At 68.6% G+C, this 57,020-nt stretch carries 52 protein-coding genes, 1 tRNA gene and 1 pseudogene (1 of these 54 running past the window's edge); 36 read left to right on the top strand and 18 right to left on the bottom strand.

Translation table 11 applies throughout. The annotated features are described in order from the left end of the window. From BSZ36_RS06395 to BSZ36_RS06385, 3 genes are all read left to right on the top strand, one after another. On the top strand, nt 1–296 hold the end of the coding sequence (locus BSZ36_RS06395; RefSeq protein ID WP_143536788.1) for a glycosyltransferase family 4 protein. 898 nt of this gene lie to the left of the window's left edge; only the last 296 of its 1,194 coding nucleotides appear in the window; the start codon falls outside the window, past its left edge; its stop codon occupies nt 294–296. 131 nt (nt 297–427) lie between these two features. Beyond that, a complete protein-coding gene (locus BSZ36_RS06390; RefSeq protein WP_094547107.1) occupies nt 428–1,429 on the top strand; it encodes an ROK family protein in 1,002 nt (333 codons plus the stop codon). 150 nt (nt 1,430–1,579) lie between these two features. Then, nucleotides 1,580–4,348 (top strand): putative LPS assembly protein LptD, encoded by a 2,769-nt coding sequence (locus BSZ36_RS06385; protein ID WP_094547106.1) that lies wholly within the window; start codon nt 1,580–1,582, stop codon nt 4,346–4,348. Between the two features lie 92 nt (nt 4,349–4,440). Here the strand turns inward: BSZ36_RS06385 and BSZ36_RS19310 are convergent, their stop codons facing one another. The 5 genes and pseudogenes from BSZ36_RS19310 to BSZ36_RS19680 all read right to left on the bottom strand — a co-directional run bounded on the left by BSZ36_RS19310 (nt 4,441) and on the right by BSZ36_RS19680 (nt 9,702). Beyond that, nucleotides 4,441–4,617, bottom strand: coding sequence for a hypothetical protein (locus BSZ36_RS19310; protein ID WP_179271057.1), 177 nt, complete (start codon nt 4,615–4,617; stop codon nt 4,441–4,443). 145 nt (nt 4,618–4,762) lie between these two features. Beyond that, nucleotides 4,763–6,019 carry a M16 family metallopeptidase gene (locus BSZ36_RS06380; RefSeq protein ID WP_094547105.1) on the bottom strand — a complete coding sequence of 419 codons (1,257 nt, stop codon included), beginning with the start codon at nt 6,017–6,019 and terminating at the stop codon, nt 4,763–4,765. A gap of 98 nt (nt 6,020–6,117) precedes the next feature. Then, the gene (locus tag BSZ36_RS06375; protein ID WP_094547104.1) at nt 6,118–7,557 is read right to left on the bottom strand and encodes a hypothetical protein; all 1,440 of its coding nucleotides are present in this window, start codon (nt 7,555–7,557) and stop codon (nt 6,118–6,120) included. Between the two features lie 114 nt (nt 7,558–7,671). Next, a pseudogene (locus tag BSZ36_RS06370) lies at nt 7,672–9,093 on the bottom strand (acyl-CoA dehydrogenase family protein); the annotation flags it as partial. 15 nt (nt 9,094–9,108) lie between these two features. After that, a complete protein-coding gene (locus BSZ36_RS19680) occupies nt 9,109–9,702 on the bottom strand; it encodes an acyl-CoA dehydrogenase family protein (RefSeq protein ID WP_218827589.1) in 594 nt (197 codons plus the stop codon). A gap of 202 nt (nt 9,703–9,904) precedes the next feature. Between BSZ36_RS19680 and BSZ36_RS06365 the strand changes: the two genes are divergently transcribed. From BSZ36_RS06365 to BSZ36_RS06325, 9 genes are all read left to right on the top strand, one after another. Next, a complete protein-coding gene (locus BSZ36_RS06365; protein ID WP_094547103.1) occupies nt 9,905–10,474 on the top strand; it encodes a hypothetical protein in 570 nt (189 codons plus the stop codon). Then, nucleotides 10,471–11,307, top strand: coding sequence for an orotidine-5'-phosphate decarboxylase (pyrF, locus tag BSZ36_RS06360; protein WP_094547102.1), 837 nt, complete (start codon nt 10,471–10,473; stop codon nt 11,305–11,307). Before BSZ36_RS06365 ends, pyrF begins: the two co-directional genes overlap by 4 nt. Nucleotides 11,308–11,375: 68 nt before the next feature. Continuing rightward, the gene (locus BSZ36_RS06355; RefSeq protein ID WP_094547101.1) at nt 11,376–12,401 is read left to right on the top strand and encodes a transglutaminase domain-containing protein; all 1,026 of its coding nucleotides are present in this window, start codon (nt 11,376–11,378) and stop codon (nt 12,399–12,401) included. A 64-nt stretch (nt 12,402–12,465) separates the two neighbouring features. Then, nucleotides 12,466–13,401, top strand: coding sequence for a spondin domain-containing protein (locus BSZ36_RS06350; RefSeq protein WP_094547100.1), 936 nt, complete (start codon nt 12,466–12,468; stop codon nt 13,399–13,401). Nucleotides 13,402–13,531: 130 nt separating this feature from the next. Further along, on the top strand, nt 13,532–14,071 hold the full coding sequence (locus tag BSZ36_RS06345; RefSeq protein WP_094547099.1) for an RNA polymerase sigma factor: 540 nt from the start codon (nt 13,532–13,534) through the stop codon (nt 14,069–14,071). After that, the gene (locus tag BSZ36_RS06340) at nt 14,068–14,907 is read left to right on the top strand and encodes a hypothetical protein (protein ID WP_094547098.1); all 840 of its coding nucleotides are present in this window, start codon (nt 14,068–14,070) and stop codon (nt 14,905–14,907) included. The genes BSZ36_RS06345 and BSZ36_RS06340 overlap by 4 nt, the downstream gene beginning before the upstream one ends. A gap of 4 nt (nt 14,908–14,911) precedes the next feature. Continuing rightward, nucleotides 14,912–15,481: a DUF4252 domain-containing protein gene (locus BSZ36_RS06335; RefSeq protein WP_094547096.1), complete on the top strand. Its 570-nt coding sequence runs from the start codon at nt 14,912–14,914 to the stop codon at nt 15,479–15,481. After that, nucleotides 15,474–16,082: a DUF4252 domain-containing protein gene (locus BSZ36_RS06330; RefSeq protein ID WP_143536787.1), complete on the top strand. Its 609-nt coding sequence runs from the start codon at nt 15,474–15,476 to the stop codon at nt 16,080–16,082. The genes BSZ36_RS06335 and BSZ36_RS06330 overlap by 8 nt, the downstream gene beginning before the upstream one ends. A 48-nt stretch (nt 16,083–16,130) precedes the next feature. Further along, nucleotides 16,131–16,775, top strand: coding sequence for a phenylalanine--tRNA ligase beta subunit-related protein (locus tag BSZ36_RS06325; protein WP_094547092.1), 645 nt, complete (start codon nt 16,131–16,133; stop codon nt 16,773–16,775). Here BSZ36_RS06325 and BSZ36_RS06320 read toward each other — a convergent pair. Together BSZ36_RS06320 and BSZ36_RS06315 are read right to left on the bottom strand one after the other, a co-directional pair. Then, the gene (locus BSZ36_RS06320) at nt 16,759–18,894 is read right to left on the bottom strand and encodes a T9SS type A sorting domain-containing protein (protein WP_094547090.1); all 2,136 of its coding nucleotides are present in this window, start codon (nt 18,892–18,894) and stop codon (nt 16,759–16,761) included. The two genes, BSZ36_RS06325 and BSZ36_RS06320, sit on opposite strands and share 17 nt — an antisense overlap. Before the next feature lie 119 nt (nt 18,895–19,013). Beyond that, nucleotides 19,014–20,273: a Glu/Leu/Phe/Val family dehydrogenase gene (locus BSZ36_RS06315; RefSeq protein WP_094551207.1), complete on the bottom strand. Its 1,260-nt coding sequence runs from the start codon at nt 20,271–20,273 to the stop codon at nt 19,014–19,016. A gap of 477 nt (nt 20,274–20,750) precedes the next feature. Here BSZ36_RS06315 and rpiB point away from each other — a divergent pair, with 477 nt between their 5' ends. From rpiB to BSZ36_RS06285, 6 genes are all read left to right on the top strand, one after another. Continuing rightward, entirely contained in the window at nt 20,751–21,422 is a 672-nt protein-coding gene (rpiB, locus tag BSZ36_RS06310; RefSeq protein WP_094547088.1) for a ribose 5-phosphate isomerase B, read from the top strand. Next, nucleotides 21,419–22,072: a hypothetical protein gene (locus BSZ36_RS06305; RefSeq protein WP_094547086.1), complete on the top strand. Its 654-nt coding sequence runs from the start codon at nt 21,419–21,421 to the stop codon at nt 22,070–22,072. Before rpiB ends, BSZ36_RS06305 begins: the two co-directional genes overlap by 4 nt. Before the next feature lie 175 nt (nt 22,073–22,247). After that, nucleotides 22,248–23,996 carry an amidohydrolase family protein gene (locus tag BSZ36_RS06300; protein WP_094547084.1) on the top strand — a complete coding sequence of 583 codons (1,749 nt, stop codon included), beginning with the start codon at nt 22,248–22,250 and terminating at the stop codon, nt 23,994–23,996. Continuing rightward, nucleotides 23,993–25,336 carry an amidohydrolase family protein gene (locus BSZ36_RS06295; RefSeq protein WP_094547082.1) on the top strand — a complete coding sequence of 448 codons (1,344 nt, stop codon included), beginning with the start codon at nt 23,993–23,995 and terminating at the stop codon, nt 25,334–25,336. The genes BSZ36_RS06300 and BSZ36_RS06295 overlap by 4 nt, the downstream gene beginning before the upstream one ends. Continuing rightward, entirely contained in the window at nt 25,333–26,742 is a 1,410-nt protein-coding gene (locus BSZ36_RS06290; protein WP_218827587.1) for an amidohydrolase family protein, read from the top strand. Before BSZ36_RS06295 ends, BSZ36_RS06290 begins: the two co-directional genes overlap by 4 nt. Nucleotides 26,743–26,883: 141 nt before the next feature. Beyond that, the gene (locus tag BSZ36_RS06285) at nt 26,884–27,987 is read left to right on the top strand and encodes a beta-ketoacyl-ACP synthase III (protein WP_094547078.1); all 1,104 of its coding nucleotides are present in this window, start codon (nt 26,884–26,886) and stop codon (nt 27,985–27,987) included. Nucleotides 27,988–28,090: 103 nt separating this feature from the next. Here BSZ36_RS06285 and BSZ36_RS06280 read toward each other — a convergent pair whose 3' ends face one another. Together BSZ36_RS06280 and BSZ36_RS06275 are read right to left on the bottom strand one after the other, a co-directional pair. Next, complete coding sequence (locus BSZ36_RS06280; protein ID WP_094547076.1) at nt 28,091–28,555, bottom strand: hypothetical protein; 465 nt, start codon at nt 28,553–28,555, stop codon at nt 28,091–28,093. A gap of 9 nt (nt 28,556–28,564) precedes the next feature. Continuing rightward, the gene (locus tag BSZ36_RS06275; RefSeq protein ID WP_179271056.1) at nt 28,565–29,416 is read right to left on the bottom strand and encodes a ParA family protein; all 852 of its coding nucleotides are present in this window, start codon (nt 29,414–29,416) and stop codon (nt 28,565–28,567) included. A 369-nt stretch (nt 29,417–29,785) separates the two neighbouring features. On the opposite strand from BSZ36_RS06275, the gene trpE reads away from it, so the two are divergent. From trpE to BSZ36_RS06200, 15 genes are all read left to right on the top strand, one after another. After that, nucleotides 29,786–31,336 (top strand): anthranilate synthase component I, encoded by a 1,551-nt coding sequence (gene trpE, locus BSZ36_RS06270; protein ID WP_094547072.1) that lies wholly within the window; start codon nt 29,786–29,788, stop codon nt 31,334–31,336. Nucleotides 31,337–31,378: 42 nt separating this feature from the next. After that, complete coding sequence (locus BSZ36_RS06265) at nt 31,379–31,852, top strand: hypothetical protein (protein WP_094547070.1); 474 nt, start codon at nt 31,379–31,381, stop codon at nt 31,850–31,852. After that, on the top strand, nt 31,852–32,940 hold the full coding sequence (gene trpS / locus BSZ36_RS06260) for a tryptophan--tRNA ligase (RefSeq protein ID WP_094547068.1): 1,089 nt from the start codon (nt 31,852–31,854) through the stop codon (nt 32,938–32,940). Before BSZ36_RS06265 ends, trpS begins: the two co-directional genes overlap by 1 nt. A gap of 44 nt (nt 32,941–32,984) precedes the next feature. Further along, the gene (locus BSZ36_RS06255) at nt 32,985–33,611 is read left to right on the top strand and encodes an anthranilate synthase component II (protein WP_094547066.1); all 627 of its coding nucleotides are present in this window, start codon (nt 32,985–32,987) and stop codon (nt 33,609–33,611) included. Next, nucleotides 33,608–34,042 carry a four helix bundle protein gene (locus BSZ36_RS06250; RefSeq protein ID WP_094547064.1) on the top strand — a complete coding sequence of 145 codons (435 nt, stop codon included), beginning with the start codon at nt 33,608–33,610 and terminating at the stop codon, nt 34,040–34,042. The genes BSZ36_RS06255 and BSZ36_RS06250 overlap by 4 nt, the downstream gene beginning before the upstream one ends. A 5-nt stretch (nt 34,043–34,047) precedes the next feature. Then, on the top strand, nt 34,048–35,079 hold the full coding sequence (trpD, locus tag BSZ36_RS06245; protein WP_094551205.1) for an anthranilate phosphoribosyltransferase: 1,032 nt from the start codon (nt 34,048–34,050) through the stop codon (nt 35,077–35,079). After that, nucleotides 35,076–35,915: an indole-3-glycerol phosphate synthase TrpC gene (locus BSZ36_RS06240; protein WP_094547062.1), complete on the top strand. Its 840-nt coding sequence runs from the start codon at nt 35,076–35,078 to the stop codon at nt 35,913–35,915. The genes trpD and BSZ36_RS06240 overlap by 4 nt, the downstream gene beginning before the upstream one ends. Continuing rightward, nucleotides 35,915–36,586 carry a phosphoribosylanthranilate isomerase gene (locus BSZ36_RS06235; RefSeq protein ID WP_094547060.1) on the top strand — a complete coding sequence of 224 codons (672 nt, stop codon included), beginning with the start codon at nt 35,915–35,917 and terminating at the stop codon, nt 36,584–36,586. Before BSZ36_RS06240 ends, BSZ36_RS06235 begins: the two co-directional genes overlap by 1 nt. A 99-nt stretch (nt 36,587–36,685) precedes the next feature. Then, a complete protein-coding gene (gene trpB, locus BSZ36_RS06230) occupies nt 36,686–37,918 on the top strand; it encodes a tryptophan synthase subunit beta (protein ID WP_094547058.1) in 1,233 nt (410 codons plus the stop codon). Between the two features lie 95 nt (nt 37,919–38,013). Continuing rightward, nucleotides 38,014–38,856, top strand: a complete 843-nt coding sequence (gene trpA / locus BSZ36_RS06225) for a tryptophan synthase subunit alpha (RefSeq protein ID WP_094547056.1) — start codon at nt 38,014–38,016, stop codon at nt 38,854–38,856. 20 nt (nt 38,857–38,876) lie between these two features. Next, nucleotides 38,877–39,992, top strand: coding sequence for a DUF4837 family protein (locus BSZ36_RS06220; RefSeq protein WP_094547054.1), 1,116 nt, complete (start codon nt 38,877–38,879; stop codon nt 39,990–39,992). A 58-nt stretch (nt 39,993–40,050) separates the two neighbouring features. Further along, on the top strand, nt 40,051–40,371 hold the full coding sequence (locus BSZ36_RS06215; RefSeq protein WP_094547052.1) for an AtuA-related protein: 321 nt from the start codon (nt 40,051–40,053) through the stop codon (nt 40,369–40,371). Nucleotides 40,372–40,394: 23 nt separating this feature from the next. Then, entirely contained in the window at nt 40,395–40,691 is a 297-nt protein-coding gene (locus BSZ36_RS06210; RefSeq protein WP_218827585.1) for a DUF4296 domain-containing protein, read from the top strand. Then, a complete protein-coding gene (locus tag BSZ36_RS06205; RefSeq protein ID WP_094547048.1) occupies nt 40,688–41,200 on the top strand; it encodes an asparaginase domain-containing protein in 513 nt (170 codons plus the stop codon). The genes BSZ36_RS06210 and BSZ36_RS06205 overlap by 4 nt, the downstream gene beginning before the upstream one ends. Nucleotides 41,201–41,219: 19 nt before the next feature. Continuing rightward, entirely contained in the window at nt 41,220–42,716 is a 1,497-nt protein-coding gene (locus BSZ36_RS06200; protein ID WP_094547046.1) for a choice-of-anchor B family protein, read from the top strand. Nucleotides 42,717–42,737: 21 nt separating this feature from the next. Here the strand turns inward: BSZ36_RS06200 and BSZ36_RS06195 are convergent, their stop codons facing one another. Continuing rightward, entirely contained in the window at nt 42,738–43,181 is a 444-nt protein-coding gene (locus BSZ36_RS06195; protein ID WP_094547044.1) for a hypothetical protein, read from the bottom strand. Beyond that, complete coding sequence (gene glmM / locus BSZ36_RS06190) at nt 43,178–44,548, bottom strand: phosphoglucosamine mutase (protein ID WP_094547042.1); 1,371 nt, start codon at nt 44,546–44,548, stop codon at nt 43,178–43,180. The genes BSZ36_RS06195 and glmM overlap by 4 nt, the downstream gene beginning before the upstream one ends. A gap of 281 nt (nt 44,549–44,829) precedes the next feature. Here glmM and BSZ36_RS06185 point away from each other — a divergent pair, with 281 nt between their 5' ends. Continuing rightward, complete coding sequence (locus BSZ36_RS06185) at nt 44,830–45,585, top strand: zinc ribbon domain-containing protein (RefSeq protein ID WP_094547040.1); 756 nt, start codon at nt 44,830–44,832, stop codon at nt 45,583–45,585. An 89-nt stretch (nt 45,586–45,674) separates the two neighbouring features. Here the strand turns inward: BSZ36_RS06185 and BSZ36_RS06180 are convergent, their stop codons facing one another. The 4 genes from BSZ36_RS06180 to BSZ36_RS06165 form a co-directional block, all read right to left on the bottom strand. Next, nucleotides 45,675–46,205 (bottom strand): hypothetical protein, encoded by a 531-nt coding sequence (locus BSZ36_RS06180; RefSeq protein ID WP_094547038.1) that lies wholly within the window; start codon nt 46,203–46,205, stop codon nt 45,675–45,677. Nucleotides 46,206–46,316: 111 nt separating this feature from the next. Beyond that, nucleotides 46,317–46,817, bottom strand: coding sequence for an HNH endonuclease (locus BSZ36_RS06175; RefSeq protein ID WP_094551203.1), 501 nt, complete (start codon nt 46,815–46,817; stop codon nt 46,317–46,319). A gap of 192 nt (nt 46,818–47,009) precedes the next feature. Next, on the bottom strand, nt 47,010–47,486 hold the full coding sequence (locus tag BSZ36_RS06170) for a DUF2147 domain-containing protein (protein WP_094547036.1): 477 nt from the start codon (nt 47,484–47,486) through the stop codon (nt 47,010–47,012). Nucleotides 47,487–47,698: 212 nt separating this feature from the next. Next, nucleotides 47,699–49,291 carry a YfcC family protein gene (locus BSZ36_RS06165; RefSeq protein WP_218827583.1) on the bottom strand — a complete coding sequence of 531 codons (1,593 nt, stop codon included), beginning with the start codon at nt 49,289–49,291 and terminating at the stop codon, nt 47,699–47,701. A 64-nt stretch (nt 49,292–49,355) separates the two neighbouring features. On the opposite strand from BSZ36_RS06165, the gene BSZ36_RS06160 reads away from it, so the two are divergent. Together BSZ36_RS06160 and lolB1 are read left to right on the top strand one after the other, a co-directional pair. After that, nucleotides 49,356–50,717, top strand: coding sequence for a tetratricopeptide repeat protein (locus tag BSZ36_RS06160; RefSeq protein ID WP_179271055.1), 1,362 nt, complete (start codon nt 49,356–49,358; stop codon nt 50,715–50,717). A 44-nt stretch (nt 50,718–50,761) separates the two neighbouring features. Beyond that, nucleotides 50,762–51,544: a lipoprotein insertase outer membrane protein LolB1 gene (lolB1, locus tag BSZ36_RS06155; RefSeq protein ID WP_094547034.1), complete on the top strand. Its 783-nt coding sequence runs from the start codon at nt 50,762–50,764 to the stop codon at nt 51,542–51,544. Between the two features lie 74 nt (nt 51,545–51,618). Here lolB1 and BSZ36_RS06150 read toward each other — a convergent pair. From BSZ36_RS06150 to alaS, 3 genes are all read right to left on the bottom strand, one after another. After that, a tRNA-Ser gene (locus BSZ36_RS06150) sits at nt 51,619–51,705 on the bottom strand. Between the two features lie 153 nt (nt 51,706–51,858). After that, nucleotides 51,859–53,856, bottom strand: a complete 1,998-nt coding sequence (locus BSZ36_RS06145; protein WP_094547032.1) for a T9SS type A sorting domain-containing protein — start codon at nt 53,854–53,856, stop codon at nt 51,859–51,861. 261 nt (nt 53,857–54,117) lie between these two features. Next, nucleotides 54,118–57,015, bottom strand: a complete 2,898-nt coding sequence (gene alaS, locus BSZ36_RS06140; protein ID WP_094547030.1) for an alanine--tRNA ligase — start codon at nt 57,013–57,015, stop codon at nt 54,118–54,120. Between the last annotated feature and the right edge of the window lie 5 nt (nt 57,016–57,020).

Below are 57,020 nucleotides of genomic sequence, written 5' to 3'. Positions count from 1 at the left end.
AGCCCGATGCCGGCGTGTACTCGGTGCCGTCCAAAGTGCTCTCGTACCTCTGCGCGGCCCGCCCCGTGCTTCTGGCGGTCCCGCCGGAAAACCTCGCGGCGCAGATTGTCCGGCGCGAGGAAGCCGGCGTCGTGGTCCCCCCCACCGCCCCCTCGGCGTTCGGGATCGAGGGGCAGCGTCTTCTGGCGGACGAGGAGTTGCGTGGCGCGATGGCGGCCCGCGCCCGCGCCTACGCCGAGCGCACGTTCGACATCGAAGCCATCGCCGACCGCTTCGAGGTCATCCTCTCCGCGTAGCCGCCCGCGCGGACGTCCTGCGTGCCGCGTGTGGGCTTCTGTCTATTTCTCGCCAGAGGCCTCTGGCGCCCCAGGCGGAGCGGAAGCCAGCGCCCCCCGGCTCGTAGTTTCTCGCGCACCCTTTCAGACCTATGCGCTACGCCATCGGCGTCGATCTCGGCGGTACCCACATCAAAGCCGCACTCGTCCGCGACGACGGCCACGCCGTCAAAACCGCTCGGACGGACACGCCCGCAGCCGCGGGGCCACAGGCCGTGTTGGACTCTATCGCGCAGGTGATCGAGCAAGTCGCCCAGGGCGCGCCAGACGGCGAGCCTCTGGCGGGAATCGGCGTGGGGTGCCCCGGCTCGGTCTCGTTGGACCGCACCACGGTGCGTAGCCCGCCCAACCTGCCGGGCTGGAAAGACGTGGTGCTCCCGGACAGCCTCCGCCTGCGGTTCTCCGAGGCGCTCCGCCAGAGGCTCGCGCGCGATGCGCCCATTCTGGCGGAGAACGACGCGAACGTGGCCGCGCTCGGCAGCGCGTTCTGGGGGACGGGGCAGCCGTACGACTCCTTTATCATGGTGACGCTCGGAACGGGTGTGGGTGGGGCCATCATCCACCACAACCGTCTGTTCCGGGGCGCGACCGGGGCCGCTGGCGAGATCGGCCACATGAGCATCGACTACGAGGGGCCGTACGCGCGGTCTGGCGTGGCCGGCGCGCTGGAGGCGTACCTCGGTCACCGGTTTCTGACGCGCCACGCGCGCTATCAGCTCCTCACGCGGCCGACCTGCCTGCACCAAACCGCCGGCACCGACCTGGAGCACCTCGACCTGATCTCGCTGCACCGCGCCGCGATGGCGGGCGACGGCGCGGCGATCGAGATCTTCCAGTGGGCCGGCCACAAGCTCGGCGTCGCGCTGGGTGGGATCGTCAACCTGCTGGACATCCGGACGTTCGTAATCGGCGGCGGCGTGTCCCAGGCCGGGGACGTTCTCCTGGACCCCATCCGCGCGTCCATCGGGCGGTTCGTGCTGCCTGCTCTCCGCGATGGCATCACGGTCTTGCGCGAGGAAAGCGGCAACGCCGTTGCCGTCCAAGGCGCGGCACGCCTCGTCTTCGAGCACGCCGAGGACGCGGCGGGCGCCTGAGCCATGACCGACGCCTGCGGCCGGGAGCCTGCCGCGCCGTGTGCGCCTGCACCGCGCCAGAGGCGTAGCGCCGTGCCTCTGGCGCGGACGGCCCTGGGGGGCACGAGGGCTGGAGGTGCGGGCGTTGCGCCGGAGTCCCCGCCCCGCCCCGTGCTCCGCGCCCTTACGCTCCTGCTCCTGCTCGCCTCTGGCGCTGCGCACGCTCAGACGGCGGACTCGACGGCGGCCCCGCGCGAGATCACGTTGGCGCCAGCCGACTCGGCCCGCGTACCCGATCCCGGCGCCGTGGCGGATACGACGCGGCCCGCTCTCCCCTCCCGCCCCGCGCGCACTGACTACGGCGTGCCTCTGGCGCCAGCGGCCGAGGGCGGTCTAGAACAGCCCGTCACCTTCCGCGCGGCCGACTCACTCCGCATCGTGTTCGCACCTCGCGATTCGCTCGCCAGCGGCGAACGGGCGGACGACCAGGCCGCGCTGTTCGGCGAGGCCCGAGCGGAGTACGACGGGGCAACGCTGGACGCGGGGCTCGTGGAGATTTTCCTGGGCCGTGAAACGCTTCGCGCGAGGCCTCTGGCGCTGCAAGACGCTCAGGTCGGGATTCCGACGTTCGCGCAGGGCGACGAAGGGTTCACCGGCAACGAGCTGGCGTTCAACCTGCGGACGCGGCGTGGGCGCATCGTGGGCGGGCGTACGCAACTGGACGACGGCTTCCTGCTCGCGGGCGTCGTCAAGCAGGCCGCGCCGCACATCATCTACGCCGAAAACGCGGCCTACACCACCTGCGACTTGGACCATCCGCACTACGCGATGGAGGCCGGGCGCATCAAAGTCGTAGACGGCAAGACGGTCTACACCGGACCGGTCCGGCTCCGTCTGCTCGGCATCCCGACGCCGCTGTGGCTGCCGTTTGGCTTTTTCCCCGCGACCGAAGGCCGGCGCAGCGGGCCTCTGGCGGCGGGCTTCGGCACGAGCCCGGACTACGGGCTCTTCCTCGAAGACCTCGGCTACTACTGGGCCGTCAACGACTACCTCGGCGCCATCGTCCGAGGCAAGATCGGCACGACGGGGTCCATTCAGGGCTACGCGCGGCTGGACTACACCCGGCGCTACGCCTACGACGGCGACATCTCGCTTTCCTACGGCCGCTTGCGCCGCGGCGAGCGCGACGACCTCGATTTTCAGATCGCGACGCCCGTCGCGCTGCGGTGGAACCACACCCAGACCTTCCCCGCCGGGCAACGCCTCTCCGCCGATGTGGACCTCCAGTCCTCCAGCGCGCGGTTCGTCTCCGACGACCTCGCGAGCCAGGTCCGCCAGAGTTCGACCTCGACGGTGAGCTACGCGCAGACGTGGCCCCGCGCGGGGCGCTCGCTCACGGTCCAGCTTCGCGCAAACCAGCAGTTCGACGTCAGTTCAGCACAGCTCACGCTTCCCAGCCTCTCGTTTAGCCAGCAGCGGCGGTTCCCCTTTAAGCGCCAGAGGCGCGACGGGCGCGGCGAGCGCTGGTACGAGAAGATCGGCGTCTCCTACTCCGGCTCGGCCACGAACGCGTTTTCCTACGTCCCGAAGGCCGACAGCCTGTTCGACGATGGCGGCGCCCCGTCCTGGGTGGATGCTCTCTTCAGCGGCGACGCCTTCGCCAGAGGCAACGCCGAGGGCGAGCGGTTCGCCTATGGAGCCTCGCACAACGTGCCGATCTCCGCCTCGTTCTCCGTCCCGCGCTACAACCTCGACATCACGCCGAGCGTCACCTACGCCGAGAACTGGGTGGACGAGCGGACCCTGCGCGCGCTGGACCCGGCCTCTGGCGCGTTCGTGGAGACGCAGGAGGACGGGTTCTTTTTCGACCGCCGCGTACGTGCCGAGCTCAGCCTTCGGACCGCGCTGTACGGCACGGCCCCCGTTCGGGTCGCCAACCTGGATGGCCTTCGGCACGTGCTGCGCCCCAGCGTCTCGCTTGTCGCGCAACCGGACTTTTCCGCTGCGCCGTTCAACACGGTGCAGGTGCTGACGGATACGGCGGGCGTGGAACGGCGCTTCGCCACGCTATCTGGAGTCCCCACGCAGCCCGTCGGCGGGCTCCGGTTCAGCCTGGACAACGCGTTTCTCACGCGCGTAGTCAGCACGGACTCCACGGGCGAAGAGTCGCGGCGAGCGCTTCAACTCCTCTCGCTCGCCATCAGCGGCGGCTACAACTTCGCGGCCGACGAGCGCCCCATCGACAACGTCTCGTTTCGCGCGAGCGCCGGGTCCGGCCCGTTCCAGGCCTCCGCCAGCGGCTCGTTCTCGGCGTACTCCCTCGATGACACCGGCGCGCTCACGGACGCCACCTACCTCGCGGCAACGGGCCGGCCGGTGCGCCTCGAAGCGCTGCGCTTCAACGCGGGCTGGAGCCTCCGCTCCCGCCAGAGGCAGCCTCTGGCGCGCGTCCCCGGCGAGGCGGAGCTGCCCGCAGGACCGCGCTCGACGGTCCGCACGGCCTCTGGCGCCGGCGTCCTCTACGATCCCTCCGACCCGGACTACTCCGCGAGCACGCTCGCGCTCGGCCCCCGCGACCCGCGCCTGAGCGCGAGCTTCGACCTCACGGCGGCCTACCGTCCCGCAATTGGCACGCGCGACGCGCAGTGGACGACGACCGTGGCGGTGAACAACCTCACGTACCAGCTCACGGACAACTGGGGGCTCTCGGGCGCGGCCGGGTTCGACGTGCTGGAGCAGGAGATCACAAGCACTCAGCTCGTGCTCCGCCGCGACCTCCACTGCTGGGAGATGCAGATCCGCTGGACGCCTATCGGACCCGTTAAGGCATTCAGCGTGGGGATCTACCTCAAGAGCGGCTACCTCAAGGACCTGCTCCGGCTGGACCTTCCGAATGCGGACTTCCGCTCGGCCTTTAACAACGTGGGGCTGCCGCGCTAGCGCCAGAGGCCTCTGCCGCGGTCGGTCTCAGGCCGGGCGCGGATCTCGTCTGCGGAAGAGCTGCAGCGGACGGCTCTGCGCCCCCCTTGCCTCTAAGACGCCGTTATCTGGACGCGACGGCGGTATACGTCGTGCGCAGCCCAGGCCAACGCTACGTAGTAAAACGAGAGCTCGTACGGCTCCCAGTTTTCGATCCCCCGAATCCCGATCGCCAGCGTTGCCACGGCGAAAGCGAGCGTCGTGAGGATGACAAACGTGGTCTTTGACATGGTGCGCCTCGTGTGCGAGCAAAAGGGGGGTACGGCAGGATAGGGAATCAGTTGCGACCCTGGCGCATGCCAGTCAGAGATAGGCGTTTGCCCTGCCGAGAACCTTCGCGTTCAACGATAGGACAGAGGCCTCTGGCGCCAGAGGCTACGCCGCCGGCACGAGCGCGACCGTGCTCAGCCGGTCCTCCACGAATAGCGCCTCGGCCACGCTCCGCACGTCCTCGGCCGTCACCGCCATCACTTCCTCGATGGCTGTGTCCAACGAGATGTGCTCCTCGTACGTCAGTTCCACGCGTCCCAGACGCTGCATGCGGTTTGACATACTCTCGACGCCCAACATCACGGAGCCTTTCAGCTGCTCTTTCGCGCGCGCCAGCATTCGCGCACTGACCGGCGCGGCGGCGAGCTTCTGCAACTCGCGCACGATGAGTTGGCGCGAGCGGTCCAGACGCGAGGGGTCGGTCGCCATGTACACGCCCACGTCGCCCGCGTCGCGGACGAGGTTGACGAACGAGTAGACGGAGTAGCAGTAGCCGTACTTCTCGCGGATGTTCTGGTTGAGCCGCGAGGACATCCCGCCGCCCAGAATCGTGTTGAGCACGCTAAGCGCCGTGCGCCGCTCGTCCAACGCGCCAAAGCTGCGCGTGCCCACCACGAGGTGCGCCTGCTGCGTCGTCGTGACCTCGATCTCCGTCGCCAGAGGCGTGTAGTCGTTGGCGGGCTCACGGCGGAAGGCCTCTGGCGCGCGGTCGAAGTCGCGGAGTTGCTTCTCCACGAGCCGCACCACGTCGGCGTGGCGGGCGTGGCCGGCGACGCTGACGACGAGCCGGTTGGGCACGTAGTGGCGATCCATAAAGCCAGTGAGGTCCTCGCGCGAGAACGAGCGGACCGTCTCGGGCGTGCCGATGATGGGCCGGCCGAGCGGGTGGCCGGGGTACATCGCCGCCTCGTAGTGGTCGTAGACGTGGTCCTCTGGCGCGTCCTCGTACATCTTGATCTCCTCGATCACGACATCCTTCTCCTTCTCGATCTCGCGCGGCGGCAGCGTTGGCTGCGTGACGAGGTCCAGGGTGGTGTCCAGCGCGCGCGCGAGGTGCTCATCCAGAGCGCGGGCGTAGAAGCAGGTGTTCTCCTTGGTCGTGAACGCATTGAGGTAGCCGCCGACGGATTCCATCCGCTGGTTGATGTGGTGCCCCTGACGCGCCCGAGTCCCCTTGAAGACGAGGTGCTCGATAAAGTGCGTGAGCCCGGCCTCGGACTCGGTCTCGTCGCGGCTGCCCGCGTCCACCCACGCGCCCACGGCAACGCTGCGGACGGAGGGGATGCTTTCGGTCACGACGCGGACGCCGTTGTCCAATACGGTGCGCTCGAATCCGGGCGCCAGAGGCTGCTTCTTGGCCATGTTCAGGGAGGTGTTTCCCGATGGTAGCCGTGGCCCCTGGCGCGGATCCCGGAAGAGAGCGAGAGTTCGGTGAGGACCGCAGGCCTCTGGCGTCTGCGCTACTGCGCGTCGCGGGCGAGTGCGAGACCGCGGACCGACTGCCGACGGTTGGGCGCGCGGCTCAGCGCCACCTCGAACGCCTCGGCGGCTCCCGCCGCATCGCCAGAGGCGAGAAGCGCGTAGCCCAGCGCCTCGTGCGCGGGGATGACCGGCGAGGGCGGCCCGAACATGAGCGGCGCCTCGGCTTCGAGCGCGGCAGCTTCGCGCAGTCTCTCCACGCCTTGCTCGGTCTGCTCTTCCCCGATCAGCACCAACCCGTCGAGCGCCAGCGCCGCCGCGCGGACGCTCCACGCCGTGTCCTCGCCAGAGGCCTCCGAGAGCCGGTCCGCGATCTGGCGTGCGCGGCCGAGGTCACCGGACATGGCCGCGTCGAAGCCTCTGGCGAAATCGATCTGGGCGCGCGTCGAGAGCGAGCCTCTTCCAGACTCCGTCACGCGGTTCCAGACGGAGCCGTCCCCGAACGCCGTCGCGTGCTGCGCCGCGATGCGTCCGATGTGCGCCTGCGCGGTGGAGCCGTCGAAGTCCGCTTCAGCTGCTGTCCGGGCGACGGCGAGCAGCGAATCCGCCAGAGGCCGGTCGTCGAGCTGCGTCGCGGCGTAGTGCCACCACCAAAGCGCGTGCCAGCCGTGGCCGTTGAGTTCTTCGCCGCGGCGGTTGGACGCCGCTCGAGCGGCGTCGTAGCTGCGCTCGTTGAGCTCGGCGACCTCGTCCCACATGCCGAGCGCGAGCGTGATGTGGGTCGGCATGTGGAGCGCGTGGCTGGCCGCCGGCGCGATGTCCGAGTACACGCGCGCAGGACGGAGCCCGAGCGGGGCGTGGACCGGATCGTCATAGGCGTGGATGAGGTAATGCGCTGCGCCCGGGTGCCGCGGGTTGGCGTCGAACACCTCCTCCGCGACCGCCGCTGCCTTCATGTAAGTCGTGAAGTCGCGGCCCTCGTGCGCGGTCCCGAGAATCGATAGCGCGTAGAAGGCTCGGGCATCCAGATCGTCCGGGTACGATTCGGCGAGCGCGCGCATGGCGGTGGCGTAGCGGTCGTCCCGCGTTTCCTTGTCGTACTGCTCCTCCTCACCCATGTCGAAGAGGAAGCCGAGCGCGCGGAGGTAGTCCCGCTCGCGCGGCGTCACCTCCACGGCATTGGCCTCCATGCGAGCGAGGACCGCCAGCGCGGCGTCGCGGTCTTGCCGCATCCAGACCGGGTGGTTGTGCGTCATCGCCTCGCCCCAGTACGCCATCGCAAAGCCGGCGTCAGCCTCTTGCGCCTCGCGGAAAGCGTCGCGCGCGTCGTCGTACTCGAACGAGTGGAGCAAGAGGAGGCCGCGCAAGAATGGCTCCTGCGCATCCGCTTCGCCGGAGTTGGCGAACGAGGTCTCGCCGAGGTCTTGGGCAGACGCGCCCGAAGCGACGAGGAGGACAAAGGTGAGCAGGAAGGCGCGCATGGGAATCGGAAGGTCGATGGATCAGGATACGGGCCTCTGGCGCCAGAGGCCGAAACGGACGGCGCCCCCTCCCACGGATGAGAGGGGGCGCCGGAGCGGGAAACCCAGGGGGCTCTACGCGTTGGCTGGCGTGGCGTCGGCCATCGCGCCGTCGCCAGAGGCGCCGTCGGTCGGGACGAACGGCTCGCCGTCGCCGGGGAACTGCTTGACGTACGCCTTCTGGACCGGGTGGCCCGTGCCGGCCGCGATCGGGCTGGACTCGTGGATGTAGAACTCCTCGTTCGGCATCGTCTCCACCCAGTTGATGGCGGCGGCGGCCGCGCGGCGCATGGAGTCGTCGGAGTTCTTCATGACCTTCCGGTTGTTCTCCTCGATGGTCTCGTGCGCCATGTGGAGGAAATGCAGGCCGGCGGCCTTGTCGCGCTCCCACGCCGTGCCGCTGGCGCCAGAGGCCATCTGGCGGTCCAGCTTCGAGAGGACCGAGGCCCACACGAACATCAGGATTGCGTTATCGGCCAGGCGAGCCTGGACGGCCTGACGGCCCACGATCTCGTCCTCCAAGGCCTTGGACGCCTTCTTGAACACCATCGTGTGGTTCTGCGCGTGCTTCGCGAGGCGGTCCGCAAACGTGCGGAGGCTCGGGTGGACGCGGGCGACATCGCTCTTGGCGACCTTTTTGCCGAGGTAGAGCTCGGCTGCGATCGGCGTGCCGGCCTTGACCGTCGCCGGCTTGAACGCGTTGCCGAAGATGCGGCCGAGGTTCTCAGCGGGGGTCTCCTCTCCGTCCCACGAGACAGCGTTGAGCAAGCCGAGCATGTGCTCCGCCAGCTGCTTGCCGCCGTAGGCGAAGATGAACGACTGCATGACCTCGTTCGAGCCCTCCACGATGCGGTGGATGCGGTTGTCGCGCCAGAGGCGGTCGAACTCGTTCTCGGTCACGTAGCCCTCGCCACCCATGATCTGCATGGCGCTGTCGATCACGTTCCAGCCCTGCTCGGAGCAGAAGACCTTACACGCGGCCGTCTCGACCATGATGTCCTTGTCGTGGCGGTCCAGGAAGCCACACGTCATGTAGAGCGCGGCGTCCATGGCATACGTCAGCGCGTGCATCTCGGCGATGCGCTTCTGCACGAGCTCGAAGTCCGCCAGAGGCCGCTGGAACTGGTAGCGCGTGCTGGCCCACTTGGTGGCCTGCTCGGACGCCTGCTTGGCGGCGCCGGTCACGCCCGCGCTGAGCGTGCAGCGGCCGTAGTTGAGGCACGTCAGGGCGACCTTAAGGCCCTGCCCCTCGGTGTGGAGGCGGCGGCTCGCCGGGACCTTGACGTTCGTGAAGCGGAAACGGGCCTGCCACGTGCCGCGGATGCCGGTCTTGGAACGGTTGGCCTCGAAGACCTCGGCGCCCTCCATGTCGGGCGTCACGATGAGAGCCGTTACGCCGTCGCGCTCCTTGCCCGTCTTGGGGTCGGTATAACGGTGCTTCGCCATCACGGTGTAGAGACCGCTGTAGGCGCCAGAGGTGGACCACTTCTTCTCGCCGTTGAGGACATAGACCTACTCCTCATCGTCCCAGTAGCACGTCGTCTCCTGGCCCGCGGCGTCGGAGCCGACCTGCGGCTCACTGAGGGCGAAGGCGGAGAGCTTCTCGCGCGCCACCATGGGGAGAAACTCGTCCTTCTGCTCCTCCGTGCCGAACAGCATCAGCGCTTTGCAGCCGATGGACTGGTGCGCGCTGACCACGACGGACGTGGAGCCGCAGTACCGGCCGATGGTTTCGAGCACGCGGTTGTAGCTCGCCACGCCCAGCCCGAGGCCGCCGTACTGCTCGGGGATGGTCATGCCGAGCACACCCATGTCGAACAGGCGCTGGATGGCCCACTCCGGGATCCGCTCCTCGGCGTCGATCTGCACGCGGGGGTGCTCGTTCTGCATGTACGCCTCCAGTTCCTCGACGAGGGCGTCCGTCTTGGCCTTCTCCTCTGGCGAGACCTCGGGGTACGGGAAGACGAGTTCCTCGCGGACGCGTCCCCAGAAGAGGTTCTTGATGAAGCCCATTTCATCGGGCTCGGGCCCCATCATGACTTCGGCCTCCTCGATCATCTTCTGATCGCGAGCGGAGACGCCTTTTAGCTGGGTGAGGAGAGACATAGTCGGTTCTGGCTGAGAGGTGTGTCGTTGGAAGCGCTTTTGCAACGCCAAGAACAGCCCCCGGGGTCCCTCCGGCAAGCCCGGATTGTGCGAAACGCGGCCTCTGGCGCGAAGGCCTCTCGTTATCAGGACCCGCAGCTTTTCGCTCCCTTGTTTCGCCAGAGGCCCGGTAGCTTGGGACGTCCTGCTCTCCCGGCGCCCCATGAGATCTACGCCCCTCCTCTTCCTCGCCGCGTGTCTCATCGCGGGGTGCGATGCCATCCGCGGCGACGCGGACTTCGAAGCGAAGCGGATCGGTAGTTCCTTCGACACCATCGGCTTTCGAGGGGACGCTACGGCGGTGGCAGACCCTGCGGCGAACGGACGGCAGTACACGATTACGCTTCAGGACCCGGACGACTTGCTGATTCAGATGGTCTACGACTCGGACGATCCGTTTCAAGGCTGCACGTACTACTTCCGGGCCCGCGAACCCGCGCGCACGAATCCAACGGACCGCGCGGTCTCTGGGCGCGTGGAAACCGGACCCGGTGTGTTCAACCTGGGCCCCGACCCAGACACCACCGTTTACGACGTGTCGCTTGAGGTGCAGTACCGCTCGGACACGGTGATCGAGGGCCGCTTGCGCGTGAACGGCTATCTCGACCAGGGACGCCGCCCTGACCGAGGCGACCCCGAGGGAAACCCGCGATTCGAGATCATCGGTCGATTCAAGGCGCGCGGCGAGAACCTGATGCCGGATATTTCCGACACCATCCGCCCCTGCCCATGACGCCCTTCCCCGCCCGCCTCGCCGCCGCCTCTGGCGCCAGCGGCTCCGTCCTCTGCGTCGGCCTCGACCCCGACCCCGAGCGGATGCCGGCCGCGTTCGCCTCTGGCGCGAGCGAGACCGCCGGCGCGACGGGCGCCGCGGCGTTCTGCCGCGCGATCGTGGAGGCCACGGCCGAGCGCGCGGCCGCGTTCAAGCCCAACCTCGCGTTTTTCGAAGCCTACGGCCCGGACGGTTGGGACGCGCTCGACGCCGTGTGCGAGGCGGTCCGCGCCAGCGGCCGGCTCCTGATCCTCGACGGCAAGCGCGGCGACATCGGCAACACGGGACGGCGCTATGCGACCTCGCTGTACGACCGCCTGTTGGGCGACGCGAGCACGGTCGCGCCCTACATGGGTTCAGATTCGGTCGCGCCATTCCTGGAGCACGAAGGCCGGTGCGCGTTCGTCCTCGTGACTACCTCCAACCCCGGCGGCGCGGACCTGCAGGCGCTTGTCGCCAGAGGCGCGGACGGCGACGAGCGGAGCCTCTGGCGCCACACCGCAGACATGGCGATTCGAGCGGGCGACGGGCTACCAGGAACGGTCGGCTTCGTAGCGGGCGCGACGCGGCCCGAGTTGTTGGCCGAGATCCGCGAGGCGTATCCCGAGGCGCCGCTGCTCGTGCCGGGCGTGGGCGCGCAGGGCGGCACAGCGGGGGACGTGCTCCGCGCGAACGCGGGCGGACCGATCCTCGTCAACTCCTCGCGCGGCATCCTCTACGCCTCTGGCGGCGACGGCTTCGAGCGCGCCGCGCGAGAGGCCGCGAGCCGCCTCGCCGACTCGCTCGCGCCGTAGGCGGCGCCAGAGGCCTCTGGCGGCACGCGGTCGTCACCGGACGGGAGGACGTTTGAGAACGGCCGCGCATGGCCGATACGGGGCGGATGTGCCGCCTTCTGCTCCTGCTTTGCGTTCTCGCGCCCCAGGCGGTCGCGCAGTCCTGCCCTTCGCCTCTGGCGAGCGGCGACTGGTCCGCCGTGGACGGGTACGCGCTGGCGGCGACGGATCGAGAAGAGCGAAGCATCCAACACCTCGCGCGCTACCTCCACCGCGCCGGACGAAGCGACGGCGCCCGTATCCGCGCCGCATTCCGATGGACCGCGGACCGCATCGCGTACGACGTGGACGCGCTCACGGGAAGGCGCCCGAGCCAGTCCGCCGACACCACGTTTGCGGCGCGCATGGGCGTGTGCGAGGGCTACGCGCGGCTGCTCGTCGCGCTCCTCACCGAGATGGACATCGAGGCGGAGTACGTGGACGGGTGGGGCCTTCCGCGAAACGGGACCGCTGCGATCTCGCCCGACGGGCTTCACGCCTGGGTGGCCGCGCGCGCCGGGCGCGACTGGATCCTGTTGGACCCGACATGGGCCGCTGGCGGCGTCGCCAGAGGCCGGTTTATCGCGCGCTACAAGCCCGAGTGGTTCGCCACACCGCCCGACGACTTCGCACGCACGCACATCCCGACGCTGGAGCGGTGGCAGCTTCTGGCCTCTCCGCTCTCACTCGCCGACGCGGTGGCGAGAACCGAGCCTCTGGCGGAGTGCCTGGACGCTCCGGGCCAGACCACGCGCCGCAACCCGTGGAACTCCAACGTCTCGCAGCAGGGCGAAGGCCCGCCGTGGGCGCTCACGCACGGCGTGAGGTTCCGGCTCCTCAGCCCCGTCCCGCCCGACGGGTACACCGCCGGCACTCGCGCCGCGATCCGCGTGCAGGTGGAGGGCGCGCGCGAGGTCGCCATTTTCGACGGCGGCGTGCTCAACCAAGAGCTTCGGGCCTCTGGCGACGTGTGGAGCGGGCGCGTCCGCATCGGGCGCGAGCCGGTTCGCGTAGCGGTACGGATGGCGCGAGGCGAGCCGTGGCGCATGGTGGCCTCGGTCCACGTCGCCGACTAACGCCAGAGGCCTGCAGTCGCGAGCGGGCGGCGTACGTTGGACACGTACGCTCCCGTGCCGATCTATGCGCCTCGTCCTCTCTCTTTGCCTCGTGTTGCTCTTCAGCGGCGCGGCCCTCGCACAGTCCTCGGCCACCTACTTCGTGACGCTGGAGGCGACCTGGAGCGCGCAAACGCACCCCGATGGGTTTCCCGGCGATCCGCACTTCTCGCCCCTTGTCGGCGCGGTGCACGCTGAGGGTGCGAAGCTGTGGGAGGCCGGCGGGATCGCCTCTGGCGGGATCGAGGCGATGGCCGAGACCGGGAGCACAGGCGCGCTCCACGCCGAGGTCGATGCGCTGCGCGCCAGCGGCTCGGCGCTCCACGTGGTTCAGGGCGGCGGAATTCGCGTATCGCCCGGCTCAGTCGGACTGGAACTCACCGCGACTGACACGCACGCGCTCGTGACACTCGTCTCCATGATCGCGCCCAGCCCGGACTGGTTCGTGGGGACCGAAGGCCTGGACCTGCGCGATACCGAGGGTGCGTGGCGCGCCGAGATCCGCCAACCGCTGTACGTGTGGGACGCCGGGACCGACAGTGGGCCGAGCTACACCTCTGGCGATGCGGACACGGACCCGCAGGAGCCCATCGCGCGCATCGAGGCCGCGCCGTTCGTCGTCGGCGGCACACTCACACCGGTCGGTACGATCACGTTCACGCTTCTCAACGTGGTGGAGACCGAACGCGCTCCAGAGGCCGCGGCGAGCCTCCGCGTGTGGCCACAACCGATGGGGGGGGGCGCCGGGACCGTCGCGCTCACACTCCCCGCCTCTGGCGACGCCGAGGTCGTCCTGTATGACGTGCGCGGGCGGCGCGTCCACGTTCTCCACGACGGGCCTCTGGCGAGCGGCGAAACGGCGCTGCGCCTGGACGCCAGCGGCCTCGCGCCTGGGGTCTACGTGCTCCGCGCCGCGATAGGCGCCGAGGTGCAGACCCAACGCGTCGTGGTCGCGCGCTAGAACGGTGCTTCGGGTTTGAGAGGCCTCTGGCGCAGTCGCCAGAGGCTCTTTTGCGCGAGGACCGGCGGTTTCTCCCAAGGCTGTAACCTTCTCGGAACGGGGTGCGTCGCTGCAGTACCTCACCCCGAAGATGCGCCACGCTACCTCCTCCCTTGCTCCCCAAGACGACCTCGTGCGGCGGCACGCAGACCTCGTCTACCGCGTGGTGCTCAACCTCCTGCGCGACGCCGACGAGGCCGCCGACGCGGCGCAAGAGGCCCTCGTCAAGGTCTGGCGCGGCTGCGCCGAGATCCCCGAAACCAGCCAGCGCGCCTGGTGCTGCCGCGTGGCGCGCAACTGCGCGCTGGACCATATCCGCCGCCGCCGCTCGCGCCCCCAACCCGCCCACGATCCCCAAACGCTGATGGAGCCTCTGGCGGAGACGCCCTCGCCAGAGGAAGACGCCGAAAGCGCCGAGTTCCAGCGCGAGTTGGACCGCGCGCTCGCCACGCTGGACGAACCCTACCGCTCCATCGTCATCCTGCGCGAGGTCGAAGGCCTCGCCTACCAGGAGGTCGCCGACACGCTCGACCTCCCGCTGAACACCATGAAGGTCTACCTGCACCGCGCCAAGCGGCGCCTCCGCGAGGCGCTCGTCCTCGCGGCGCCGGACCTCATCCCGATCCCATGACCTGCCCCGACCGCCCCCACGATCTCGACCTGCTCCTGGCGGGAGAGCCCACGGCTCCCGATGTGCAGACCCACCTCGACGTTTGCGAGACCTGCGCCGCCGAGGCCGCGCTCGCCCGCCGCGTCGACAGCGTGTTCGCCGCCCGCGGCGCCGTCACAGCTCCGCCCGCCCTCATTGAAGCCGCGCTCGCTCAGGCCCGCCGGGAGGCGAGCCGCGAATCCGCCTCTGGCGCTCGCACGCTCGCCGCGGACCGGCCCGCCCGCGCCTCTGGCGCCAGAGGCGCAGTGGCCTCGCGCACCGACTCTCGCCTCTGGCGGGTGGGCGGCGTCACGCTTGCCGCTCTCCTTCTCGCCGCGCTTTCGTGGACGGCGCTCCGCCCGGATTCGACGCCGCAAGAGGCCGTCGTTGCCGAGAACGAGACACCGCTTGCGCCCCCGCCTCTGGCGGACGACTCGCTCGATACGCCGCAGGAAGACGGCGCGCGTCCCGAAGCGCCGCTGGCGCCAGAGGCGGAGACCGCCCCCGAGCCCGACCGCGTGGCCCAAACGCCACGCCCGGCGCCTCGCCGCGTCGCGCCTCGCGCCCCACGCCGCCGCGCTGCTCGCCCCGACTCGTCGCCAGAGGCCCCCGCGCCGCAGCCGACACCCGATACGGTTCAGGATCCGCTCGTCGCGGACGCCGAGCCCACCCCTACACCGCAGGACATCGACCGCGCCCAGGCCGATCTCGAATTGGCCTTCACCCTCATCGCAGGCGCCCAGCGACAGGCCGGCCGGGCCGTCCGCAGCGAGGCCGGCGCGCTCTCCTCCACTCTCGATCAAACGCTTCCCTTCTAACCCGATGAAACGCTATTTCCTCCTGGCTGCCCTCGCGGTCCTCCTCGCGCCTCTGGCGCCTCGCGCCCAGTCCACGTTCGACGTAGCCCGGCTCGACCAACTCTTTGACGCGCAGCCGATGGTGGAGGTCAACCTCCGCGGCTCCCTTCTCAAGCTTGCCGCCGCCGCCGCTGGCGAGGACGAACCCGACGTCGCGATGATGCTGAACGGCCTCCGCTCCGTCACCGTCCGCATCTACTCCACCGACGGGCAGCGCCCGCGCTTCCTCTCCAGCATGAACGGCATCGGGCAGACGTTCGAACAAGACGGCTGGATGACGATGGTCCGCGTCCGCTCCCAGCCGGACTCCCCCAACGACGAAGGCGACGTGTGGGTGTACGTCCTCGACGACGGCGACTCCTTTGGCGGCATGGCCGTCATGGCCATCGCCGACGATGAGGAGGACGGTACCGAAAACGCCGTGTTCGTCCACATCGACGGGACGATCTCCCCCGCCGACGTGGCGCAGCTCAGCAAGCGTTTCGGCAACGTGTCCTTCTCGATGGGCGACGACGAGGGTGAGGACGATGAGTAAGGCTCCCCTCCTCCTGCTCGTCGTCTGCGGCCTCGCGCTTTCGGGGTGCTATTCCTTCGAGATGTCTCGCATCGGCCGCCGCGTCGGCCAGGACATCGAGCGCCAGACCGGCGCGGACGTCGGCGGCGGCATCTCGATGAGCGTCGGCCCCGTCTCGCTCGCCACGGTTCAGCTCGGGGCGTGGGCCTTCGCGCCCGAGTCCTCGAAGATCCCCCGCCAGATCGGGCGCCATGTCGCCAGCGTGAAGTTCTCCTCCCGCCCCATCCGGGGCGGGTTCGACGGACGTCTCATCGAGAAGCCTGCCTATTTGGATCGGTACGAGCGCGGCGGCTGGCACCCCTTCGTGACCGTCCGCGACTCCTCCGCCGCCGTGTGGATCATGCTGCGCGAGCGCGGCCGCAACCAGGAGATCACCAACCTGCTCGCCATCGTCGCCGCCGAGGACAACCTGATGCTCACCAAGGTCAGCGGCAATCTTTCCTCGATGATCCGCGAGGCCATCGCGCTCGGCACCGACGGCGCCTTTCTGGGCGACGCGCTCTCCCAGGCCGGTCTCATCGAAGACGAGGCCCCGGACGATAGCCTAGACGCCGCGCCCTAGACGAGACGCGAGCCTCTGGCGATCTTGCCGCCCCCCGCCAGAGGCTCCATGCACATCGCCGTCTCCGACTACCCCGGCCTCGCCGTCGCCGCGTTCCGCACGTCGTTCCCCGCGCCTCTGGCGGAGACGGAGACGCCAGAGGCCGTGACGGATCTGCTGTCCCTCGGTGCCGACGCGCCTCTGGCGCGGGACGAGGACGTGAGAATGGCCGTGCGCGATCTGCTCCGCGCCAGGGGTTACAAGCCCACCGGACGCGGCAAGCCCGCGAGTGAGTACCTCGTCAAAGCCGCGGAGGGCGGATTCCTTGGCCCCATCAACGCCGCTGTGGACGCGTGCAACGCGGTCTCGCTGCACAGCGGTCTGCCCATCTCGGTCGTAAGCCTGGACCGCGCCGCGGCACCGTTCCGCATCGCCTCTGGCGAGCCGGGTGACGCCTACGTGTTCAACGCCAGCGGCCACGAGATCAAGCTGGACGGCCTGCTCTGCCTGTTCGACGCCAGCGGCCCGTGCGCCAACCCCGTCCGCGACAGCCAGCGCACCAAAACGCACGATGCCACGCGCGAGACGCTGAGCATCCTGTGGGCGCCAGAGGCCCATACGGAGCAACTAAACGAAGCGACGGCGTGGTACCGCTCCCTCCTCGGAGCCTCTGGCGCGCAAACAGAGGTCGTCGGGATCACCGCAGGCGCGTGATCTGCGTCGTGACGGTGGAGGTAGCCGTTTCGGCGCGCACGAGGTAGATCCCGGCAGGCGCGGCTCCGGTCCACGTCACCGTCGCGCCAGAGGCGTGCGAACCGAGGTCTGCCACCTCGCGACCCAGGACGTCGAACACGCGCACGCGCACGGGTCCCGCCTCTGGCGAGACGGCGGTGATGCGGACGGCACCAGAGGCGGGGTTGGGAAACGCTGAGAGCGTGAGTTGTGCAGGCGCCTCTGGCGGTGCAGCTTCGCTCTCCACCGTCACGAGCGGACGCGTGGCCCACACGCCGCGGTCGGTCGCGAGAGCGAGCGTGCCGTCGGTTTCGTCCAGCGCGATGTCGTAGACCGTGCGCCCACTCAGGCCAGTTCCGTACGGCGCCCAGCCAGTCTCGCTGAGGCGCCAGAGGCCACCTTCGCCGCCTGCGAGAAGCGCGCCGCTGGCGTCGCGTTCCAGCACGTAGACGCGCTCGCTCGTGTCCAGGCTGAGCGTCCATGGCTGTCCGTCGATCCGGTGGAAAATGCCCACGTCTGTTCCGACCCACGCTTCGCCCTCGCCAGAGGCGAACGCGAAGGCCTCGCTCACGTCGGTGAGTCCTTCGGAGTCATCGGCCCAGGTCTGGCCGCCGTCGCCAGAGGCCCAGACCGGCGTGGGGAGTGGACGTGGCTCGTAATTCCACTCGTTCGAAGGGCCACTGGCGCCCGCGTAGACGTTCGCGCCAGAGGCGTGAAGCGTGCGCACGTTGTCGAACGGAAGGCGAAGGTCGATATCATACTCGCACTCGTAGAACTCAGCTATCGGGCATAGCGTGACGCCATCCTCGCTCCCGCTTGAATAGAACCCTCCTCGAAACGAGACAACTACAGAGGTCTCGGTTTGCGCGATAGCAAGGCCGAATGAGTTGATGAACACATCCGTGCTAGGCTCCTCTAAATCGACTGCATTTGGAAAGAGTCCACCGCCGACGGGGCTAGGGTCCACCAGTGCAAGAGGCCCGATGGCAGGCACGTCGGCGAGGGTGCGGACGCCGAGTAGGGACCGAGCCGGAATTTCCCACGTCTCTTCCACGATTTCGAAGATGGACTCATCGGTGCTCGCAAACAGCCGCCCATTCAAATACAAAACTTGACGTGTCTCATCAGCAAGGACTCCCGTTTGCGCCCACCTGTCATCCACGCGTACCTCGATTCCTCCCCCGACTTGGGCGGCGTAGCACGGTGGGTCGACCCCACATTCTACCTCTGTCGTCGTCCACAACAGCGGGTTGGCTCCATCGAGCGAGAGCGTTGCTGGTTGAGCACGGAGGTTCGTCAAGGTATCGCCAGAGGCCGCCTCAACGAGTGCCGAGCCGGTGGCGTACACAACAGTGCCACCTTTCGTAGTGACGACGCTGCGCACGTCCCCTCTCGTGACTTCGCGCGGGGACACGGCGTCCTCCGGCCATCGGTACAAGCCGCCTGAGAAGTACCCGATGAAGTTGACATCGCATCCTGCGCGGCCGTACCAGAGTTCACGCCCAGCCACAGCCACCCCGCTTGGCGAACACACACCGATGCTACGCCGGGCCCACGTTCCTCCACCGTCGAGCGTGCGGATAGCGTACACAGACCCCGTATCGAAGCCGCGCCACACAGATACTCCACCTACGCCATCTAGCACTGCGACTCCCCCAATGCGCTCCGACGTTTCCAGCGGAAAGGACAGGTCAGCCCACCTACCGTCTTCGTATTTGAATACAGCGGTCTGAGTAGCGGCCCACAGCGCGTCCCCGCCAGAGGCCAATTGCTCCACCTGCCCGCCGACCGCCTCTGGCGCGCCCCATGAGCGCGCACCATCCGTCGAGCGCCGGATGCCCTCCGCGCCGAACGCGCCGATGAGTTCGCCCTCGTGCTCCACGATCGCCAGAGGCACCGCGACGCCTTCGCGGACGGTCCAACTGAGACCACCGTCGTCGGAGGCGATCAACTGCCCGTCGATGCTGCCGAGAACGTACCCGTCCGCGAGCACGCCGATGAGTTCATGGTCTGTGCGCCAGGGGCCCTGCGCGAACTGAAAGTCGGGCTCCTGCGCAGCAGCGGCGGAGGCGAGGACGAGCCAGAGAACCAATACGCGCATAGATCTGAGAAGCCAGGTGCCTCAGCATAACGTCTCTGGCGAGACCTCCCAAACGCGCCGACGCCAGAGGCGGGGAGGCCTCTGGCGTCGGGATGCGGACAGGTATTGGGCGCCAGAGGCTAGAGCGCGCCGCGGAGCTTCTCGGCGGTGACCACGCGGTCAATGGCGAGCGCGAAAGCGGACTCGCGCATGGAGGCCTCGTGGCGTTTCATCTGCACGGCCACGTCGTCGTAGGCCTTGATGATGATGCGCTCCAACCGGGAGTTCACGTCCTCCTCGCTCCAACGATACTGCTGGAAGTTCTGGCTCCACTCGAAGTAGCTCACGATCACGCCGCCCGCGTTGGCGAGGATGTCCGGAACCACGAGAACGCCCTTTTCCTTTAGGTACTCGTCGGCCTTTGGCGTCACGGGCAGGTTCGCGCCCTCCACGATGAGCTTCGCCTTAACGGTGTCCATGTTGTCGCTGTGGATCGCGCTCTCCATCGCGGCGGGAACCAGCATGTCGCAGTCCAGCCCCATAAAGTCCTCGTGGGCCACGAACTCGACGCCAGAGGCCGAGTAGCCAGCCAGCGTGCCGTCGCCCTCCTCGCGGTTTTTGAAGGCGATGGCTTCTTCGAGGTTGAGGCCGTTCGGGTTGTGATATCCGCCGGAGATGTCGCTCACGGCCGCGACGGTGCACCCGGCCTCGGCGAAGAGGAGCGCGGCGTTCATGCCCACGTTGCCGAAGCCCTGCACGACCACCTTGATCTCCTTGGGGTCCATGCCGAGGTGGTCGCGCGCGGCGGCAAGGCCGACCATGACGACGCCTCGGCCTGTGGCCTGCTCGCGGCCCGGGCTCCCGCCGAGTTCTAGCGGCTTGCCGGTCACAACGGCCGGGTTGTAGCCGTGCTGGCGTCCGTACTGGTCCACGATCCACGCCATCGTCTGCGCGTTCGTGCCCATGTCAGGCGCGGGCACGTCGCGGTTGGGGCCGAGGATGAGGTGGATGCGCGAGACATAGCGGCGCGTCACGTGCTCCAGCTCCATCTGCGTGAGCGTGCGCGGGTCAACGTTGACGCCGCCTTTGCCTCCGCCAAACGGGATGTCGACGAGGGCGGTCTTGTACGTCATCGTTTCCGCGAGCGCGCGGACCTCCAGCTCGTCCACGTGGGGCGAGAACCGGATGCCGCCTTTGAATGGGCCTCTGGCGCCGTTGTGCTGGATGCGGAAGCCGCTAAAGACCGTCATGGTCCCGTCCTCGCGGTGCAACGGCACCTCCACCTTCATCTCGCGGAAGGGTGTGCGGATGAGCGTCCGCCACTCGTCGCTGAGGCCCATGATGTCTGCAGCTTTGTTGAAGTTGCCGGTAGCGATCTCGTAGGCGGAGACCTTGGGCAGCGCTGCGACTGTTGGGGACGAGGTGGGAGGGGGTACGACGCTCATATGAGGTGTGGGTTGGAAGGGCCCCCAAGATCGGTAGCGCTTCCAAGCCGGGCAACCGATGTTTCGACGGGTTCTGGGTTCTGGGTTCTGGGTTCTGGGTTCTGGGTTCTGGGTTCTGGGTTCTGGGTAAAGCTGTCCCTCGCTCGCCTCTGGCGCCAGAGGGTTCCTGGGACCTACCTCCGAGGTCCCCTCTCCCCTCTGGAGAGAGACAGGGTGAGGGCCGGTTCGACCGCCGGAGCCTCTGGCGGGACCCGGTGGGACCCTGAGCGTCGGGGGTGTGCCTCACGCCCTACGGGAGACCGAACGAGCGCCGGAGGCAGAGTGGAGTCAGAGGCAGAGCGGATGGCGCGTGACGCCAGAGGCCTGTGGCGGAACAAACCGGGCCGCGGCCCTCCTCACACCCTCACACCCTCACACCCCGTAGCTTCCCGCATGCCCGGACGCCCCCTTATCTCCGAGCGCCACGTGCGCGACGCCCTCGACGCGGGCGCGACGACGCTCGCTGTCGCCGACGACGCGCTGATCACCGCTCTCGCGCGCGACCTCGCAAAGGACAGCGGACTCACCTTCGTCTCGCCAGAGGCTGAGCGGCCCGCTGCCTCTGGCTCCAGCGGCCCCGTGCCGCCGCCCAAGACGCTCGCCGTCGGCTGCGACCACGGCGGCTTTGATCTGAAAGCGCCGCTCGTCGCGTATGCCCAATCGCTGGGCTGGACCGTCCGCGACGTGGGCACGACCAGCACGGACAGCGTGGACTACCCGGATTTCGCCTTTGCCGTCGCGCGGCTGGTGCAGACCGGCGCCGTCGCCAGAGGCCTGATGATCGACGGCGTGGGCGTGGGCAGCGCGATGGTGTGCAACAAGGTGCCCGGCGTGCGTGCCGCGCTCTGCCCGGACGTGTTCTCGGCGTTCAACGCCCGTGCGCACAACGACGCGAACGTGATCACGCTGGGCTCACGCACGATGGGCGTCGAGTCCTGCAAGCGCATCCTCGCGGAGTTCTTGGCGACGGACTTCGAGGGCGGTCGCCACGCCGCACGCGTCCAAAAGTTGATGGACGTGGAAGCCCGCTTCCTCCCCGGCGACGACTGCGGCTGCCACGAATGAGGCCCGACGCGATCCCGGTCACGCCTCTGGCGTCACGCGCCGTCCTCGCGCCAGAGGACGCGAAGGCGCTTTTCGGCAGCGCATCGCTCCGCGGATCGGAGCGCGTAGACATCATCCGGCTGGGCGAGCCTCTGGCGACGGTCTCGGTGTCTGTTGGAGCGCAAACACGTGTGGAGACCGACAAAGCCATTGCAATAACGGATCACAAAGGCCTCCGGCTCTCCGGCCCGCTCGGCGCCGTCGCGGCGCCAGAGGTCGCGCCCGTCCGCTCGCGACTCGTCGCGCCCTCGGCACTCCGCCGCGCGTGGGGTCTGGGAGAGACCGGCACGCTCGTGCTCGGTCCCATCGCGCTCTCGCTGCCCATAGAGGACGGGACCACGCTGGGGCTGTTCGTAGAGCACACGCTGTGGGTTGGCGCAGGCTCGCCCGCGACCGCGCGCTGGGTGGCGGGCTTGGACCTCGGCATTGAGGCCCCGCGCGAGGCCCCGGCCTCTGGCGCCAGCCGCCCGCTCACCGTCCCCCGCCGCGTGGTGACCGAGACCGACGTGCGCCAGGCGATGCTCCGCCGCCAGAGGCTCACGATCCGGCCGGATCAGATCGTCACGCCGGCTGCGGCGAGCCTTGCACGCGAGCACGGCGTGTTCGCCTAAACCGCGGTCCGAGCCGGCATAGAGGCGCTCGCGGCCCCAAACGCCCCCTCGCCGAGGCCTCTGGCGCCAGAGGCTCGCGCTGCGGTTCGCGACGCCCGGCATCCCTCTCCCATCGCGCGGACCTCCACCCGGCCTTCATCCCGCTATCTTCGGGGCGCTCCTCCCCCATTCCCGCATGATTCGCCCTCTGGCGGTCGCGGCTCTGGCGCTCCTGCTGAGCGCCGAGGTCAGCGGCCAGGTTCTGCGCGGCGGTACTAACGGTGACACGCCCCGGCGTCCCGTTTCTACCGCTCACGCCATCACCAACGCCCGCGTCGTTGTCGCTCCCGGGCGCGTGCTCGACCGCGCGACGGTCGTCATCCGCGACGGCCGCATCGTCGCCGTCCGCGAAAACGCCGACGTTCCGTTCGACGCCCAGGTCATCGAGGGCGACTCGCTGACCGTTTACGCCGGCTTCGTCGACGCCTTCGCCTACGCGGGCGTCGCCGAGCCCGAAGACCCCGAGCGCTACGAGGGCGACCCCGGTAACCCGCCGCGCGAGCGCGCCGGCCTGACGCCTGACCTCGACGTGCGCACGCTCTACGACGCGTCCAAGGCCGAGGTCAAAGCGCTCCGCGAGGCCGGCTTCACCGCCGCGCACCTTGCGCCGCGCGACGGCTTCTTCGCCGGCACCGGCGCCGTCGTCCTCTTGCGCAACGTCGCCAGAGGCGAGGCCGCCGAGATGCTGTTCCTGCCCCAGACCGAGACCGCGATCGCGCAGATCGACCCCGCCCGAGGCGTCTACCCCGGCACCCCGATGGGCGTGCTGAGCATGATGCGCGAGACGGTCGAGAACGCGCGCCGCGAGACCGCGAGCCGGACGGCCTTCCGCCGCGACGCCTCTGGCGCCACGCGGCCGATGTACGACCCCGTCGCCGAGGCGCTCGCGCCCGTTCTGGACGGCGACCGTGCCCTCGTCTTCTACACCGACGGCTGGCTGGACGCGCACCGCGCCATCCGCGTGACCGAAGAGATGCGCATCCCGAACACCGTCCTCGCGGGTGTGCCGGACGTCTCCCCCGTTCTCGCCAAAATCCGCGCCAGAGGCCTATCGGTGATCGCGCCGCTGGCGCTGCCGGATACGGTCAAGACCGACAGCCTGAGCCGCACCATCGCGCTGCCGCCGCCGTCCTCGGCCAACCCGGGCGGCGTGTCCTTTGTGACCGACCGCCGGACGATCAGCTTCCGCGATACGGACGCTGAAAAGGGCGCGCTGACCGCGCAGCGCCTCGCAAGCGTCGGCGCCGCCGAGCGCAGCCCATCGCTGCTCGCCTCTGGCGACGTGGACTTCGCCTTCGGCTCGTTCGAAGCCAAGGGCAAGGACATCCGCGCCAACCTCCGCCGCATGGTGGAGGCCGGGCTCTCGCCAGAGGCCGCGCTCGCCGCGCTCACGACGGCTCCGGCCGAGATGATGGGGCTCAGCGGCACGCTCGGCACCATCGAGCGCGGCAAGCTCGCCAACCTCCTCGTCACCACCGGCGACTACTTCTCGGACTCCACCGACGTGCGCTTCGTGTTCGTCGAGGGCATGCGCCACGAGATCGAGAACAAGCCCAAAGCCGCCTCTGGCGACCCGGACGCGGTCGTCGAGATCGTCGGCACGTGGACGTACGAGATCGAGCTCCCCGGCAGCAGCGAGGGCGGCACGATGACGTTCACCGGCACGCCCGGCAGCTTCGAGGGCACCCTCAGCGCCCAGGGCGAGACGCTCAACCTCTCGTCCGTCGCGCTCGACGGCAACGCGCTCACGTTCTCCTTTACGGCCCCCAACAGCGGCCCCGAGATCACCGTCTCCGGCATCGTGTCCGGCCTGGAGTTCGCGGGCACCGCCGACGTCGGCTCCTTTGGCGCCTTCCCGATCACCGCCACCCGCCAGCCCGAATGATCCGCTCCACCCTTCTGGCGGCTCTCGTCGCCTTTGCCACGCCTCTGGCGGCGCAGACGCCTTCCACGCTCCCCCCCGCCGACGCTAGAGGCTCGGTCCTCATCACCGGCGCGACCGTCCACACGGTCACCAACGGCACGATGGAGAACGCCGACGTGCTCGTGCGCGACGGCAAGATCGACCGCATCGGGCAGGGCCTCAGCGCCCCGCGCGGCGTCGAGACCATCGACGCCAGCGGCATGCACCTCATGCCGGGCATCATCGACGCCCACAGCCACATCGCGCTCTCCAGCGTCAACGAGGCCTCCAACGTCATCGTCGCCGAGGTGCAGATGCGCGACGCGCTCGACCCGTCCGACGTCGGCATCTACCGCGCGCTTGCCGGTGGGACCACGTCGGCGCACCTCATGCACGGCTCGGCCAACCCGGTCGGAGGTGAGAACGAGACTATCAAGTTCCGCTGGGGCACCCTGGACCCGGACGGCCTCATCTTCGAGGGCGCACCGCGCACCATCAAGTTCGCCCTCGGTGAGAACCCGACTCGCGTCCACGGTCAGGGCCGCGGCATTCGTCCGCGCACGCGCATGGGCATCGAGCAGGTGTACCGCGAGGCCTTTACCGAGGCGCGCGCTTACGCCGCCGCGCAAGAGGCCGCCCGCCGCGAGAACCGTCCGTTGCCGCCCATCAACCGGCGCATGGAAACCCTCGCGGACATCCTCAGCGGCGAGGTGTTGGTCCACAGCCACTCCTACCGCTCTGACGAAATCCTGATGCTCCTCGGCGTGCTCCAGGACTTCGGCGTGGAGCGCGTCACGTTCCAGCACGCCAACGAGGCATACAAAGTGGCGCCTGAGCTCGCCGCCGCTGGCGCGAGCGCGAGCGTGTTCAGCGACTGGTGGAGCTACAAGTTCGAGGTGTACTACTCCTCGGCTTACAACGCCGCCATCCTTGCCAAGAACGGCGTCCGCACGTCCATCAACAGCGACGACGCGGGGATGATCAGGCACCTCTACCACGAGGCCGCCAAGACGCAGCGCTACGGCTCCCTCTCAGACGACGAAGCCCTCGCGCTGATCACCATCAACCCCGCCTACCAGCTCGGCATCGACGACCGCGTCGGCTCCATCGAGCGCGGCAAGGACGCCGATCTCGCGCTGTTCTCCGCGCACCCGCTCTCCGTCTACGCCGTCGTGGAGAAAACGCTCGTAGACGGCGTGGTCCGCTTTGACCGCGCCCGCGACGGCGACGACCAGCGCCTCTACGTGGACCCCTCGGAAGAGGTCATGGACACGTCCGCGCTCCTCGTCCGCCACTCGGACGGCTGCATGGTCCTCCGATGACGCGCCGCTCCCGCTTGCCTCTGGCGCCAGAGGCCCCTTCCCTCGTGCTCTCACGACGCTCCGCTTCCATGCGACTGATCGCTCTCGCCTTTCTCGTCCTCGCCAGCGGCCTCGCCTCTGGCGCCGCGGCTCAGGACCCGTCGTACCGGTACGAGACCGGCACGTACGCCATCACCAACGCGCGCATCCAGACGGTCACCAACGGCGTGATCGAACGAGGCACGGTCGTGATCCGCGACGGCGAGATCGAGGCCGTGGGTTCCGGCGTGCAAGCGCCGGCCGATGCGACCGTCCTAGACGCCAGCGGCCTGACGGTCTACCCCGGCATGATCGACGGGGGCACGAGCATCGGCCTGACCGAGATCAACTCAGTCGAGGTCACGGTCGACAACAACGAGATCGGCGACATCGTGCCGCAGGTAAAGGCGTTGACCGCGGTCAACCCGTCCAGCACGCACATCCCGGTGACGCGCGTCGGCGGCGTCACGCACGCCGTCGTGAAGCCGAGCGGCGGCGCGATGCCCGGAACGGCCGCCCTCGTTCACCTCGTGGGCTACTCGCCCGCGCAGATGGACGCCGGCTTCGAGGCCGTTGTGGTCAACTTCCCCCGCAGCGGGCGCCGCGGGCGCTTTGACCGCCGTACGGACGAGGCCATCAAAAAGGCCAACGAAAAGGCCGTCGAGACCATCGACGAGTTCTGGGCCGAGGCCGTTCGCTACGCCGCCATCGACTCCGCTCGGACCGCCTCTGGCGCCCGCGAGCCGCTCCCCTACGCGCCAGAGGCCGCGGCGCTGCTCCCCGTCCTGCGCGGCGTGACGCCGCTCATGGTGGAGGCCAACTCCGCCGCCGACATCACGGCGGCGCTGAAGTGGATCGAGGAGAAAGGCGTCCGCGCCGTTCTCACCGGCGCCGCCGAAGGATGGCGCGTCGCGGACGAGATCGCGGCCTCTGGCGTGCCGGTCATCACCGGCCCGAGCACCGGCCTGCCGACACGCGCAAGCGACCGCTACTCCCGCGCGTATGAGAACGCTGGCCTTATGCACGCTGCTGGCGTGACCGTCGCGCTCCGCTCGGACGAGAGCGAGAACGTGCGCAACCTTCCGTTCCAGGCCGGCTTCGCCGCCGCCTACGGGATGCAGCACGGCTACACGGCGCAGGACGCGCTCGAATCCGTGACCATCATCCCCGCTCGGATCATGGGCCTGGACAGCCAGATCGGCTCCATCGAGGTCGGCAAGCGCGCCAGCCTCTTCGTGGCCACCGGCGACCCGTTCGAGCCCGCCACGCAGATCACGCACCTCTTTATCGAGGGCGTCCGCGTGCCGATCGACAGCCGCCACATCCGCCTCTACGACGAGTACCTCGACCGCGAGCCTGCGCTCTCGCTGCCCGGCGAGCCTCGCTAGCCTGCGGCGCCAGAGGCGCGCACCTGTTTCCGGCCTCTGGCGAGTCGTTTCGTCAGAGGCCGGGCTGTGTCTCGGCCCCTCGCGGGCGAACCCCTGGCCGCTTCTTAGGTTGACCTTCCTTCCGCGATCTCCCACCGCGCTATGAAACCGCTCTACTCCAATCTCATCGGCTGGGGCCACTACGCCCCGGAACGCGTCGTCACCAACGACGACCTCGCTCAGATCGTCGACACCTCCGACGAGTGGATCCAGTCCAGGAGCGGCATCAAGGAGCGGCACTTCGCGGCGGAGAACGAGGCCACGAGCCACCTCTGCATCGAGGCGTCCAAGCGCGCGATGGACGTCGCGGGAATCGGCGCGGAGGATCTGGACCTGATCCTGATCGCCACGTCGAGCCCGGATTATCTGGTGCCGCCCGTCTCCAGCCAGATCCAGCACGCCCTGGGCGCTAAGTGCGGCGCGATGACGCTTGTCGTCGGTTGCACAGGCTTCGTCTACGGGCTCGTCACCGCCGAGCAGTTCATCAAGACCGGCGCCTACCGGACCGTCCTCCTCGTCGGTGCGGAAACGATCTCGAACTACCTCGACATGACCGACCGCACCACGTGCGTGCTCTTCGGGGACGGCGCGGGCGCCGTCGTGCTCCAGGCAACGGAGGAGGACTGCGGGATGCGCGCCTTCGAGCTCGGCTCGGACGGCGCAGGCGCCGAGGCCATCATCGCGCGCTCCCCCGGCACGGCGAACCCGGTTTCGCAGCGCGTGATCGACGAGCGGCTGCACTACCTGGAGATGAACGGTCGCGAGGTGTTCAAATTCGCCACCCGCACGATGGGCTCCTCTCTGATGCGCGTGATGAAGGAGTCCGGGCTCTCGCCAGAGGACATCGACTTGTTCGTCCCCCACCAGGCCAACGCGCGCATCATCGAGTACGCCGCCAAGGAGTTCGGCCTGCCTGATGACAAGGTGGTCGTGAACGTGGACCGCTACGGCAACACCTCGGCCGCGAGCATCCCGATCGCGCTCAGCGAGGCGCTCTCCGACAAGCGCGCAAAGCCCGGCGATACGCTTGCCTTCGTCGGCTTCGGAGCCGGCCTGACGTGGGCTTCAGCCATCTTTACGCTCGGGTCCATGACCGCCGAGCCTCGCCAACAGCGTGGGGAAGCCTCGGCCTCTGGCGACGGCGCGGAGGGGGACGCGGATTCCGTTATCGGATCGCGCGGCGAAGTCCAGGGCTTGATCGCCTAAACCGCTGGAAGGCAGGTGAGCCGCAGCCGCGAGGCGCGGCCACCGTTCCACCTTTGTAGAGCCGCCAGAGGCGGCTGGACGGAACGGCCTCTGGCGCCAGAGGCTAGCCCGGCATCTCCTGCTCGACGACGACGAGCAGCGAGCCGCGTGCGCCCTCGGCGGTCGGGAAGCCGGCGGTCGTGGCGACGCGCCAGCCGGAAGCGAGGAGGTCGTTGAGTTCCATGAGGTCGGGCACGTTGCCCTTGTCCCACGTGATCACGAGCGCTTGCTGGATGGCCTTGCGGCGCCCTGCCGCGGGCTTGCTCGCGCTCGGCATCGGCGGCAGGAGCATCTCGTGGACGGCGCTCCGGGGCTCCGGCTGCGGCGGCGCGCTCTGCTGAGGCGCGCTTTGCGACGGCGGCGCGTGCGCGGACGCGGCGGCGGGCGGAGGCGCGGACCTCGCCGGAGGCGGCGCCAGCGCGATGGACTCCATGGGCGCGAACATCGGGTCCGAAAGATCGGTGTCGGCCAGGATCGGGTCCGACATCCGGTCAACGTCCTCGAAGAGCGCGGCGAAAGGGTTGCTCATCGTCTCACCCTAGGCTGGCTGCCCCGCGGGAGGCGCGGGCGTTGTGAGCTCCTCAGCGGCACGCTTCGCCTTGGCACGCGTGACGGCTTCGGCGAGTTGAGTGATCCGCTCGATGACCTCGTCGGCGAGCGCCGCGTATTCCAGGGCCCCTGGCGTGGACGCGTCGACCTCAAACACGGTCTTGCCCTGCAGGGGCGCCGTTTCCAGCTTGGGGTCGGGGTGAATGATGGTGCTGAACACGCGGGCGCCGTAGCGCTGCGTGATGACCTCGGCGGCCATCCTCACCTCGCGCTTGTCCATATCAGCGCGCGTGATCGCGATGCCGAGGACGGGCGCCATGCGCCCGACACCGGAGTGGATGTGCCGCAGCATCTCGCCAAACGAGATCAGCCCCTCGATGGAGAGGTAGGACGGCACGACGGGGATGATGAGCGCGTCCCCGGCCATCACCGCGTTGATCGTCAGCAGCGAGGCCGACGGGGGGCAGTCCAGCAAGATCAGGTCGTAGTCCTTCCGTGCCGGCGCGAGGGCAGCGCGGAGGCGCGTGACGCGGTCGGCCATGCGGCCGAGGCGGAGGTCCGCGCTCGCGAGGTCCATCGAGCCCGGCACGAGGTCGAGCAGCGGCACTTTCGTTTGGACGGCGGCCTCCGAGACGCTGACGTCACCGAAGATGACCTGTGCCGAGGAGACCGCGAGGTCTGACCGCTTGAGCCCGAGCGTGAGCGACGCCGACGCTTGCCCGTCGAGGTCGACGATGAGCGTGCGCCGGCCGGCGAGTGCGAAGGCCGCGGCCAGGTTCACGCACGTCGTGGTCTTACCCACGCCGCCTTTGTTCGTGATGACTGGGAGGATCTGAATCATGAGGGGCGTTCTCGTAACGGTTGGGGGCATCCCGTTACGTGAGTCAGGACGTGGAGGCGGAAAACGTGGACACCGGGGCCTCACGCAAACGTCGGACCAATTGGGCCGCCTCCCCCGCACTTTGCCTCTGGCGCGCAGAAATAATCGCCGCAGTGGCTCCGCCTGGGGCGTGGGCGGGATCGCCAGAGGCCCGTTGCCCCCGCCCGGCCGCGCGCGTAGTTTGCCCGCATGACGACCGACACGCTCCGCGCCTGGACCTGGTGGCACCCCGCTTCTGCGATGGGCGCTCAGTCCCGGCACGCCTGACGGCGTCCTGCTTCCGACCGAGAGCCCTCTGCCTAGCAGCGGGCTTTTTTTATACCCCTTCCCGTGACTTTCGACGCCTTCCAGAGCTTCGTCTCTGACCACCTCCCCTCGGCGATCGCCAGAGGCCACCGCCTGGCCGTGCCCGTGTGGTCGCGGCGGTCGGCGGACCTGCTGACGCCCGTCAGCGCGTTCCTGTCGCTACGAGAGCCGGGGACGTTCGGCTTCCTGCTGGAAAGCGTGGAGGGCGGCGAGCGGCTCGCGCGGTACTCCTTTCTCGGGAAGCGCCCGTACCTCGTCATCGAATCGCGCGGGGGGCGCTCCCTCATTCACCGGCCGCCGGGCGCCTACACGGGCGACGGGGCTCCGCACGCCGTGGAGTGCGTGGACGAGTCCGCGTTCGACGCGCTGGGCGCGATGTTGGAAGGCGTGGATCAGCCCACCGTCCCTGGCCTGCCGCGATTTACCGGCGGCGCGGTCGGCTTCGTGGGGTACGACGCAGTCCGGCAGGTTGAAGCCATGGGCGTGGGGCCGCCGGACCTGTTGGGCCTCCCCGACGGCGTGTGGGCGTTCTACGACCTCGTCGCCGCCTTCGACCACGTCCGCCACCAGCTCGTTCTCATGGCGACGGTCTTCCTGGACGTTGAGACGGATCTCCGCAGTGCGTGGGAGGAAGCTCAAGACCGGCTTCTGGCGCTCGAAACGGACCTCACCGCGCCAGCGGCCCCTGGCGACCCGATCCGGCTGTTGGGCGAGCCGTCGTCCAGCGTGGAACGCGGGGCGTACGAAGCCGCGGTCCGTACGGCCAAGGATCACATCACCGAGGGCGACATCTTTCAAGTCGTGCTCTCGCAGCGATTCGCGACGCCGTTCGAGGGCGACTCTTTCAACCTGTACCGCGCGTTGCGACAGGTGAACCCGTCCCCCTACCTCTTCTACGTGGACGTGGACGGTCTCGAAGAGGACGGCTCGCAGTTCACTCTCGTGGGCTCCAGCCCCGAAGTCTTGGCACGCGTGGACCCACGCGGGACCGACCGCCGCGCCGAGGTCCTCCCCATCGCCGGAACGCGCCCGCGCGGCGCGACACCAGAGGCCGATCAGGCGCTGGCAGACGAGCTTCTGGCGGACGCCAAGGAACGCGCCGAGCACCTGATGCTTGTCGACCTCGGGCGCAACGACCTCGGTCGCGTCTCCGACGTGGGCTCGGTTCGGCTGGAGCGCTACGCCCAAGTGGAGCGCTACAGCCACGTGATGCACTTGGTGAGCAGCGTGACCGGCGCCGTCGGCGAGCGCAAAGCGACCGACGTCCTCGCAGCGTGCTTCCCTGCCGGAACCGTGAGCGGGGCCCCCAAGGTTCGCGCGATGGAGATCATCGACGAGTTGGAGCCCATTCGCCGCGGCCCGTACGCGGGCGCCGTCGGCTACGCCGGCTTTGACGGCGCGTTGGACACCTGCATCGCGATCCGCACCTTCGTCGTCAAAGACAACACGGCCTACGTGCAGGCCGGAGCGGGCGTCGTGGCCGATAGCGACCCGGCGGCCGAGTTCGACGAGACCCGCCACAAAGCCGCGGCCCTGATTCAGGCGCTCCAGACCGCCTCTGGCGACCTCCTCTAGCCTCTCGCGCCAGAGGCCTCACTTTCCCTCCCCCTTACGACCATGTTTCCTGTTCTCCGGCCGATCCTCAACAAGGGCGGCGCTGGCAACTACATCTCCCGCGAGGAGTCCGTCGACCGCCTCGTGCCCGTCGTCGCCGACCAGCTCGGCCTCTTGCGCGACTACGACTACGTCGCGAAGCGCCTCGACGCGCCCGCCGTGCGCCAGCGCTTCGAAGAGGTAGTCCTGCCCAACGTCCGCACCGAGCTCAACAAGCTGTACGAGACCATCTTCTCGCTCGGTGGCAGCGCCCCGACGGGTGCGGACATGGACTGGTCCGCCAGCGGCCTTGATGGCAACGACACCGACTCCCTCAAGACGCTCTTGGAGCGCGACCGCGCGTTCGGAGACCGCCTGCGCGATGAGGTAGAGGCCGTCCACCACCAGGAGCGTACGCGCGCCATCCTGGGACACAACGCGGACAAGTCCAACGACCGCCTGAACATGCTCCGCGCCTTGCTCGCCGACCTCGGATAATGGAGGCCGCTCCCACCACGTCCGCGTCGCCAGACGCGCCCTCGCCGGACGCGCCTTCGCCAGAGGCCTCTGGCGTGCCGTCGCTCCTCTCGGGCATCCAGCCCTCGGGGACGCTGCACATCGGCAACTACTTCGGCGCGATCCGGCAGCACATCGCCAACGCGGCGAACACGGAGGGGCGCACCGACGCCTTCTTCTTTATCGCCAACTACCACGCGCTGACCTCCTTGCGCGATGCGGAGCGGCTGAGGCAGCTCACGTTCGACGTCGCGCTGGACTACCTCGCGCTGGGCTTCGACCCGACGAACGCGCACCTGTTCGTGCAGAGCGACGTGCCGGAGGTGACCGAACTGACGTGGGTGTTTCTCACGCTCACGCCGGTGAGCCAGTTGGAGAAGGGCGTCTCGTACAAGGACAAGGTGGCGCAGGGCCTCTCGGCAAACGGTGGACTTCTGGCGTACCCGATCCTCCAGGCCGCTGACATCCTCGCCTACGGCGATCCGAGCGCGCCTGTCCTCGTGCCCGTCGGCGCCGACCAGAAGCAGAACATCGAGATCGCGCGCGACCTCGCCATCCGCTTCAACAACGTCTTCGCGCCAGAGGCCGAGCCCATCCTGCCCGTTCCCGAGGCGCGCATCATGGAGGAGGTCGCCATCGTGCCCGGCATCGATGGGCGCAAGATGTCGAAGAGCTACGGCAACACGATTCCCATCTTCGAGGAGGGCAAGGCGCTCAAGAAGATCATCATGTCCATCGTGACGGACTCGACGCCGCTGGAGGACCCGAAGGACCCGGAGACCGACAACGTCTTCGCGCTGATCAAGCTGTTCGCTGGGGGTGATGAGGCCGCTGAGATCGCGGAGAGCTACCGCGCGGGCGGCTACGGCTACGGCCACGCCAAAAAGGCGCTTCTCGGGATGGTCGAGAAGCAGTTTGCGGAAGCGCGCGAGCGCCGCCGCGAGCTAGCGGCGCGTCCGGACGACGTGTGGGACGTTCTCCGCCAGGGTGCGACCGCCGCGCAAGAGGCCGCCGCCGCCACGCTTTCCCGCGTCCGCGAAGCCACCGGCCTCGCCACCACGATCCGCTAATCCCCGGCCTCTGGCGCCAGAGGCCCGGCCACCACGGCGCTCCCATGATCCTCGTCATCGACAACTACGACTCGTTTACGTACAACCTCGTCCACCTGGTGGGCGCGGAGACGGACCAGATGCGCGTCGTCCGCAACGACGAGATCACGGTCGACGACGTGCGCGTGATGGACCCGGCGGGCATCCTCATCTCCCCCGGCCCGGGCCGACCGGCCGACGCGGGCATCACCGAGCCGGTCATCCGCGACCTCGGCCCCACGACGCCCATCTTCGGCGTCTGCCTCGGGATGCAGGCCATCGGCGAGGTCTACGGCGGCGACGTGGTCCACGCGCCGGCGCTTATGCACGGCAAGACGAGCCGCGTCCGCCACGACGGCTCGGGCGTCTTCGAGAACGTCGAGCCCGACTTTGTCGCCACGCGCTACCACTCTCTGATCGTGGACCGCGCGACGCTCCCGGAGCCTCTGGCGGTGACGGCCGAGAGCGCCGAGGACACCAGAGGCGAGGGCATCATCATGGGCCTTCGGCACAAAACGCATCCCGTCTGCGGCGTCCAGTTCCACCCGGAGAGCGTCCTCACCACGGAGGGGCCGAAGATGGTGGCGAACTGGGTGCGGGCCGCGCTCGCGCGGGCGGGTACGGGGTACGAGGTACAGGGTACGTCGTCGTGAGCGGCTTCAAGCGCTTTGAAGACATCCAGGCATGGCAACTCGGGCGCGAGCTGACGCGCCGTGTGTACGAGGTCACACGCGAAGGCGCATTCTCGCGAGACTTCGGGCTTCGCGATCAGATCCAGCGCGCGGCTGTCTCCATCACCTCCAACATCGCTGAAGGCTTCGAGCGCCGAAGCCCTGCCGAGTTCGCACGGTTTCTCTTGATCGCCAGAGGCTCCTCTGGCGAGGTCCGCTCTCAACTCTACGCTGCTCTCGACCTCGGCTACATCGACCGAGAAACGTTCGATGAGCTCTCGCGCCTCGCGTCTCGGATTTCAGGCGCGACCGGGGCTCTCGCCCACCACAATCGCAACCGCACGGGTCGTGTCTCTGAAGACGAATCCGACCTGTACCTCGTACCCGGTACTCCGTACCCCACCACAGAATGAGTTCCCTGAAACCAATCCTTCAGTCCATCGCCGAAGGCGAGACCCTCACCCAGCCGCAGGCCGAGAGCGCGATGCACCTCATGCTGCGCGGCGAGGCTTCTGAGGCCGAGATCGCCGGGCTGCTGATGGGCCTCCGCGCCAGAGGCGAGACGATCGACGAGCTCACCGGCTTCACCAAGGTGATGCGCGAGTTCGCCATCCCCGTCGACGCGGGCGACCTCAACCCCATCGACCTCTGTGGGACGGGCGGCGACCACAGCGGCTCGTTCAACATCTCGACCGCCGCGAGCTTCGTGGCCGCTGGCGCAGGCGTGCCCGTCGCCAAGCACGGCAACAAAGGCGTGTCGTCCTCCAGCGGCTCGGCCGACGTGCTGAGCGCGCTCGGCGTGCGCGCCGACCTCGACGCCTCTGGCGTGGAGCGGTGCCTGCACGAGACCGGCATCGCATTCCTGTTCGCGCCGCAGTTCCACCCCGCGCTCAAGCACGTGATGCCCGTCCGCCGCGCACTCGGCGTGCGTACGTTCTTCAACATCCTCGGGCCGCTGTGCAACCCGGCGGGCGTCAAGCGGCAGCTTATCGGCGCGTTCTCCGACGAGACCGCACGCATGATGGCCGAGATCCTGATGCGGCTGGGCAGCGAGCACGTCGTGGTGGTCTACGCCCACGATGGGCTGGACGAGCTTTCGACCACCTCTCCCACGACGGTTTACCAGACCGGCTCCGACGCGTTCGACGGTGGGCTCTTGGAGCAGACCGTCGTGCCGGAGAAGTTCGGCCTGGCGCGCGTCAGCGCCGCCGCGCTCCAGGGCGGCACGCCAGAGGAGAACGCCGAGATCGTGCGCTCCATCCTTGGGGGCGTTTCGGGGCCACAGGCCGATATCGTGCTGCTCAACGCCGCCTACGCGCTTCTGGCATCGGCCGAGTTCAAGGGGCTCGACAACGCGCTCGAAGCCGCCCGCGAGAGCATCGCCTCTGGCGCCGCGCTCGGCAAGCTGGACGCGCTCGTGGAGGCCACCGCAGACCTCGCGACGGCATGAGCAGCACCATCCTCGACACCCTCGTCGCCGCCGCACGGGCCTCCGCCTCCGAACGCGAGGTCCTGACGCCTCTGGCGGCACTCCAGCAGCGCAGCGCCTACCACGCGCCGACGCTCTCGCTCAAGCGCGCCCTCACGCGTCCCGACGGCCTCTCGTTTATCGCCGAGTGCAAGGGCGCGAGCCCGAGCGAGGGCGTGATCAAGCCCGAGTACAAGCCTGCCGAGCACGCCGCCGCCTACAAAGCCGCCGCCGCTGCCGCGATCTCGGTTCTGACCGAAAGCAGCCAGTTCGGCGGTTCGCTGGGGCACCTCGCCCAGGTCCGCGCCGCGGTCGACCTCCCGCTCTTGCGGAAGGACTTTATCGTGACGCCGTACCAGATCGCCGAGGCCCGCGCCTTCGGCGCCGATGCGGTCCTCCTCATCGCCGCCGCGCTCGACGCGCCGACGATGGCCGAACTCGTCGACCGCGCCCACGCGCTCGGGCTCAGCGTGCTCCTCGAAGTCCACAGCGAAGCCGAAGCCGAAATGGCACACAACGCCGTCGACCTCGCGACGCTCGACGCCGTCGGCGTCAACCACCGCGACCTGACCGACTTCTCCATCGACCTCGGCCTGAGCGAGCGGCTGATGCCGCAACTCCCCAAGGGTCCCGCAAAGGTGGCCGAGAGCGGGATCGCTGGGGGCGACGACGCCGCGCGCGTCCACGCCGCTGGCGCCGACGCCGTGCTTGTCGGCACGTCGCTCATGCGCGAGCAGGACCCCGGTCGCGCGCTCGCTCGTCTCCGCCGGGAGACCGCCATCGCCATCGCCGCCCGCACCGCTTCAATCCCTGCTTGATGCTGCCCATCGACCCCAAAGACGACCGCGTCCGCGTCAAGATCTGCGGCATCACGCGGCTCGAAGACGCCCGCTTCTGCGCCGCCAATGGCGCGGACTACCTCGGCTTTATCCAGCTCCCGGACAGCCCGCGCTACATCGACCCTCGCAACGCGAAGGAGATCATGGAGTGGGCCGTCGGACCCGAGCCCGTCGGCGTGTTCGTCAACCGCGAGGCGCAGGACGTGATCGACACGTGCGAAGCGGGCGGGTTCACCCACGCCCAGATGCACGGCCACGAGACGCCAGAGGCCTGCGCGGCCGTCCGTGAGGCGGGCCTCCGCGTCGTGAAGACCGTGCAGGTCGTGAGCGACGCCGCCGCCGAGCAGATCCTCGCCATCGCAGAGCCGTACCGCGAGGCCGCCGACTTCATCCTTCTCGACACGCACCACACCAGCCTGTGGGGCGGGACCGGCGAGAGCTTCAACTGGCGCCTCGCGCGCCAGGTCGCCCGCGAGTTCCCGCTCTTTCTCGCCGGCGGCATCAACGACACGAACGTCGCCGAGGCCATCGACACGATGCGGCCCTACGCCGTCGACCTCGCGTCGAGCGTCGAGGAGTCGCCCGGCGTCAAGGACTTCGACAAGATGGCCGCCTTCTTCGACGCCTTCCACGCTGCCTCTGGCGCCTAGCGGCGAGGTACTGGGTACGAGGTACCGGGTACTCGCCACGCCTCCCTTTATCTGGCCTCTGGCGCATCGCGCGCCCCACACGGTTCAGACTTCCCACCGATGACTACCACGCTTCCACGTACCCCGCACCCGGTACCCGGTACCCAACTCCCGGACGCCAGAGGCCGCTTCGGCGACTTCGGCGGCGCCTTCGTGCCCGAGATCCTCCACCCTGTCCTGATGGAGGTCAAGGAGGCGTGGCAGTCCATCCAGGGCGACAAGGCCTTCTGGACCGAGCACCGCCGCCTCTTGCGCGACTACGTCGGCCGCCCGACGCCGCTGACCCGCGCCGACCGGCTCGCCGAGCGCATCGGCGCCAGAGGCCCGATCTACCTCAAGCGCGAGGACCTCTGCCACACCGGCGCGCACAAGATCAACAACGCGATCGGGCAGGTGCAGCTCGCGATGCGGATGGGCAAGAAGCGGATCATCGCCGAGACCGGCGCGGGCCAGCACGGCGTCGCGACCGCGACCGCGTGCGCGCTCTTCGGCGTCGAGTGCGTGGTGTACATGGGCGAGGAGGACATCCACCGCCAGAACCTCAACGTGCAGCGCATGAAGCTGCTCGGCGCCGAGGTGCGCAGCGCGATGTCGGGCAGCCGCACGCTCAAGGACGCGACCAATGAGGCCTTCCGCGACTGGGTGAGCAACCCGCACGACACGCACTACATCATCGGCAGCGTCGTCGGGCCGCACCCGTACCCGGCGCTCGTGCGCGACTTCCACCGCATCATCGGCGAGGAGACGCGTGCGCAGTTGCTCGAAACCGAAGGCCGCGAGACGCCCGACGTGATCGTCGCCTGCGTCGGCGGCGGCAGCAACGCCATCGGCATCTGGGCGCCGTTCGTGGACGACAACGACGTCATTCTCGTCGGCGCCGAAGCCGCTGGCGAAGGCCTCGGCCCCGGCCAGAAGCACGCTGCGACGCTCAGCCGCGGCTCCCTCGCCGTTTTCCACGGCTCGCGCTCCTACCTCCTCCAGGACAGCGACGGGCAGGTGCAAGAAGCGCACTCCATCTCCGCCGGTCTGGACTACCCGGGCGTCGGACCCGAGCACGCCTACCACAAGAGCACCGGCCGGATCGACTACCGCCCCGTGACCGACGCCGAGGCCATGACCGCGCTCCAACTCCTCAGCGAGACCGAAGGCATCATCCCCGCGCTGGAAACGGCCCACGCCGTCGCGCTCCTCACGCCTCTGGCGCAGGAGTACCCGGATGCGGTCGTGGTCCTCAACTGCTCCGGCCGCGGCGACAAGGACATGGAGACCATCACCGCGCGCCTCGGCGGCTGACGCTAGAGGCCTCTGGCGCCGAGAGGTACGGGGTACGGGGTACCGGGTACGTCTCCACCTTCTACGTACCCCGCACCGCGTACCCAGCAAACGCTTTGAACCGCCTCCGCTCCACCCTCGACGCCCTCCGCGACCGCGGCGAGACCGCCCTCGGTCTCTTCCTCACCGCCGGCACGCCCACGCCAGAGGCCACGCTCGACATTTTGCTCGCCGCAGCCGAAGGCACCGAGGCCTCTGGCGGCGCCGACTTTATCGAGCTCGGCATGCCGTTCTCGGACCCCGTCGCCGAAGGCCTGCCCATCCAGCAGGCGAGCGAGCGGGCCCTCGCGGCAGGCATGACGATGGACGGCGTGTTCGATATCGCCAGAGGCCTCCGGCAACAATCCGACGTGCCTCTGGCGCTGATGGGCTATGCCAACCCCGTCCTCCGCTACGGCGTGAGCGACTTTTGCGCCGCAGCGAAGTCTGCGGGGGTAGACGGCCTCATCCTCCCCGACCTCCCGCCAGAGGAATCGGACGAACTCGACGAGGCCGCCGCCCACCACGACCTCACGACCGTCTACCTCGTCGCCCCCAACACCGCGCCCGACCGCGTCGCACTCGTCACTGAGCGCGCGACGGGCTTCGTCTACGCCGTCTCGCAGGCCGGGCTCACGGGCGCCGAGCTCGCCGACGCCGAGATCACGGCCGCCTACCTCGCCCGTACGCGCGAGGCCATCCACGCCAGAGGCCTTCCCATGTGCGTCGGCTTCGGCATCCGCACCGCCGATGACGCCGCGCGGCTCGGAAAAGAGGCCGACGGCGTTATCGTCGGCAGCGCGCTCATCCGCCTCGCCGACCGCCTCTGGCGCGAGGAGATGTCGCCAGAGGCTCGGCTGGCTGAAATACGCGACTGGGCCACTACGTTGAAAAACGGCGCCACCCGCCACGACGCCTGACCGAAGGCTCCACCCGACCCATGATCCGACTCCGCCTCGCCGTTTTCGCCCTTCTCGCCTCTGGCGCCGCGCTGCTCGGCTGCGAGCGCTCGCTCGTCGGGCTCCAGCCCGCCGTCGGCGCGATCCCCGAGATCCTGGTCGTGACCGACTCCGCGACGTGGGCCGGGACCGTGGGCGACGCCGTGCGCCAGGAGCTCGCTAAGCCCATCATGACGTTGCCCAACCAGCAGGGCGCGTTCAAGCTGCGGTATCAGCCTCTGGCGAGCCAGTTCCTGTCGCAAATCCGCGAGACGCGCAACGTCATCTTTGTGGCACCCATCGGCGTGGAGACGCCCATCGGTGAGTACATCCGGGCGCGAATCCCCGAAGGTCAGCAGGGCGCGATCGAGTCCGGCAACTCCGTCGCCGTCACCATCCGCGAAAACCTGTGGGCCGCGGGCCAGATCGCCGTGACGGCCACGGCCGCGAACGACTCGCTCCTCGCGAGCGCCATCATTGAGCGCGGCGACTCCCTCCGCGCAGCCTTCGACCGCAACGTGCTCGCCACGACCACGCGCGAGATGTTCGACGCCGGGCGTCAGAACGAGATCGAGACCGAGCTCCTGGCCTCGCGCGGCTGGACCGTGGCGATGCAGCACGACTACGTGCAGATCCAGGACTCCACTCTGACCGTCGCAGGCCGGACGGGGGACTTTATCCGATTCCGCCGGGTGATCCCGGATTCCTGGCGTGACTTCTTCGTCTTCACCCAGGACGGCGTGAGCGAGCTCCCCTCCGATGACGAGATGGACCGCCTGACCGACGGCTTGCTGGAGGTCTTCGCCAGAGGCGAGGAAGACGACAGCTACGTGCAGCAGGACTTCCGGCGCCCGATGGTGCGCGAGACGCTGCCTCTGGCGGGCCGAGAAGCGCGCGAGACGCGTGGCCTCTGGTTCATGGTGGAAGACCTCATGGGTGGCGCGTTTATCCGCTACGCGTTCGTGGACCCGGAGACCGACCGGCTCTACCTCTACTACGGGATGACGTTCGCGCCCAGCCGCACGCTGGACAAGCGTGAGTTCCTCCGCCAGATGGAGGCCATCGCGACGACGTTTCGCACAACCCAGGACGAGGCCCGCGCCGAAGCGGAGGCGTAGCCTCTGGCGCCAGAGGCCCGCGGCGCCCGTAGCTTCCAGCACACCTCTCCCAACGCACGTGCCCAAGCTCCTCGATCTCTGTTACGGCCGCAGCGGCGACAAAGGCGACGCCGTCAACGTCGGCCTCATTGCCCGCGACCCCGCCCACTACGAGTTCCTGCGCGAGCAGGTCACGCCTGAGCGCGTCAAGGCGCACTTCGGCCCCCGCGTGGACGGCGAGGTCGAGCGCTTCGAGTTGCCCAACCTCTCGGCGCTGAACTTCATGCTCCACGGCGCCCTCGGCGGCGGCGGCACGGTCTCGCTCAAGCTCGACGCGCAGGGCAAGACCTACGCTGCCCATCTCCTTCGCATGGAGGTCGACGCGCCAGAGGCCGCGTGAAAACGCCTCTGGCGCTTTCCACCATGCTCTTGCTCGCCGCCTGCGGCGAGTCGCCAGAGGCCTCTGGCGAGGAGGGCGCGGTCCCGACAGACACCACGTTGGCCATTATCCTCGCGGACCTGCACCTTGCAGACGCCCGCGCGGAGACCACCGGCGAGCCGCTGGACAGCCTCCGTGCTCTCGCGTTCGCACATCACGGCACGGATTCAGTCGCCGTCGAGAGGCGACTGCGCGAGCACAGCGAGCAGCCGGAGGACGTCTCCGCTCTTTTCGGCGCCGTGCAGGACATCCTGAGGCGACCCACCACGCAGACCCCATGATTCAGGTTTTCACCACGGGCGGCACCATCGACAAGGTGTATTTCGACGCGCAGAGCGAGTTCGAGATCGGCGATCCGCTCGTCGCCGAGATCCTCCGCACCGCCGGCGTCAAGTTCCCGCTAGAGGTCGAGACGCTGCTCCGCAAAGACAGCCTGGAGATCACCGACGAGGACCGCGAGGTCATCGCGACCGCCATCGCGGAGACGCCTGCCGAGCGCGTGCTGATCACCCACGGCACGGATACGATGGCGAAAACGGCGCAGGTCGTCTCGGCTCGCCTCGGTTCCGCCTCCACCAAGACCGTCGTGTTCGTCGGGTCGCTGACGCCGGCCCGCTTCCGCGAGTCAGACGCCGAGTTCAACGTCGGCTTCGCGTGGGCGGCCGTCCAGACCCTCCGGCCCGGCGTGTACGTGGCCATGAACGGCCAGGTCTTCGACGCGCTCTCCGTCCGGAAGAACCGCGCTCAGAACCGCTTCGAGGACGCCCGCACATCCGAGGCTGCCGCGTAGCACCACCCAACGACTCCCCATGCGCTTCCTGTCCCTCACGGCCCTCGCGCTTGTCGCGGCCGCATCCGCGTCCGCGCAGACCCCATGCACGAACGGGAGCGCCGATGGCTACCCCTGCTCTCGTGTCGGTCTGTACGCGCACCTGCCTCTGGCGACGTTCGCGACCTCTGGCTCCCCCGCCCCGTCGGAGGGCAACGACATCTGGGGATGGACGGACCCGGAGACCGACCGCGAGTACGCGCTTGTAGGCCTCCGCAACGGGACGGCCTTTGTGGACGTGACCACGCCAGAGGCCCCCGTCTTCCTGGGCAAGCTCCCGACCGCGACGAACCCCTCGACGTGGCGCGACATCAAGACCTACGGGACGTTCGCCTTCGTGGTGAGTGAGGCCGGCGGCCACGGCATGCAGGTCTTCGATCTCACGCGGCTGCGCAACGTTACCAACCCGCCCCAGACCTTCGCGGCGGATGCGCGCTACACCGGCTTCGGAAGCGCGCACAACATCGTCATCGACGACGTCAGCGGCTTCGCCTACGGCGTGGGCGTGAGCGCGTCCACCTGCGGGGGCCAGGGCCTCCACATGGTCGACATCCGCCAGCCTCTGGCGCCGACGTACGCCGGTTGCTTCGACGAGGACGGCTATACCCACGACGCGCAGTGCGTGGTGTACAACGGCCCCGATACCGACCACACGGGAAAGCAGATCTGTGTGGCGAGCAACGAGGACACCGTGACCATCGTGGACGTGACGGACAAGTCAAGCCCGGTCCAGATCTCGCGCGGCTTCTATCCCAACCCGGGGTACACGCACCAGGGGTGGTTCACCGAGGATCAGCGCTACTTCATCGTGGACGATGAGTTGGACTCGTCGGCGAACGGAACACGGACCATCGTGATGGATCTGAGCGACCTGGACAGCCCGCAGTACGCCTTTGCCACGATCGCGGACATCCCCGTGCGCGACCACAACCTGTACGTGCGGGGATCCCACGCCTTCCTGAGCAACTACGAGGGCGGCACGCGCATCTACGACCTCGCGCGCATCGGCGACGATGAGATGACCGAGGTCGGCTTTTTCGACACCTACCCGCAGGGCAACGGTGGGAGCTTTAACGGGCAGTGGAGCAACTACCCGTATTTCTCCAGCGGGGTTTTGATCGCGAACGACGGCAACAACGGACTGTTTGTGCTCTCACCCGATCCCGCCTTCGTGGCCTCTGGCGTCGAGCCCCCCATCGAGGTCGGCCCCGAAGGCTACGCGCTGTCCGATGGGAAGCCGAACCCCTCCCAGGGCCGCGTCTCGTTCGATCTCGCCGTGGACGCACGCCAGCAGGTCAGCGTCGACGCGTACGACCTCTCGGGCCGTCTCGTCGCGCACGTCTTTAGTGGCGCGGTCGGCGCCGACTACACCGAATCGTTCGTCCTAGACGGGCGCTCGCTCCCGGCCGGGGCGTACGTGGTCCGAGTGACGGGCGAGACGTTTACCGCGTCTCGCCAGGCCGTCCTGGTCCGCTAGGGCCGCCTCTGGCGCCAGAGGCTAGCCGAGCAGCGCCGCCACCAACGGTACCGTGACGGCAGCGAGGCCGCGGACGGTCGCGGAGAACAGCGCGAGGCGGCGGAGGCGAGCCCCGATGGCTTCTGGCGCGTCGGGCCGGTCCGGCGCGGCTTCTTCGGCGGCGGCCTCAATGGCGACCGAGTTGCGCGCGCTGCGGAGGGTCCGCGCGATGCCGAAGCCCAACCCGACGGCCGAGGCGGCCACGAGCGTCGGCGTATCCGGCGCCGGCGTCAGGATGGCCAGCCCTACGCCCAGCGCGGCCGTTCCAAAGCCGACAAAGCACTCGACGGCCGCGATCACGAGCGTCCGGGCGACCGGAGGCGCGTCTCCTGCATACGCGAAGCGCAGGCCCTCCCACCCCGCCGCCGGCGCGGCGAACGCGCCAGAGGCGTAGCAGACGAGGGCCGCAAAGATGGTCCCGATCACGCCTCGACGAGCTCGCGCTTGAACCGCTCCGCCAGGGCATCCGCGCCAGCGGCGGTCTCGGCCTCGGCGTAGACCCGGACGATGGGCTCGGTGTTGGACGTACGGACATGGACCCACCCTTCGGGCAAGTCCACCTTCACGCCGTCTACGGTCGACACGCGGGCCTCTGGCGCCGCCTCGTAGGACTCGGCAAGCGAGGCGAGAAGCGTTTTCGCGTCCAGCCCCGCCAGAGGCAGCTTGTGCTTGGCGATGTGGTAGGCGGGGTAGCCCGCGCGGATCTCGCTCAGCGCTTTGCCGCTCTCCGCGAGGTACTGCAGCGTCAGCGCAACGCCCACAAGCGCGTCGCGGCCGTAGTGGAGTTTGGGGAGGATGACGCCGCCGGCGCCCTCGCCGCCCACGATGGCGCCCACGCGGCGCATCTCCTGCACCACGTTAATCTCACCAACGGCGGCGCGGTGGGACTCTTGGCCGTGCTTTGCCGCGATGTCGTCCATCGCGCGGCTGGAGGAGAGGTTCGTGACAATGGGACCGGGCGTGTGGCCCAGCACGAAGTCTGCGGCCACGACCTGCGTAAGCTCCTCGCCGAAAAACGCTCCGCCATCCTCCACAAACGCCAGCCGGTCGGCGTCGGGGTCCACGACCACGCCGAGGTCGGCGCCAGAGGCCTTGACGCGCTCCATGATGCCGGTCACGTTGTGCGGCAGCGGCTCCGGGTTGTGCGCGAACTGCCCGTTGACCTCGCCGTTGAGCACCTCGATGTCGCTCACGCCGAGCTCGCGTAGCAGCGCCGGGATGGCGAACGCGCCGACCGAATTGATGCCGTCCACGACCACGCGGAAGCCTCTGGCGCGGATCGCCTCGGGGTCGATCAGGTTCAGCGCGAGGATCTTCTCGATGTGGTACGGCAGGAGGTCGTCCTGCACGTACGAGCCTACCTCTTTGTGCCCGACGGCATACGCTGCGGGCTCTTGCTCGGCCATCTTCAGCACCTCGCCGCCCTCTTCCGGCGTGAGGAACGCACTGGACGGGCCAAGCAGCTTGAGCGCGTTCCACTCCGCCGGGTTGTGGCTCGCGGACAGGATGATGGCGCCAGAGGCCTCGTGCTTCAGCACGCCCATCGCGACGCTGGGCGTCGTGGCGAGCCCGCCGTCGACGACGTCGCAACCGGACGCTTGGAGCGTGGCCGTGACGATGCGAGCGCACACCTCGCCCGTGTCGCGGCCGTCGCGCCCGACGACCACGGTCGGCCGGTCCTCGGTCTGGCGGAGCCAGCCGGCGAAGGCAGCGGTGTAGCGGACGAGGACGGCGGCATCGAGGCCGTCGCCGACGACGCCGCGGATTCCGGAGACGGAGGCGATGAGTGGCATGAGAGAGGGATCAGAGATGGAAGCCAGAAGATGGCGCACGTCCCCAGCACTCGCACGAAGCGACCGGGGATTCCGCCAGAGGCTCTCCGGAGAGATCAGGCAAGCCTCTGGCGGTGCGCGAGGGTGCTTACTTCGAAGCACGTACGGGGCGTGGCCGGCCTCTGGCGGGACAGGTCAGGCCACCTACCTCCCCACATCCTCGCGAATTCTGGCTCTCTGCAAAACCCGCGGTCGCCTCCGGCGGTAGTCTCTCCACTTCCTCCTCGCGACACGACCCCCAGATGGCGACCGACACGACCACCTCCATCGAAGACCAGCTCCGCGCGCTTGTCCGCCTCCAGGCCATCGACAGCCGCATCGACCAGCTCGACAAGCTCCGCGGCGACCTCCCCGACGAGATCCGCGACCTCGAAGACGAGAAGGCCGGGCTCGAAACCCGCCTTTCCCAGATCGGCTCCGAGAAGAAGGAGGGCGAGGTCCAGCGCAAAAAGCTCAAGCTCGACATCGCCGAGAGTGAGGGCCTGATCCGTAAGTACGAAGAGCAGCAGCTCCAGGTCCGCAACAACCGCGAGTACGACGCGCTCACCAAGGAGATCGAGGCGCACCGCCAGCGGATCCAGAACGCCCACGACGAGATCGAGTCCCTGGAAGGACGCGACGTCGACAACGAGGACGTCGTGTCCTCGTCCGACGAGCGCCTGAAGGAGCTGGAGGCGATGCTGGCCGAGAAGAACGAGGAGCTCTCGCACGTCGAGAAGGACACCGCGAAAGAGCAGAAGGCCTTCGAGAAGGCCCGCGCCAAGGCGGCCGAGGACATCGACGAGCGCTACTTCAAGGCGTACGAACGTCTCCGCGGCCGCATGCGCGACGGACGCGCCGTGGTCCCGATCGAGCGCGGCGCCGCCGCCGGCTTTCTCGTGCCCCCGCAGCGCCAGGTGGAGATCCGCCAGCGTGACCGCATCATGGTCTCCGAGCACGACGGCCGCATCGTCGTCGACCCCGACCTCTACCGCGAGGTCCAGGAGTCGATCGAGTAAGCACTCTGGCGTCTACGCCCTCCGCCCCGCTTTCGATCTGGAAGCGGGGCTTTTTTTGCCGTCGCGAGACGGCACCCCCTCGCCGGTCGCTACGCCTCTGGCGCCAGAGGCGGGACCATGTCGGCCTCCGTTACCTCACGGTTGGCGGGGTCGCCTTCGCGGGCCAGGAACCGGTTCCATCCGCCCACGAGCCAGGCGAGGCAGATGGCGCCGAAGGCCGACATCGCGGCAAACGAGAACGTCATGACCCACTGCACGCGGGAAAAGGCGTCGAGGATAATCTGATCGCTTCCGGCCTGTACCCGGATGGGAAGCGCGAGCGTGGAGTCGGACTCGAAGTCCCCCTGGATCTCTTTCATGAACGCCAGCGGCAGTTCGATGTAGCGCTCCACCGGGGCAGCGGTCTCTGGCGGCGTGTAGCGGAGCTTGACCATGCCGTGGGTGATCTCGCTACGTTCGCGGACCTCCACGTCGAGAACCTCGGCCACGACGCGTTCCCCGTACTCCGCCGTCTCGCGCTGCTCGAACCCGCTGACGGTCAGCAGGATGGCGATAGCGACCAACAAAAGCGGGAGCAGCCACAGCAAACGGGCCACGATGGGGTTCGAGAGGAAGTTCATCCGAAGGGGGGAGTGACTCCCAGACGTACGCGCACAACGCTCCGTGGTCCCTCGAAGACGCCGCCAAGCCTCTGGCGCCAGAGGCTTTGGCTCCGCGCGGGCAGCCGCACTTTAGGCGGCGAACAGGTACGGTTTCCACGTCTCCTCCAGCGTACCGACCAGGTCGCGCATGTACATCACATGGCTGGGCCGAAACGGCTTCCGCGCCAGAGGCATCCGCGCCTCGTCGGGCGTCTTGTTCCCCTTCCGGTTGTTGCACGGCGTGCACGCCGCGACGAGGTTGTCCCAAGCGTCGCGCCCACCGCGGCTGCGGGGGATCACGTGGTCGAGCGTGAGCTTGTCCATGCTCCCGCAGTACTGGCACGTGTGATCGTCTCGGCGGAGGACGTTCCGGCGGGTGAGCAACACACGGCGGTACGGCACGCGGATATAGCGCTTGAGCCGCACAACTGTGGGCCACGGGTGCTGCACGCGGGCGGAGCGGATAAATCGGTCGGCGCGGTCGGCGACGAGTTCAGCTTTTTGCAGGAACACGAGCACCATCGCGCGCTCCACGCTGCAAACGGACATCGCCTGGTAGTCCGCGTTCAGGACGAGGACGTGTCCTCCCAGGCCGCTCATAGCCCCCTGCCCCACGGCGCGAGTTCGGACTCTTTCATGCGTGTGAAGGATGTGTAGAGCCGAGTATAACGAGGACGCCCCCCGACCGTCAGGTCAGAGGGCGTCACCCTTTCGAGTTCTGTTCCAGATGGCGAGCAGATCAGAGCCGCCAGAGGCTCGTTCGAGCCACGCCTCTGGCGGGGGTTAGCGAACCCGCTCCCAGTACTGCGTCTTGCCGATCACGCGGCCGAGGATCTTGTAGCCGCCCGTGAGACGGAGGCGACCGTCGGACTGCACCTGCATCCAGCCGCTGTAGTTTTTGCCCTCGTCGGGCTTGAAGGCGGAGCCGCCGGTGTACTTCCCATCGCCATCCGGGTCCGAAAAGCCAGACAGGATGACGAGATCGCGCAGGTTGGAGCCCTTCAGCTGGCGGCCACGCATGGCGGCCACGGGACCGTCGTTGGGGTAGCGGTCCACGCAGTTGCCACACGTGCGGCCCTCCGGCAGGAGGCGGATGATGCGGCCGGTCAGCACGCCGCGAGATTCGGAGATCTCGACGATGGACTTGGCGTTGCCGTCCTCGAAGGTGCGCCACTGCCCGACGGGTGACTGGGCGAAGGCGGGGAGCGCGAGCGCGAGCAGCGCGGCGACGCCGACAAAGCGGGAGATGCGGAGAGTCATAATGGTGGGATGGGTCTCAAGGGGAGGAAGGCGCAAACTAGTAGGCGCCTTCGCAGTCACCAAACGATTGCAAGTCCCGTTCCGTGCCCGAGGCCTAAGCCGTATCCGCTGACATCGCCTGGAAAACCGCTACCAGCGCGCTCTCGCGCCCTACCCTCCCGGCTGTGGCCTCTGGCGCCAGAGGCCCGCGTCCACCGGGTTAGACGGCGCCGTCATGCATAGCCGACGGCGGACGCGATGGCGAGCGCAATGAGACCGAGCGTAAACAGGACCACCTGGAGCGGGAGGATCCACCGCGCCCACGTCTGCCACGGGATCCGCGCGAGGGAGAGCACGCCCATAAGGACGGCGCTCGTCGGCACGATCATGTTGGTAAAGCCGTCGCCCATCTGGAACGCGAGCACGGCTGTTTGGCGGCTCACGCCGACCAGGTCCGCCAGAGGTGCCATGAGCGGCATCGTGAGCGCGGCCTGCCCGCTTCCGCTCGGCACGAAAAAGTTGATGGCCGTCTGCGCACCGAACATCGCCATCGCGCTCAGTGCGGACCCCGTGCCCTCCAACCCGCTCGCGAGCGCGTTCAGGATCGGGTCGATCGTCTGACCGTCTTCCAGCACGACGAGGATGCCTCTGGCGATGCCGATGATCACGGCGGTCGGTGCGAGGTCCTTGACGCCTTCCATGAACGCGCCAGCGGCCCGGTTGGGCGAGAGCCCGCCGAGCATCGCCAGGATCACGCCGAGGCCGAGGAAGAAGGCCGCAATCTCGATGATGTACCACCCCTCGCCGCCCACGAAGTAGCTCAGGCCGCGGACCGTGCCGATGCCTTCGATCACGCGCTCACGCGGGAATACGCCCCACACGAGCACGAGCAGGGACAGCGCGAACGTCCACAGCACGGCGCGGTGACGGCCCGTAAAGCGGGCGTCGCCAGAGGTCAACGGCGTCGCATCGGCGCGCTTGGTGAGGTCGAGACGGTGGACGGGACTCTTTGGTGGGTCACGTTTGACGCGCGCGGCGTGCCACATCACAAAGGCCGTCGCGATGCCCGTCGTGAACACCCAGAGCACCAGGCGGAAGCCGGCGCCGCTGAACAGCGAGACGCCCGCGATCCCCTGCGCCACGCCGACCGTGAACGGGTTGAAAAACGCAGCCGCGAACCCCGCGGCCGAGCCCACAAACGGGATGGCGGCCCCCGTCAGGCTGTCGTAGCCCAGCGCCAGCGCCAGAGGCACAAAGATGAGTACAAACGGGATGGTCTCCTCGGCCATGCCGAACACGGCGCCGCCGAGCGAAAACAGCACCATGAACAGCGGGATCAGCGCGCGCTCCAGGCGCGGGGATCGCTCCGCCGCGAGCACGGTTCGCCTCAGCCCCGCATCGATAGCGCCCGTGGCGGCGAGAATCGAAAACATGCCGCCGATAAACAGCACGAACGCGATGATGTCCGCCACCTGCGGGTCCGCGAACCCGCGGATCGGCGCCTGAAACACGATCGCGACCGTGTGAATCAGCCTCTGGCGTACACCGACAACCTCGCGCTCGACCGGCGCGAACGTGCCCGGCACGACGACCTCGCGCGTCCCCACGCCCTCCACTTGCAGCTCGGTCCGCTCGAACGCACCCGGCGGGATGATCCACGTCAGGACCGCTGCGAGCAGGATGATGCTGAAGATGATCAGCGTTGTGTCCGGCGCTCGGAAGCGCGGCCCGCTGGAAACCGGCGCCTCTGGCGCCAGAGGCGGGACCGGCGCGACGGCGTGCGGCTCGGGCGAATCGGGGCGGGGATCGGCGGGGACGTCGGGCACTGCGCGGGGGTGGCACGTTTGGCGCGAAGGTAGCGTTAGAGGGGGATCCCCCCGATCTTCCGCCGTGCTCCGCCTCTCCCTCCTGGCCCTCGTCCTTGTCGCCGCGCCTCTGGCGCAGGCCCAAAACGGGCGCGACGCGCACCGCGAGTTCGTCGCCGCGCTGGCGCTTCAGTGGGAGGATGACCACCAGGGCGCGATCGGGGTGCTGGATGCCCTTTTGGAGCTCAAGCCAGAGAGCGGCGCCGTCCACGACGCGCTGGCCGAGAGCTACATCGCGCTAGGGCGGCCGGAAGAAGCCTTTCTCTCCGCCGAGGCCGCCACGCGGTTCGCGCCAGAGGAGCCCGCTGTCTGGACCCGGCTGGGCGAACTGCTCCGCGAGTCCGACCCGGAGGCCGCGGCGGAGCACTTCGAAACGGCGCTTCGCCTCCGCCCGGACGACCCGGCCCTGCTCGCGACTCTCGCGGACCTCTACGCCTCGCTTGGCCGCACGACGGACGCCGTCCGCGCGCTATCGGCCCTCGTGCGTGTGGGCGAGACGCCCGCCGTCCACATCCGCCTAGCCGTGCTCGCGAACGCCTCTGGCGACAGCGAGGCCGAGCTGCGGCACCTCCGCCGCGCGTCCGTTCTCGCTCCGGACGAGGGCGCCATCGCGATGCTGCTCGCGACCGCGCTGCGCGACGCGAATCAAGCGCCAGAAGCCCTCGCGACGCTGGACCGCTACCTCTCGCGCCATCCGTCCGACGCCGCCGCCCGCGCACTCCGCGCGGAGTTGAGCGGAGAAACGCCAGGGGCCGCTGCGGACGCCCGCTCCCCCGCCGACCGCTTGCAGCGCGCCCGCGATCTCTACGAGGCCTCTGCCGAAGACGAGAGCACGCTGGAAGAAGCCGAGACGCTCGTCGCGTCGGTTCTTGCGCAAGAGGCCACGCCGGAGGCGCTGGGACTAGGCGGCCGCATCGCGTACGCGCAGAGGCGGTACGCCCTCGCCGCCGATCGGCTCGTGCGGGCGCTGGACACCAACCCGCGTGATGCTGGCGCGTGGCCTCTGGCGGTCCGCGCCCTCGTCCGTAGCGGCGACGATCGGGCCGCACGCGTGACCGATGACGCGCTGCTCTTTCTAGGCTCGGACCCAGACGTGGCCGAGGCCGCCGCTGAGGCCGCACTCGCCAGAGGCGATGCAGAGGCCGCGCTAGGCCTCTCCCCCCCGACACCCAACGGCCACGCCCTCCGCGCGATGGCGCTCGCTGCCCTAGACCGCGTTGCCGAAGCCGCCGATGCGCTCGCCAGCGCATCGGGCGCCGATCCTGTCCTCACGGACGCAGCCTCTGGCGACCTCGCCGCCGCCAGAGGCGAGTCCGCTGCCGCTCGCGCGGCGTGGGACCGCGCCCTGGTGCTCGACCCCGACAACGGGTGGCTTCGCGCCCGCTGATCTCCCCTCTCCCCTGGCGCGTCTGCGCCGCCGCTCGTCTCTGCATGCGTTTCGCCCTTCTCCTCCTCACGGCCCTCTCTCTTGCCGCCTGTAGCTCCGGCCCCCTCGTCGATGACGCGCCCGAGGGCCAGCTTCCAGATGCGTACCCGTATCAAACGGCCGCTCAGATCCGTGACGCCATCCAGCGCTCGACGCAGCCCGTCGCGTTTTACGCGGCCGACGGCCGCATCGAGATCACGACGCGCACGCTGGATCAGAAGGCGACCTACTCGATCCGCGCCCGACTCGCGGATTCCACAACGGTAACCGTTCGCGGCCCCCTAGGCATTGAGGGCGGGCGCGGGCTGATCACGCCGCAGTCGTTCGTCGCCTACGACAAGATCAACGGCAAGCTGTTCGTGGGCGACATCGAGGTGGCGGACCGGTACGTGCCGGGCGCGGGCTCCTCCGAGGTCCTCGCGCAGTCGCTCGCCGGGCTTCTGGCGCCAGAGGCCGGCATGGACTGGACCGTGACGCCGGACTCCGGTCGCTACATCCTGGTACATCGCCGTCCTGACCGCACGCGCCGCGTTCTCGTCGTAGACCCCAGCCTCTGGCGCGTCGTGCAGGCCCAAGAGCTCGACGCCAGCAACACCGTCGTCGCGGACCAGCGCTTTTCGGCGTTCGACACCGTGGACGGCGTGGTGATGCCGCGACGTGTGGTGCTCACGGCGCCGGGCGAAGGCGTGCGCATCCAGTTGGAGCACAACCGGCTGCTCGTCAACCCCTCGGACTTCCGCCTGCGCTTCGCGCGCCCGACAGGCGTCGAGGTCATTGAGATCGACTGAGCCGAAGCCTCAGGTCCTCTGGCGCCAGAGGCCTTCTACACAAAACGCCCGCCCCCAGAAGGGGCGGGCGCGAGCGGAGAGAGAGGGATTCGAACCCTCGGTACCCATACAGGCACTCTAGTTTTCGAGACTAGCCCGTTCGACCACTCCGGCATCTCTCCGCGGCCAAGATACGGACGGCCTCTGGCGCGTTACCCTTTAGGCCCCGGTGAAGATGTGCGGTCTGGCGCGAGGCGGGCTAGCCGCCAGAGGCCTACACAAACGGGCCGGAAGCGTGTGCTCCCGGCCCGTCGAATTCTCCCATGGCAGGCGTTTTACCGCGTCAGCGTCACGCGCTGCGAGCGCTGGAACGTCTCGCCTCTGGCGACGAGGACGTAGACGCCGGCGTCGAGCCCGCGGCCATCGAGCGTGATCGGGTAGCGGCGGCCCGCGACGAGCACTTCGTCCAAGAGCGTCGTGACCTGCCGGCCGAGCGTGTCGTAGACCTTGACCGTGACGCTCTGCGCGTCGTCCACGCGAAGCTCGACCTGGGTCGTGCCCATGAACGGGTTCGGGGCGGGCGCGGTGAACTCGGCGCCAGAGGCGAGATCGGGGCCCTCCTCGCCTGCGGTCGCTGCCGGACGCGTGAGGCCGTTGTAGCCCTGGGCGACGAAGCTGTCGTAGAAGACGCCGATCTCGTCATGGCTGTAGCCGAGGTTGGCAGCGGCCTGCATGATGGCCTGCGCCGCCTGCGGGTGAGTTGTAGACCCGGTGGTCATGGTCATGCCCTCAAAAACGGCCTTGTCGGTCCGCTCCCGCCCCAGCACGTCCCAAACGCGCATCAGAGACGTGGAGAAGTGCTGCCCCTGCGCGTGGATGCCGTTTCCGGCCGGGAACGTGGAGGTGATTGCCGTTGAGCGTCCATTCCAGCATTCGTTATGACCGTCCCACTTGAACACCCAGTTGTAGGGAGGGCTCGCAGGATCGATGAGTCCGAGGCCGCGGCTGTAGCTCACCGCGACGTAATCGCCAAAGCCCTCGCTGAGGCCGTTCTGCTGCGAGATGCTCGCGAGCCAGTCGTGGAGTCCGTGCCCGAGCTCGTGCAGGATCACGTCCGCGTCCTCGGAGTCGTCCACGCAGCCGTGGCCAAAGGTGAGGCGGTCAGAGCCAGACGAGAAAGAGGAGTTATCGGCGCCGTTCCACCCCTTGGAGTCGAACTGCACACCGGACGAGTACGCCTGTGGCACCGCGGGGACGCCTAGCGTCTCGTTGATGTACCGCATGTAGTTGTCGATGTGCCAGTAGACCGTGGCGGCCTCGAAGGCGTCGTTGTCACGCGTGAAGTTCCACTCTGGAGTGGACTGACCGTAGGTCCCCTCGCGAGGGGAATCCCAGTCCACGCTTTCTGCCCAGGGCCCCTTCAATTCGTACCGCGAGCCCACCTGCGTGATATCGCGGAGCGTGACGGCCGAGCGGGCGGCTTCCAGCTGTGGCGTGTTGGCGTCACCGCCGTCCACGTAGCCGCCACCGTATGAGGCCTTTGCGCGCGTGAGCGGGTTGGGATCGAAGATGAAGCCCGTCGCGTCGAGCCGCTTGTAGAGCGGGTGCGTTTCCACCGTCGGCATCGCCAGAGGTGTGGTCGGGTCGTCCTCGCCGCGGTGCGTGAGGAGGCGGTCCGCCACGCGGAGCAGTTCACCCGTTTGGGCATCCACGATGGCTTCCCAGTCGCCACGTGGGGCCTCGGCCTCCACGCGGACCTGCCACGCGAGGCGTGCGCCGCTGGCGCCGGGCCAGATGACGAGGTTCGTCTCGTCGTAGTGGAGCGTGCCTGTAACGCCGAGGTGCGCGAACGCGGTGGCGCGCGCGGCGCCAGAGGCCAGCGTGGGATCGGTGGACACGCGGCCGATGTCACGAGCTCCGTTGAACACGGTCTGGACCCGGTTGGCCTTGTCGATGTTCACCATCGTCTCCGTGCCCCAGACAGGCACACCGCCCACAGTCTGGTGGAAGCGAACAACGGCGCCAACATCGCCTTCGCGAACGCGGGTCACCTCAAAGTCCGCCTCTTGCAGTCCCAACAAGCTCTCGTGGTTGGAGAGGAACTCGCGGGCCATGGCCTCTGGCGCCGCAGGGCGCACGACGGCGTTCTGCCGGTACAGCGCGACGGCCCGGCTGGAGGTCAGACTGGCCTGCCCCGTAGACGACGGGAACGGCTCCGCAAGTGTCGGGTCGGCGCCCAGTTCGAGAGCGCTGGCGTTGCGTGGCTTTTGCGCCCAGGCAGGAGCGGCCGCAATCAGCGCGGCGAGGAGAAAACAGGAGTGGCGAAAGGACACAGGAACAGGGGCGTAGTGACTGCTTGAAGATGCCACGAAGCTAGGGCAACCGCAATCCCCCGTGTGCAATTCGTGTGTGCCCCCAACGCAACGGTGGTCTGCGTTGGTATAGCCGCCTAAACCCGGTCGACACGAGGCCTCGGCCTCTGGCGCCACGCGTCGTCGCAGCGCCAGAGGCCGAGGTAATACAGCGCGATCCGCTTTCTAGCGGTCCGACACCCGCAGCACGACGAGATCGCGCAGACGCCCCTCGCGAAGAGCCTACCCCATCAGCTCGCGCACGGCCTCTGGCGCTGCGCTGAGCGCAACGGGCAGGTTCTCCGGCTGCTTGCCGCCCGCGGTCGCGAGGGTTGGGCGACCGCCGCCGCCGCCGCCGACGTGCTTTGCCAGCGCGCCGACCAGCTTCCCGGCCTGGACGCGCTTTGTGAGATCGTCCGTGACCGCAGCCACGAGCATGACCTTGCCGGCCTCCTCGTCGCGCGAGCCGAACACGGCGACGCCCGAGCCCATCCTCTGGCGGGCCTCCTCGCCCAACGTGCGGAGCGCGTCGGCGTCGGCGCCCGGGATCTCGGCGGCGACGACCGCGATGCCGTCCACGTCGGTCGCGTCGGCGATGTACTGGTCCAGGCCGCTGGCGGCGGCGGCTTGCTTGAGGCCGGCGACTTCCTTCTCCAACGCCTTCGCCTGCGCCTGAAGCGCGACGATCGCGGCGCCGATGCCCTCTGGCGTCTGGCCCAGCGCCTCTCGCGCGGTGTTCAGTTCGTCCAGATCCGCCGTGATGGAAGCGAGCGCGGCCTCGCCCGCGACGGCCTCGATGCGGCGCACGCCAGAGGCCACGCTCGTCTCGGTCGTGAGGCGGAAGGTGCCGACCTCGGCGGTGCTCTGGACGTGCGTGCCGCCACACAACTCGACGCTCACGAAGTCATCGTCGTTCGTGAACGAGATCACGCGGACGGCGTCGCCGTACTTCTCGCCGAAAAGTGCCATCGCGCCCCGCGCCTTGGCCTCCTCGATGGGCACGCCGCGCTCCTCCGCCAGAGGCAGGTTCATCAATACGGCCTCGTTGACGCGCCGCTCGATCTGTGCGATGGCCTCGGGCGAGACCTTCTCGTAGTGCGAGAAGTCGAACCGGAGCCGGTCGGGAGCCACAAGTGAGCCCTTCTGCTGGACGTGGTCGCCGAGTGCCTCGCGGAGGGCGCGGTGCAGCAAGTGCGTGGCCGTATGGTGCCGCATGATTCTCTGACGGCGCGCACTGTCGACGGTCGCGGTCACGGCGCCTCTAGCGTCGCCCGGCAGGCGGTCCACGACGTGCACGATGACGCCGTCGGCGCCTTTCTGCGTGTCGAGCACGCGGACGGTCTCGCCGGCGGTTTCGAGCGTGCCGGTGTCGCCGACCTGCCCGCCGCTCTCGGCGTAGAACGGGGTCTTGCTCAGCACGATCTCGTAGCGCGCGTCCTCGCCCTCGCCAGAGGCGCGGGTGCGGAGGATCTTGGCGTCCTCGACGCTCAGCTCGTCGTAGCCGACGAACTCGACGGCCTCTGGCGTGTCGTGAACGGCGTCCCACGTGTCGACCTGGGAGTTGTCTTGCTTGAAGGAGCCGGCGGCGCGCGCGCGGTCCTTCTGCTCCTGCATCAGTTCCTCGAAGCGGGCTTCGTCTACTTCCAGCCCGTGCTCGCGTGCCATGACAGCGGTGAGGTCGGAGGGGAAGCCGTATGTGTCGTGGAGAACAAACGTCACTTCGCCGGGAAAACGACTGACCTTGGCAGCTTCAAGGATTCCACTGACGTAGTCACCTTCGAAAGAATGCTCCAGCACTCGCAGACTTGAGCCCCAGTTCGTGAGAAGATTCTCAGTCACGTCTGGTATCGCCTCTTCGACGATAGCAGGATTTGATAGATCATAACCGGCAATGGTTTTGATATAGTCCGTGACGGCCTCAAACATGTCAATGCCAGTCCCGAGAGTTCTCAGGAATGATTCCTCTTCCGCCCGGATCACACGCGTCACAAAGTCGCGGGACTCCACGATGCTCGGAAACGCCTCGCCCATCGTGTCGATAACGGACTCGGCCAGCTTGAACAGGAACGGTTCGCGGATGCCGAGGCCCTGGTAGCCGTAGCGGACGGCACGGCGGAGGATGCGGCGGATGACGTAGCCGCGCCCGGTGTTGCCCGGCTGCGCGCCATCGGTGATCGCGAAGACGAGCGTGCGGACGTGATCGGCCACCACGCGGAGCGCGATGCGCTGACGCTCGACCTCCTCTGGCGTCCCGTCAATGTCGTTGTAGCCGCGAATCCCGGCCTCTGGCGAGAGGTCGGCGGCGGCCTGGAGGATGGGCGCGAAGATGTCCGTGTCGTAGGTAGACGACGAGCCCTGGAGCACGGCCGTCAGCCGCTCGAAGCCCATGCCCGTATCGACGTGCTTTGCCGCCAGAGGCGCGAGGGTGGTCACGGTCTCGCCAGAGGCCTCCTCCACCGACGCGTTGTACTGGATGAACACGAGGTTCCAGATCTCGATCACCCGCGGGTCGTCCTTGTTGACGAGGTCCTGCCCGGCCACGTGCGCGCGCTCCTCGTCGGGCCGCATGTCCACGTGAATCTCGGAGCACGGGCCGCAGGGGCCGGTGTCGCCCATCATCCAGAAGTTGTCCTTGCTGGGCGCGTAGAGGATGTGCGCGGCCGGGATGGTGGTCTCGGTCTCCCACAACTTGGCGGCCTCCTCGTCGGGCTCCAGACCCAACGCCTCGTCGCCCTCGTGGACGGTCGCGTAGAGGCGCGAGGGGTCCATGCCCCAGCGGTCCACCAGGAGCTCCCATGCCCACGAGATCGCCTCTTTCTTGAAGTAGTCCCCGAAGCTCCAGTTGCCGAGCATCTCGAAGAACGTGTGGTGGTACGTGTCCACGCCCACCTCGTCCAGGTCGTTGTGTTTGCCGCTCACGCGGAGGCACTTCTGCGTGTCCGCCGCGCGGCTGTACGGCCGCGTGCCCGTGCCCAGGAACACGTCCTTGAACGGGTTCATCCCGGCGTTGATGAACAGCAGCGTCGGGTCGTCTTGCGGGACGAGCGGGAAGCCGGTCGGGATGATCTCGTGGTCCTTCTCGCGGAAAAAGTCGAGAAAGGCCTGTCGGGTTTCGGCGGCGGTCTGGGGGCGCTGGGGCATGGGGT

This window comes from Rubricoccus marinus (assembly GCF_002257665.1).
Taxonomy (GTDB): Bacteria; Bacteroidota; Rhodothermia; order Rhodothermales; family Rubricoccaceae; genus Rubricoccus; species Rubricoccus marinus.
The sequence above is the reverse complement of the archived record's forward strand: the minus strand, read 5'-3'. Positions and strand labels throughout refer to the sequence as shown.

Coding starts and splice junctions, on each gene's coding strand:
- BSZ36_RS06390 (WP_094547107.1), top strand. CDS start 428: ATGCGCTACGCCATCGGCGTCGATCTCGGCGGTACCCACATCAAAGCC.
- BSZ36_RS19310 (WP_179271057.1), bottom strand. CDS start 4,617: ATGTCAAAGACCACGTTTGTCATCCTCACGACGCTCGCTTTCGCCGTG.
- BSZ36_RS06380 (WP_094547105.1), bottom strand. CDS start 6,019: ATGGCCAAGAAGCAGCCTCTGGCGCCCGGATTCGAGCGCACCGTATTG.
- BSZ36_RS06375 (WP_094547104.1), bottom strand. CDS start 7,557: ATGCGCGCCTTCCTGCTCACCTTTGTCCTCCTCGTCGCTTCGGGCGCG.
- BSZ36_RS19680 (WP_218827589.1), bottom strand. CDS start 9,702: ATGTCTCTCCTCACCCAGCTAAAAGGCGTCTCCGCTCGCGATCAGAAG.
- BSZ36_RS06365 (WP_094547103.1), top strand. CDS start 9,905: ATGAGATCTACGCCCCTCCTCTTCCTCGCCGCGTGTCTCATCGCGGGG.
- pyrF (WP_094547102.1), top strand. CDS start 10,471: ATGACGCCCTTCCCCGCCCGCCTCGCCGCCGCCTCTGGCGCCAGCGGC.
- BSZ36_RS06355 (WP_094547101.1), top strand. CDS start 11,376: ATGGCCGATACGGGGCGGATGTGCCGCCTTCTGCTCCTGCTTTGCGTT.
- BSZ36_RS06350 (WP_094547100.1), top strand. CDS start 12,466: ATGCGCCTCGTCCTCTCTCTTTGCCTCGTGTTGCTCTTCAGCGGCGCG.
- BSZ36_RS06345 (WP_094547099.1), top strand. CDS start 13,532: ATGCGCCACGCTACCTCCTCCCTTGCTCCCCAAGACGACCTCGTGCGG.
- BSZ36_RS06340 (WP_094547098.1), top strand. CDS start 14,068: ATGACCTGCCCCGACCGCCCCCACGATCTCGACCTGCTCCTGGCGGGA.
- BSZ36_RS06335 (WP_094547096.1), top strand. CDS start 14,912: ATGAAACGCTATTTCCTCCTGGCTGCCCTCGCGGTCCTCCTCGCGCCT.
- BSZ36_RS06330 (WP_143536787.1), top strand. CDS start 15,474: ATGAGTAAGGCTCCCCTCCTCCTGCTCGTCGTCTGCGGCCTCGCGCTT.
- BSZ36_RS06325 (WP_094547092.1), top strand. CDS start 16,131: ATGCACATCGCCGTCTCCGACTACCCCGGCCTCGCCGTCGCCGCGTTC.
- BSZ36_RS06320 (WP_094547090.1), bottom strand. CDS start 18,894: ATGCGCGTATTGGTTCTCTGGCTCGTCCTCGCCTCCGCCGCTGCTGCG.
- rpiB (WP_094547088.1), top strand. CDS start 20,751: ATGCCCGGACGCCCCCTTATCTCCGAGCGCCACGTGCGCGACGCCCTC.
- BSZ36_RS06305 (WP_094547086.1), top strand. CDS start 21,419: ATGAGGCCCGACGCGATCCCGGTCACGCCTCTGGCGTCACGCGCCGTC.
- BSZ36_RS06300 (WP_094547084.1), top strand. CDS start 22,248: ATGATTCGCCCTCTGGCGGTCGCGGCTCTGGCGCTCCTGCTGAGCGCC.
- BSZ36_RS06295 (WP_094547082.1), top strand. CDS start 23,993: ATGATCCGCTCCACCCTTCTGGCGGCTCTCGTCGCCTTTGCCACGCCT.
- BSZ36_RS06290 (WP_218827587.1), top strand. CDS start 25,333: ATGACGCGCCGCTCCCGCTTGCCTCTGGCGCCAGAGGCCCCTTCCCTC.
- BSZ36_RS06285 (WP_094547078.1), top strand. CDS start 26,884: ATGAAACCGCTCTACTCCAATCTCATCGGCTGGGGCCACTACGCCCCG.
- BSZ36_RS06280 (WP_094547076.1), bottom strand. CDS start 28,555: ATGAGCAACCCTTTCGCCGCGCTCTTCGAGGACGTTGACCGGATGTCG.
- BSZ36_RS06275 (WP_179271056.1), bottom strand. CDS start 29,416: ATGATTCAGATCCTCCCAGTCATCACGAACAAAGGCGGCGTGGGTAAG.
- BSZ36_RS06265 (WP_094547070.1), top strand. CDS start 31,379: ATGTTTCCTGTTCTCCGGCCGATCCTCAACAAGGGCGGCGCTGGCAAC.
- trpS (WP_094547068.1), top strand. CDS start 31,852: ATGGAGGCCGCTCCCACCACGTCCGCGTCGCCAGACGCGCCCTCGCCG.
- BSZ36_RS06255 (WP_094547066.1), top strand. CDS start 32,985: ATGATCCTCGTCATCGACAACTACGACTCGTTTACGTACAACCTCGTC.
- BSZ36_RS06240 (WP_094547062.1), top strand. CDS start 35,076: ATGAGCAGCACCATCCTCGACACCCTCGTCGCCGCCGCACGGGCCTCC.
- BSZ36_RS06235 (WP_094547060.1), top strand. CDS start 35,915: ATGCTGCCCATCGACCCCAAAGACGACCGCGTCCGCGTCAAGATCTGC.
- trpB (WP_094547058.1), top strand. CDS start 36,686: ATGACTACCACGCTTCCACGTACCCCGCACCCGGTACCCGGTACCCAA.
- BSZ36_RS06220 (WP_094547054.1), top strand. CDS start 38,877: ATGATCCGACTCCGCCTCGCCGTTTTCGCCCTTCTCGCCTCTGGCGCC.
- BSZ36_RS06210 (WP_218827585.1), top strand. CDS start 40,395: ATGCTCTTGCTCGCCGCCTGCGGCGAGTCGCCAGAGGCCTCTGGCGAG.
- BSZ36_RS06205 (WP_094547048.1), top strand. CDS start 40,688: ATGATTCAGGTTTTCACCACGGGCGGCACCATCGACAAGGTGTATTTC.
- BSZ36_RS06200 (WP_094547046.1), top strand. CDS start 41,220: ATGCGCTTCCTGTCCCTCACGGCCCTCGCGCTTGTCGCGGCCGCATCC.
- glmM (WP_094547042.1), bottom strand. CDS start 44,548: ATGCCACTCATCGCCTCCGTCTCCGGAATCCGCGGCGTCGTCGGCGAC.
- BSZ36_RS06185 (WP_094547040.1), top strand. CDS start 44,830: ATGGCGACCGACACGACCACCTCCATCGAAGACCAGCTCCGCGCGCTT.
- BSZ36_RS06180 (WP_094547038.1), bottom strand. CDS start 46,205: ATGAACTTCCTCTCGAACCCCATCGTGGCCCGTTTGCTGTGGCTGCTC.
- BSZ36_RS06170 (WP_094547036.1), bottom strand. CDS start 47,486: ATGACTCTCCGCATCTCCCGCTTTGTCGGCGTCGCCGCGCTGCTCGCG.
- lolB1 (WP_094547034.1), top strand. CDS start 50,762: ATGCGTTTCGCCCTTCTCCTCCTCACGGCCCTCTCTCTTGCCGCCTGT.
- alaS (WP_094547030.1), bottom strand. CDS start 57,015: ATGCCCCAGCGCCCCCAGACCGCCGCCGAAACCCGACAGGCCTTTCTC.